At 42.3% G+C, this 55,856-nt stretch carries 64 protein-coding genes, 1 pseudogene and 1 riboswitch (2 of these 66 running past the window's edge); of the genes and pseudogenes, 47 read left to right on the forward strand and 18 right to left on the reverse strand.

The genetic code is table 11. From position 1 onward, the window contains the following. Positions 1–27, forward strand: partial view of a YdeI/OmpD-associated family protein gene (locus AA0X95_RS05790; RefSeq protein ID WP_413306457.1) — the end only. The gene continues 639 nt to the left of window position 1, outside the view; only the last 27 of its 666 coding nucleotides appear in the window; its start codon lies off the left edge, out of view; its stop codon occupies positions 25–27. Between the two features lie 68 nt (positions 28–95). Here AA0X95_RS05790 and AA0X95_RS05795 read toward each other — a convergent pair whose 3' ends face one another. After that, positions 96–1,418, reverse strand: a complete 1,323-nt coding sequence (locus tag AA0X95_RS05795; RefSeq protein WP_413306460.1) for a (Fe-S)-binding protein — start codon at positions 1,416–1,418, stop codon at positions 96–98. Then, on the reverse strand, positions 1,415–2,827 hold the full coding sequence (gene glcD, locus AA0X95_RS05800; RefSeq protein ID WP_413306462.1) for a glycolate oxidase subunit GlcD: 1,413 nt from the start codon (positions 2,825–2,827) through the stop codon (positions 1,415–1,417). Before glcD ends, AA0X95_RS05795 begins: the two co-directional genes overlap by 4 nt. A 235-nt stretch (positions 2,828–3,062) precedes the next feature. Here glcD and murQ point away from each other — a divergent pair, with 235 nt between their 5' ends. The 21 genes from murQ to AA0X95_RS05905 all read left to right on the forward strand — a co-directional run bounded on the left by murQ (position 3,063) and on the right by AA0X95_RS05905 (position 20,819). Further along, positions 3,063–3,956, forward strand: a complete 894-nt coding sequence (gene murQ, locus AA0X95_RS05805; RefSeq protein ID WP_413306465.1) for an N-acetylmuramic acid 6-phosphate etherase — start codon at positions 3,063–3,065, stop codon at positions 3,954–3,956. Between the two features lie 27 nt (positions 3,957–3,983). After that, the gene (locus tag AA0X95_RS05810) at positions 3,984–4,289 is read left to right on the forward strand and encodes a PTS sugar transporter subunit IIB (RefSeq protein WP_413306468.1); all 306 of its coding nucleotides are present in this window, start codon (positions 3,984–3,986) and stop codon (positions 4,287–4,289) included. A 40-nt stretch (positions 4,290–4,329) separates the two neighbouring features. Beyond that, complete coding sequence (locus tag AA0X95_RS05815) at positions 4,330–5,601, forward strand: PTS sugar transporter subunit IIC (protein ID WP_413306470.1); 1,272 nt, start codon at positions 4,330–4,332, stop codon at positions 5,599–5,601. A gap of 87 nt (positions 5,602–5,688) precedes the next feature. Then, positions 5,689–5,988 carry a hypothetical protein gene (locus AA0X95_RS05820; RefSeq protein ID WP_413306473.1) on the forward strand — a complete coding sequence of 100 codons (300 nt, stop codon included), beginning with the start codon at positions 5,689–5,691 and terminating at the stop codon, positions 5,986–5,988. A 16-nt stretch (positions 5,989–6,004) separates the two neighbouring features. Further along, positions 6,005–7,153: an anhydro-N-acetylmuramic acid kinase AnmK gene (gene anmK, locus AA0X95_RS05825; RefSeq protein WP_413306475.1), complete on the forward strand. Its 1,149-nt coding sequence runs from the start codon at positions 6,005–6,007 to the stop codon at positions 7,151–7,153. Between the two features lie 19 nt (positions 7,154–7,172). Further along, a complete protein-coding gene (locus tag AA0X95_RS05830) occupies positions 7,173–7,505 on the forward strand; it encodes a PTS lactose/cellobiose transporter subunit IIA (protein ID WP_413306478.1) in 333 nt (110 codons plus the stop codon). Between the two features lie 15 nt (positions 7,506–7,520). After that, the gene (locus AA0X95_RS05835; RefSeq protein ID WP_413306481.1) at positions 7,521–8,606 is read left to right on the forward strand and encodes a DUF871 domain-containing protein; all 1,086 of its coding nucleotides are present in this window, start codon (positions 7,521–7,523) and stop codon (positions 8,604–8,606) included. A 372-nt stretch (positions 8,607–8,978) separates the two neighbouring features. Next, positions 8,979–9,872: a BadF/BadG/BcrA/BcrD ATPase family protein gene (locus tag AA0X95_RS05840; RefSeq protein ID WP_413306483.1), complete on the forward strand. Its 894-nt coding sequence runs from the start codon at positions 8,979–8,981 to the stop codon at positions 9,870–9,872. Between the two features lie 21 nt (positions 9,873–9,893). Further along, positions 9,894–10,757 (forward strand): MurR/RpiR family transcriptional regulator, encoded by an 864-nt coding sequence (locus AA0X95_RS05845; protein ID WP_413306485.1) that lies wholly within the window; start codon positions 9,894–9,896, stop codon positions 10,755–10,757. Positions 10,758–10,851: 94 nt separating this feature from the next. Beyond that, positions 10,852–12,042 (forward strand): N-acetylglucosamine-6-phosphate deacetylase, encoded by a 1,191-nt coding sequence (nagA, locus tag AA0X95_RS05850; RefSeq protein WP_413306488.1) that lies wholly within the window; start codon positions 10,852–10,854, stop codon positions 12,040–12,042. Between the two features lie 2 nt (positions 12,043–12,044). Continuing rightward, the gene (nagB, locus tag AA0X95_RS05855) at positions 12,045–12,782 is read left to right on the forward strand and encodes a glucosamine-6-phosphate deaminase (protein ID WP_413306491.1); all 738 of its coding nucleotides are present in this window, start codon (positions 12,045–12,047) and stop codon (positions 12,780–12,782) included. Between the two features lie 16 nt (positions 12,783–12,798). Next, positions 12,799–13,515, forward strand: a complete 717-nt coding sequence (locus tag AA0X95_RS05860; RefSeq protein WP_413306493.1) for a GntR family transcriptional regulator — start codon at positions 12,799–12,801, stop codon at positions 13,513–13,515. A gap of 184 nt (positions 13,516–13,699) precedes the next feature. Beyond that, on the forward strand, positions 13,700–14,701 hold the full coding sequence (locus AA0X95_RS05865; RefSeq protein WP_413306496.1) for a LacI family DNA-binding transcriptional regulator: 1,002 nt from the start codon (positions 13,700–13,702) through the stop codon (positions 14,699–14,701). A gap of 16 nt (positions 14,702–14,717) precedes the next feature. After that, positions 14,718–15,671, forward strand: coding sequence for a sugar kinase (locus tag AA0X95_RS05870; RefSeq protein ID WP_413306499.1), 954 nt, complete (start codon positions 14,718–14,720; stop codon positions 15,669–15,671). 9 nt (positions 15,672–15,680) lie between these two features. Further along, positions 15,681–16,304, forward strand: coding sequence for a 3-hexulose-6-phosphate synthase (hxlA, locus tag AA0X95_RS05875; RefSeq protein WP_413306502.1), 624 nt, complete (start codon positions 15,681–15,683; stop codon positions 16,302–16,304). After that, positions 16,301–16,858: a 6-phospho-3-hexuloisomerase gene (gene hxlB, locus AA0X95_RS05880; protein ID WP_413306504.1), complete on the forward strand. Its 558-nt coding sequence runs from the start codon at positions 16,301–16,303 to the stop codon at positions 16,856–16,858. The genes hxlA and hxlB overlap by 4 nt, the downstream gene beginning before the upstream one ends. A 31-nt stretch (positions 16,859–16,889) precedes the next feature. Continuing rightward, positions 16,890–17,540 (forward strand): bifunctional 4-hydroxy-2-oxoglutarate aldolase/2-dehydro-3-deoxy-phosphogluconate aldolase, encoded by a 651-nt coding sequence (locus AA0X95_RS05885; RefSeq protein ID WP_413306507.1) that lies wholly within the window; start codon positions 16,890–16,892, stop codon positions 17,538–17,540. 14 nt (positions 17,541–17,554) lie between these two features. Beyond that, positions 17,555–18,598: a TRAP transporter substrate-binding protein gene (locus tag AA0X95_RS05890; RefSeq protein WP_413306510.1), complete on the forward strand. Its 1,044-nt coding sequence runs from the start codon at positions 17,555–17,557 to the stop codon at positions 18,596–18,598. 131 nt (positions 18,599–18,729) lie between these two features. Next, the gene (locus tag AA0X95_RS05895; protein WP_413306513.1) at positions 18,730–19,206 is read left to right on the forward strand and encodes a TRAP transporter small permease; all 477 of its coding nucleotides are present in this window, start codon (positions 18,730–18,732) and stop codon (positions 19,204–19,206) included. Next, positions 19,203–20,495 carry a TRAP transporter large permease gene (locus AA0X95_RS05900; protein WP_413306516.1) on the forward strand — a complete coding sequence of 431 codons (1,293 nt, stop codon included), beginning with the start codon at positions 19,203–19,205 and terminating at the stop codon, positions 20,493–20,495. Before AA0X95_RS05895 ends, AA0X95_RS05900 begins: the two co-directional genes overlap by 4 nt. 39 nt (positions 20,496–20,534) lie before the next feature. Next, positions 20,535–20,819: a cupin domain-containing protein gene (locus AA0X95_RS05905; protein ID WP_413306519.1), complete on the forward strand. Its 285-nt coding sequence runs from the start codon at positions 20,535–20,537 to the stop codon at positions 20,817–20,819. Between the two features lie 27 nt (positions 20,820–20,846). On the opposite strand, the gene rpiA is transcribed toward AA0X95_RS05905, so the two are convergent. Beyond that, positions 20,847–21,539 carry a ribose-5-phosphate isomerase RpiA gene (gene rpiA / locus AA0X95_RS05910; RefSeq protein WP_413306522.1) on the reverse strand — a complete coding sequence of 231 codons (693 nt, stop codon included), beginning with the start codon at positions 21,537–21,539 and terminating at the stop codon, positions 20,847–20,849. A gap of 144 nt (positions 21,540–21,683) precedes the next feature. Here rpiA and AA0X95_RS05915 point away from each other — a divergent pair, with 144 nt between their 5' ends. Then, positions 21,684–22,109, forward strand: coding sequence for an OsmC family protein (locus AA0X95_RS05915; protein WP_413306525.1), 426 nt, complete (start codon positions 21,684–21,686; stop codon positions 22,107–22,109). Between the two features lie 99 nt (positions 22,110–22,208). On the opposite strand, the gene AA0X95_RS05920 is transcribed toward AA0X95_RS05915, so the two are convergent. After that, positions 22,209–22,499 carry a c-type cytochrome gene (locus AA0X95_RS05920; RefSeq protein WP_413306528.1) on the reverse strand — a complete coding sequence of 97 codons (291 nt, stop codon included), beginning with the start codon at positions 22,497–22,499 and terminating at the stop codon, positions 22,209–22,211. A 171-nt stretch (positions 22,500–22,670) separates the two neighbouring features. On the opposite strand from AA0X95_RS05920, the gene AA0X95_RS05925 reads away from it, so the two are divergent. The 6 genes from AA0X95_RS05925 to AA0X95_RS05950 all read left to right on the forward strand — a co-directional run bounded on the left by AA0X95_RS05925 (position 22,671) and on the right by AA0X95_RS05950 (position 28,575). Further along, on the forward strand, positions 22,671–23,348 hold the full coding sequence (locus AA0X95_RS05925; protein ID WP_413306530.1) for a response regulator transcription factor: 678 nt from the start codon (positions 22,671–22,673) through the stop codon (positions 23,346–23,348). Continuing rightward, positions 23,345–24,718, forward strand: coding sequence for a sensor histidine kinase (locus AA0X95_RS05930; RefSeq protein ID WP_413306533.1), 1,374 nt, complete (start codon positions 23,345–23,347; stop codon positions 24,716–24,718). Before AA0X95_RS05925 ends, AA0X95_RS05930 begins: the two co-directional genes overlap by 4 nt. Before the next feature lie 76 nt (positions 24,719–24,794). After that, positions 24,795–25,202, forward strand: coding sequence for a hypothetical protein (locus AA0X95_RS05935; protein WP_413306535.1), 408 nt, complete (start codon positions 24,795–24,797; stop codon positions 25,200–25,202). Beyond that, positions 25,199–27,334 (forward strand): MMPL family transporter, encoded by a 2,136-nt coding sequence (locus tag AA0X95_RS05940; protein WP_413306537.1) that lies wholly within the window; start codon positions 25,199–25,201, stop codon positions 27,332–27,334. Before AA0X95_RS05935 ends, AA0X95_RS05940 begins: the two co-directional genes overlap by 4 nt. Positions 27,335–27,426: 92 nt before the next feature. Next, positions 27,427–28,011: a YdcF family protein gene (locus AA0X95_RS05945; protein WP_413306540.1), complete on the forward strand. Its 585-nt coding sequence runs from the start codon at positions 27,427–27,429 to the stop codon at positions 28,009–28,011. A gap of 36 nt (positions 28,012–28,047) precedes the next feature. Beyond that, positions 28,048–28,575, forward strand: a complete 528-nt coding sequence (locus tag AA0X95_RS05950) for an NUDIX hydrolase (RefSeq protein WP_413306543.1) — start codon at positions 28,048–28,050, stop codon at positions 28,573–28,575. Between the two features lie 65 nt (positions 28,576–28,640). Here the strand turns inward: AA0X95_RS05950 and AA0X95_RS05955 are convergent, their stop codons facing one another. Then, positions 28,641–28,823 (reverse strand): hypothetical protein, encoded by a 183-nt coding sequence (locus tag AA0X95_RS05955; RefSeq protein WP_413306545.1) that lies wholly within the window; start codon positions 28,821–28,823, stop codon positions 28,641–28,643. A gap of 214 nt (positions 28,824–29,037) precedes the next feature. Between AA0X95_RS05955 and AA0X95_RS05960 the strand changes: the two genes are divergently transcribed. Then, entirely contained in the window at positions 29,038–30,093 is a 1,056-nt protein-coding gene (locus AA0X95_RS05960) for an aromatic acid exporter family protein (protein WP_413306548.1), read from the forward strand. 604 nt (positions 30,094–30,697) lie between these two features. Then, positions 30,698–31,207 (forward strand): cytochrome c-type biogenesis protein CcmH, encoded by a 510-nt coding sequence (locus tag AA0X95_RS05965; RefSeq protein ID WP_413306551.1) that lies wholly within the window; start codon positions 30,698–30,700, stop codon positions 31,205–31,207. 422 nt (positions 31,208–31,629) lie between these two features. Here AA0X95_RS05965 and AA0X95_RS05970 read toward each other — a convergent pair whose 3' ends face one another. The 5 genes and pseudogenes from AA0X95_RS05970 to AA0X95_RS05990 all read right to left on the reverse strand — a co-directional run bounded on the left by AA0X95_RS05970 (position 31,630) and on the right by AA0X95_RS05990 (position 32,742). Then, entirely contained in the window at positions 31,630–31,767 is a 138-nt protein-coding gene (locus AA0X95_RS05970; RefSeq protein ID WP_308082283.1) for a YvrJ family protein, read from the reverse strand. Positions 31,768–31,839: 72 nt separating this feature from the next. After that, positions 31,840–32,058, reverse strand: coding sequence for a DUF2922 domain-containing protein (locus tag AA0X95_RS05975; RefSeq protein WP_413306555.1), 219 nt, complete (start codon positions 32,056–32,058; stop codon positions 31,840–31,842). Positions 32,059–32,095: 37 nt separating this feature from the next. After that, positions 32,096–32,314 carry a DUF1659 domain-containing protein gene (locus AA0X95_RS05980; RefSeq protein ID WP_413306558.1) on the reverse strand — a complete coding sequence of 73 codons (219 nt, stop codon included), beginning with the start codon at positions 32,312–32,314 and terminating at the stop codon, positions 32,096–32,098. Positions 32,315–32,319: 5 nt separating this feature from the next. Further along, a pseudogene (locus AA0X95_RS05985) lies at positions 32,320–32,583 on the reverse strand (hypothetical protein); the annotation flags it as partial. A 3-nt stretch (positions 32,584–32,586) separates the two neighbouring features. After that, positions 32,587–32,742, reverse strand: coding sequence for a hypothetical protein (locus tag AA0X95_RS05990; RefSeq protein WP_413306560.1), 156 nt, complete (start codon positions 32,740–32,742; stop codon positions 32,587–32,589). A gap of 498 nt (positions 32,743–33,240) precedes the next feature. Between AA0X95_RS05990 and AA0X95_RS05995 the strand changes: the two genes are divergently transcribed. Next, a complete protein-coding gene (locus AA0X95_RS05995) occupies positions 33,241–33,414 on the forward strand; it encodes a hypothetical protein (RefSeq protein WP_413306563.1) in 174 nt (57 codons plus the stop codon). 41 nt (positions 33,415–33,455) lie between these two features. Here AA0X95_RS05995 and AA0X95_RS06000 read toward each other — a convergent pair whose 3' ends face one another. From AA0X95_RS06000 to AA0X95_RS06020, 5 genes are all read right to left on the reverse strand, one after another. Further along, a complete protein-coding gene (locus AA0X95_RS06000) occupies positions 33,456–35,192 on the reverse strand; it encodes a phospho-sugar mutase (protein WP_413306566.1) in 1,737 nt (578 codons plus the stop codon). A gap of 203 nt (positions 35,193–35,395) precedes the next feature. Then, complete coding sequence (locus tag AA0X95_RS06005) at positions 35,396–36,106, reverse strand: c-type cytochrome (RefSeq protein WP_413306569.1); 711 nt, start codon at positions 36,104–36,106, stop codon at positions 35,396–35,398. Positions 36,107–36,345: 239 nt separating this feature from the next. Further along, positions 36,346–36,828, reverse strand: coding sequence for a hypothetical protein (locus AA0X95_RS06010; RefSeq protein WP_413306572.1), 483 nt, complete (start codon positions 36,826–36,828; stop codon positions 36,346–36,348). A 50-nt stretch (positions 36,829–36,878) separates the two neighbouring features. Beyond that, positions 36,879–37,646, reverse strand: a complete 768-nt coding sequence (locus AA0X95_RS06015) for a CPBP family intramembrane glutamic endopeptidase (RefSeq protein ID WP_413306575.1) — start codon at positions 37,644–37,646, stop codon at positions 36,879–36,881. A gap of 608 nt (positions 37,647–38,254) precedes the next feature. Further along, positions 38,255–39,181 (reverse strand): LytR family transcriptional regulator, encoded by a 927-nt coding sequence (locus tag AA0X95_RS06020; RefSeq protein ID WP_413306578.1) that lies wholly within the window; start codon positions 39,179–39,181, stop codon positions 38,255–38,257. A gap of 203 nt (positions 39,182–39,384) precedes the next feature. On the opposite strand from AA0X95_RS06020, the gene AA0X95_RS06025 reads away from it, so the two are divergent. From AA0X95_RS06025 to AA0X95_RS06060, 8 genes are all read left to right on the forward strand, one after another. Beyond that, the gene (locus AA0X95_RS06025; protein ID WP_413306581.1) at positions 39,385–40,026 is read left to right on the forward strand and encodes a response regulator; all 642 of its coding nucleotides are present in this window, start codon (positions 39,385–39,387) and stop codon (positions 40,024–40,026) included. Further along, positions 40,027–41,136: a sensor histidine kinase gene (locus tag AA0X95_RS06030; RefSeq protein WP_413306584.1), complete on the forward strand. Its 1,110-nt coding sequence runs from the start codon at positions 40,027–40,029 to the stop codon at positions 41,134–41,136. Positions 41,137–41,335: 199 nt separating this feature from the next. Beyond that, the gene (locus tag AA0X95_RS06035) at positions 41,336–42,274 is read left to right on the forward strand and encodes an ABC transporter ATP-binding protein (protein ID WP_413306587.1); all 939 of its coding nucleotides are present in this window, start codon (positions 41,336–41,338) and stop codon (positions 42,272–42,274) included. Between the two features lie 18 nt (positions 42,275–42,292). Further along, complete coding sequence (locus AA0X95_RS06040) at positions 42,293–43,405, forward strand: ABC transporter permease (protein WP_413306590.1); 1,113 nt, start codon at positions 42,293–42,295, stop codon at positions 43,403–43,405. Continuing rightward, positions 43,406–44,551, forward strand: a complete 1,146-nt coding sequence (locus tag AA0X95_RS06045; RefSeq protein ID WP_413306593.1) for an ABC transporter permease — start codon at positions 43,406–43,408, stop codon at positions 44,549–44,551. A gap of 185 nt (positions 44,552–44,736) precedes the next feature. Continuing rightward, positions 44,737–44,842: riboswitch (SAM riboswitch) on the forward strand. 138 nt (positions 44,843–44,980) lie between these two features. Then, positions 44,981–45,994, forward strand: coding sequence for a methionine ABC transporter ATP-binding protein (locus AA0X95_RS06050; protein ID WP_413306596.1), 1,014 nt, complete (start codon positions 44,981–44,983; stop codon positions 45,992–45,994). Beyond that, complete coding sequence (locus AA0X95_RS06055; protein WP_413306600.1) at positions 45,984–46,658, forward strand: methionine ABC transporter permease; 675 nt, start codon at positions 45,984–45,986, stop codon at positions 46,656–46,658. Before AA0X95_RS06050 ends, AA0X95_RS06055 begins: the two co-directional genes overlap by 11 nt. Before the next feature lie 18 nt (positions 46,659–46,676). Further along, complete coding sequence (locus AA0X95_RS06060; protein WP_413306603.1) at positions 46,677–47,507, forward strand: MetQ/NlpA family ABC transporter substrate-binding protein; 831 nt, start codon at positions 46,677–46,679, stop codon at positions 47,505–47,507. 87 nt (positions 47,508–47,594) lie between these two features. Here AA0X95_RS06060 and AA0X95_RS06065 read toward each other — a convergent pair whose 3' ends face one another. Further along, positions 47,595–48,137 carry a D-lyxose/D-mannose family sugar isomerase gene (locus AA0X95_RS06065; protein WP_413306605.1) on the reverse strand — a complete coding sequence of 181 codons (543 nt, stop codon included), beginning with the start codon at positions 48,135–48,137 and terminating at the stop codon, positions 47,595–47,597. A gap of 268 nt (positions 48,138–48,405) precedes the next feature. Here AA0X95_RS06065 and AA0X95_RS06070 point away from each other — a divergent pair, with 268 nt between their 5' ends. The 5 genes from AA0X95_RS06070 to AA0X95_RS06090 are packed head-to-tail and all read left to right on the forward strand — an operon-like array spanning position 48,406 to position 52,758. Further along, positions 48,406–49,455 (forward strand): zinc-dependent alcohol dehydrogenase, encoded by a 1,050-nt coding sequence (locus tag AA0X95_RS06070; protein WP_413306607.1) that lies wholly within the window; start codon positions 48,406–48,408, stop codon positions 49,453–49,455. After that, complete coding sequence (locus tag AA0X95_RS06075; RefSeq protein ID WP_413306610.1) at positions 49,448–49,888, forward strand: HIT family protein; 441 nt, start codon at positions 49,448–49,450, stop codon at positions 49,886–49,888. Before AA0X95_RS06070 ends, AA0X95_RS06075 begins: the two co-directional genes overlap by 8 nt. After that, positions 49,889–50,932, forward strand: coding sequence for a TRAP transporter substrate-binding protein (locus AA0X95_RS06080; protein ID WP_413306612.1), 1,044 nt, complete (start codon positions 49,889–49,891; stop codon positions 50,930–50,932). Positions 50,933–50,988: 56 nt separating this feature from the next. Continuing rightward, on the forward strand, positions 50,989–51,474 hold the full coding sequence (locus AA0X95_RS06085) for a TRAP transporter small permease (protein WP_413306615.1): 486 nt from the start codon (positions 50,989–50,991) through the stop codon (positions 51,472–51,474). Between the two features lie 3 nt (positions 51,475–51,477). Next, entirely contained in the window at positions 51,478–52,758 is a 1,281-nt protein-coding gene (locus tag AA0X95_RS06090) for a TRAP transporter large permease (protein ID WP_413306618.1), read from the forward strand. Here the strand turns inward: AA0X95_RS06090 and AA0X95_RS06095 are convergent. Beyond that, positions 52,755–53,642, reverse strand: a complete 888-nt coding sequence (locus AA0X95_RS06095; RefSeq protein ID WP_413306621.1) for an AraC family transcriptional regulator — start codon at positions 53,640–53,642, stop codon at positions 52,755–52,757. The genes AA0X95_RS06090 and AA0X95_RS06095 overlap by 4 nt on opposite strands. Positions 53,643–53,730: 88 nt before the next feature. On the opposite strand from AA0X95_RS06095, the gene xylB reads away from it, so the two are divergent. Next, a complete protein-coding gene (gene xylB, locus AA0X95_RS06100; RefSeq protein WP_413306623.1) occupies positions 53,731–55,263 on the forward strand; it encodes a xylulokinase in 1,533 nt (510 codons plus the stop codon). A 103-nt stretch (positions 55,264–55,366) separates the two neighbouring features. On the opposite strand, the gene AA0X95_RS06105 is transcribed toward xylB, so the two are convergent. Further along, positions 55,367–55,594, reverse strand: coding sequence for an Ig-like domain-containing protein (locus tag AA0X95_RS06105; RefSeq protein ID WP_413306626.1), 228 nt, complete (start codon positions 55,592–55,594; stop codon positions 55,367–55,369). 86 nt (positions 55,595–55,680) lie between these two features. On the opposite strand from AA0X95_RS06105, the gene AA0X95_RS06110 reads away from it, so the two are divergent. After that, a protein-coding gene (locus AA0X95_RS06110) for a prohibitin family protein (RefSeq protein ID WP_413306629.1) crosses the window boundary here: on the forward strand, positions 55,681–55,856 show its 5' end (the start). It continues 631 nt past the right edge of the window; 176 of the gene's 807 nt are visible here — the first part of the coding sequence; its start codon is at positions 55,681–55,683; its stop codon lies off the right edge, out of view.

Genomic DNA, 55,856 nt, shown 5'->3' on the forward strand with positions numbered 1-55,856 from the left:
ACACGAGAACTCTATCGTAACAGATAAATATGGGGACAGTCCCCCAGCGCTTTAACGTGGCGGGGGACTGTCCCCAAATTTTGTCCAAGTTTATCTCATTTGACCGCTTCAGCAAGCAAATCTACAATATGGACGCCCCTTATGGTTGACGAGAGTCCTTCCCGCTCGATGCCAAGCTGCATTTGTAAGAGGCAGCCGGGGTTGGCGGTGACAATGGTGGTGGCGTGAGTCGCTTTGGCTTGAACCATTTTATAGTCAAGCATCACCATAGAAGACTCTGATTCTACAATATTATAAATGCCGGCAGACCCACAGCAGCGGTCCGCGTCCTTCATTTCCTTATAATGTACCCCTTGTATCGCTCGAAGCAGCGTTCTCGGAGCAGAAGCCGTCTTCATCACATTTCTAAGATGGCAAGAATCCTGATAGGTGATCACCTGTGGTGGAAGTTCTAGCTCCACCTTCTTATGAAAATCAACAGCCACTAGAATTTCAGAAACATCCTTAATTTTCTCCTTAAAAGCCTTCGCCCGATCTATCCAATCAGGGTCATCCTTTAAAAGGTGATCATAATCAACGAGGAACGCGCCGCAGCCTCCAGCATTTGTAATGATATAATCTACCTCTAACTCCTCAAACGCCGCGATATTCCGCTTAGCTAACTCCTTGGCCCCGCCCTTCTCGCCGCTATGTCCATGCAAGGCCCCGCAACAGGCCTGGTCGCGAGGAATGACGATTTCACATCCAGCTAACTGCAACAACTTCATGGTCGCATCATTCGTTTTAAGGAACATCGTATCCATTAAACAGCCACTGAAAAAAGCAACTCGATGAACCTTCTCCGCAATTGCCGGCAGATGCTCGGGTCTATTCTTCATTTCTTTCCTCGTCGGTACCTTCGGCAGGACTTTTTCCATTGTGGCCAATTGCTCAGGTAAGAGACCTAAATAGCCTATTTTTTGCGCAAAGGCTTGTAGCCCAGATCGCTGATAAAATCCTAGTAGGCCAACCACTCCCCGCATACGGTTTGGGTGGGGGAAGAGCCCCTGAAACACGGTTTTTCTAAGTGCCCGTACCGGCAAGGAATGCTTCTTGTTTTGATTGATAATATCCCGGGCATCCTCCAATAAGTGACCGTAATTCACCCCTGAAGGGCAAACCGGTTCACAGGCACGGCAGCCAAGGCAGAGATCCAGGGAGCGCTCGAAATCTTCATCCGGTTCAATCAATCCGTCGACGACTGCCTTCATTAAGGCAATTCTTCCCCGAGGAGAATGCGATTCCTTGTAGCCTGATTCGATATAGGTCGGGCAGGTTGGCAGACAAAAGCCGCAGCGCATACAGTTTAACAATTCATCCTCATTCATTTGGGCTTTAAATTGTTGTTGAATTTTTTCCTGTTCCATCAACGTTGTCATCTTGTAATCACCACACGTTTCTTGCTGTCTTTGGCAAACACCTTGCCAGGATTCATGATGTTATTCGGATCAAACGCCACTTTGATGGCTTTCATCGCGGCAATTCCTTCTTTTTTCAGCTTCCATTCTAGATATGGAGCCTTCATGGCACCGACCCCATGTTCCCCAGTGATTGTCCCTCCTAATTCAATCGCCTTTTCAAAAATTTCAGCGAAAGCTAGTTCTACTCGTTCCATTTCTTCATGATCTCTTGCATCCGTCGCGCAGGTAGGGTGGAGATTTCCGTCTCCTGCGTGACCAAAGGTGCAGATGGTCAACTGATATTTTTCCGTAATTTCATTAATCGCCTTCACCATATCGGCGATCTCTGACCTTGGAACGGTAGCATCCTCGAGAATCGTCGTCGGTTTTAAACGGGCAACAGCTGAAAGGGCGGAGCGCCGTGCCGTTCTTAGTGCATCCGCTTCCTCTTCCGTTGCCGCAATCTGAATAGACACAGCCTGTTCCTGTTTACATACTTCCGCTATTTTTTTCATATCTCGTTCCACTACTTCAACCGGGCCATCCTGTTCGATTAAGAGAACGGCCTCCACATTGGTAGGTAGACCGATTTGGGCAAAATCTTCAACCACCTTTAATGTAGGCTGATCCAGGAATTCCAGTGTGGTTGGAATGATTTTATTCGCAATAATCTTAGAAACAGACTTGGCGGCAGCCGAAAGATCCTGATAGTGGACAAGCATTGTCTTTCTTGTTTCCGGCATCGGAATCAGCTTCAACGTAGCTTCTGTAATTACCCCCAGTGTGCCTTCTGAGCCAACCAGAAGACGAGTCATGTCATATCCGGCAACATCTTTTGCCAGCTTTCCACCCGTACGAATGATATCGCCGTTTGGCAGGACGGCCTCAAGGCCCATCACATAATCTCTCGTTACGCCATATTTCAAACCCCTTAGGCCACCTGAATTTTCATTAATGTTGCCTCCAATGGTAGAAATCTTCATGGAGCTAGGATCAGGCGGATAGAACAGGCCCTTTTCTTCGATGGCGTGAATCATATCCAAAGTGATGACACCTGGTTGCACGGTGATGGTTAAGTTTTCTTCATCTATTTCAAGGATGTTGTTCATGTGTTTAAAAAGAAGAACAATCCCTCCTTCTGTCGGGCAAGTTCCGGCACATAGATTTGTCCCAGAGCCGCGCGGAACGATCGGAATGTTATATTCGTTACAGAGCTTTACGATTTTTGACACTTCCTCTGTATTGCGCGGGCTGACCACGGCATCCGGCATTGACTGGAAATTAGGTGTGGCGTCATATGAGTAAACTAAGCACTCTGTTTTCGAATCAGCGAAATTTTCCTTGGTTACAATAGAAATAAGTTTTTCTGATACTTCCCTCGAAAGCATTGTTTTTCCCCATCCTTATCTATCAAAAATTTCATTATGTTATATGCAAGCCTTTTCAAAAATACTTCCTCAAACTGTGAACAACCTCTATATTCCTTAGTTACAAGTCTATTATAATTCATTTTTGAAACTTTGTATTAAAAAAATAATAAAATATTGAAACATTATTTCAATGGTGCTATACTGTGTTTAGAAAGCGGTATCATAAATTTTTAGACAACCGAAACACAAAAGGATGATAGGTATGTTAGAACATTTAACGACGGAAGGTCGTAATGAGAAAACAATGCACCTGGACCAAATGAAAGCGATTGATTTTTTGGAGGTGATGAACGAAGAGGATATGAAGGTGGCTTATGCGGTCAGGCAGGAGCTACCACACATTGCAAAGGCAGTGGAAATGATTGTCGCCGCCTTTAAAAATGGGGGAAGATTAATTTATATGGGTGCCGGGACAAGCGGTCGAATTGGTTTGCTTGATGCGGTAGAATGTCCGCCGACCTTTAATACTTCTCCGGAGGAAGTGATTGGTCTCATCGCCGGTGGGGAAAACGCCTTTATTAAAGCAGTCGAGGGTGCTGAGGACAGTCTGGAATTAGGGGTTCAAGATTTAAAAGGCATTCAGTTAACAAACAAGGATGTTCTAGTAGGGATCGCAGCCAGCGGTCGGACACCCTATGTACTAGCAGGATTAGAATATGCAAAGAATATAGGAGCGAAGACAGTGGCGATCAGCTGTAACAAGGAGTCAGAAACAGGCAAGATTGCCGAGGTCGCGATTGAAGTAGTTAGTGGCCCTGAAGTCCTGACAGGCTCCACCCGTTTGAAGGCGGGTACTTCACAGAAGCTTGTCTGCAATATGCTATCAACAGCCTCCATGGTCGGGATTGGGAAAGTATATGGAAACTTGATGGTCGATCTTCAGCTAACCAATGAGAAGCTGGTAGAACGGGCCAAACGCATTATTATGGAAGCAACAAACTGCCCTTATGAAATTGCCGAAGAATTTTTAGTAAAAGCAGATAATAAACCGAAAGTCGCCATTATTATGATTTTAACGAATGTTTCCTATGAAGAGGCAGTCAATCGCTTAGAGGCAGCAGAAGGCTTTGTAAGAAATGCAATCTAAAACTATCCCTTGTAAAGGAGAATGAAAATGAAAGTATTATTCGTATGTTCAGGTGGAATGTCAAGTGCAATCGTGGTTAACGCGCTAAAGAAAGAAGCGGAAAAAGCGGGTATGGAGATTGAAGTGTTAGCAGTTGGCACACAAGAATTTGATTCGGAAGTACGAAATGGTTGGGATGTAGCGATGGTTGCACCACAAGTCAGACACCGTTTTGATGGCTTCAAGGAATCTGCGGATGCAGCAGGCGTTCCGTGCCAAATTATTCCGCCACAAGCCTACAGCCCACTTGGCGGCCCGACATTATTAAAACTTGCTAATGAGCTGAAAAAATAATTCTTCTAGATACAGAAAACATTTAAAGGGAGAAATGAAAATGGACAAATTTGTAGCCTTTTTAGAGAAAAATCTTTCGACTCCAATGGCTAAATTATCTGAGCAAAAACACTTACGAGCCATCCGTGATGGTGTCGTTTCAGCCTTGCCATTTATTATTTTCGGAAGTATTTTTCTTATCATTGCCTTTCCACCGGTAAGTGCGGATTCGGCCATTGCGGCTTGGTCAACGAAACACATTGCGGAGATTTTAATCCCTTACCGTTTAACGATGTATATTATGACCTTGTATATCACCTTTGGGATCGGGTACAGTTTATCGCAAAGCTATAAGCTCGACCCATTATCAGGGGGACTGCTTTCTACGGCAGCGTTCTTATTCACGATCGGCGTTCAAATGGTGAAGGATGTTGGGTTTGTTTTACCAATGGCTAACCTTGGTGGACACGGTTTGTTTGTTGCGATGATTGTGGCAATCTTCTCAGTAGAATCCATGCGTTTCTTTAAACAAAAGAAAATCATGATCAAAATGCCTAGCTCTGTTCCAACTTCTGTTGCTCGTTCATTTGAAGCGTTACTTCCAGTGACCTTTGTTTTAACCGTGATGACACTCATCACTGTAGTGTTTGGTGTTGATACACATACGATTGTTGATAAGTTAGTTGCGCCACTTGTTAAAGCAGGTGACACATATATTGGAGTCATTATTCCTGTATTCTTAATAACATTCTTCTGGTCTTTTGGTATTCATGGTGTGTCTGTCGTTGGTGCGGTCGCACGTCCTGTTTGGGAAGTATATTTAGCTAATAACTCAGCAGCGGTGGCGGCTGGAAAAACGATTCCACATATCGCTCCTGAAACGTTCTTCCAATGGTTCATTTGGATCGGTGGAGCGGGTGCTACATTAGGTTTGGTTATCGCAATGTTACTGACAGCTAAATCACAATATAGCAAGGCGATGGCGAGAACAACGATTGTTCCAAGTCTTTTCAATATTAATGAACCGGTTATTTTCGGTATGCCAATTGTGTTAAATCCGGTATTAATTATTCCTTTTATCATCACACCGTTAGTAGGAGGAACGATTGCGTATATCGCTACTTCTATCGGCATGGTTAACCCGACGTATGTTATGGTTCCATGGACATTGCCAGCACCAATCGGCGCTTACCTAGCAACAGGTGGTGACTGGAGAGCGATTGTCCTTGTTCTTGTGAATATTGCTTTATCTGTCATCATTTATCTACCATTCTTTAAGATGTATGATAAGAAATTAGTAGCACAAGAGATTCAAGATCAAAAAGCAGCTTAAGTTTGATAAGGGAGTTTGGATCAAATTTGCTCCGAGCTCCCTTCTTTATTCAATAAGCCCTTTAAAAAGAAGGAAAGGGGGATGACCATGCGTAGTACATCACCAGTACCATCACCAAAGCTTCACTTTTTCAGCTATAAGAGTGGCTTTTTATTTTTCGGCTTTATTCTTGTTTTTAATCTTATCTTTAATCCTCTATTACGGATGATCGGTGTCGATCAGCAATTGGCCTTATATATCATTAATACGATTGGCATTAGTGCGGGACTAACGGGTGTGATGGTGTTCATTGAAGGTAAATTTAAAACCAAGAAGCAAATGACGGCTTTGTTTCTTTCCTTATTCATAGGAAGTCTGCTGGCCTGTTATTTGATTGTATATCGATAGAGGTGAGGTGATTTCAATGCCATATGTTGTAGGATTAATGTCTGGCACTTCATTAGATGGCGTGGACGCAGCTTTGGTGAAAATAGATGGTTGCGGCCTGCAATCGAAGGTGGAGCTCATCGAATTTGTTTCCATTCCTTTTTCAACAGATGTAAAAAAGGACATTCATGATGCCCTCTCGATTGATACCTCTAACAGCCAACAGATTTGTTCCTTAAATTTTCAATTAGGTGAGATTTTCGCTGCTACGGTGATCGCTGTCTGTCAGAAGGCTGATTTTCCCTTGGAACAGCTTGATCTGATTGGGTCACATGGACAAACGATTTACCACCAACCAAGTCACGAAGGGAAATTTATCCCATCCACTCTTCAAATTGGCGAACCTGCCGTGATTGCGTATCAGACCAAAACGACGGTGGTATCTAACTTTCGAACGATGGATATGGCGGCAGGTGGACAGGGCGCTCCGCTCGTCCCATATACGGAGATCATTCTATATGGAAGCTACGAGAAGTCACGCCTCTTACAAAATATCGGAGGAATCGGCAATGTAACAGTACTGCCTAAACAGGCTGCCATCGATGACGTGCACGCCTTTGATACAGGTCCGGGGAATATGATGATCGATTATCTTTGTCAAAAGTTTTTTGACCGGCCATATGACGATGGTGGAGCCATTGGGAAACGAGGTCGATTGAATCAAGCGTTACTAGAAGAATGTATGAGCATCCCATTTGTGCTTGCCTCACCACCCAAATCAACAGGAAGAGAAGTGTTTGGGGAATCGTTGGTAGAGAAGTTGGTGAGCAACTATTCACATGTATCGCCGGAGGACTTTGTCACAACGATGACGAGGTTTACAGCCCGGTCGATTGCTGAAAACTATAAAACATTTATTTTTCCAAAGACAGTCATTGATGAAGTGATTGTTGGCGGTGGTGGCAGCTATAATGATACGCTTATGTCGATGCTGCAGGAGGAATTAATTGACCATTGCCGTGTATATCAACAAGAGGATTTCGGCTATTCTTCTGAGGCGAAGGAAGCAATCGCGTTTGCCATATTAGCGAATGAAACGATGAACCATATACCAAGCAACGTGCCTAGTGCAACGGGTGCGAAACGACCGGTTATTCTAGGAAATATTACACCAGTACCTTATTAATCTATAGGAGTGTTTATACATGACAACAGAAGCAATGAATAACGAAATGGAGATTTTTGAAATTATCTCTCATGGCGGCAATGCCAGAGGACTTGCCTATGAAGCACTTGAAGCAGCAGAGGAATTTGATTTTAAAAAAGCAGAAGCACTGATCAAGGAAGCACAAGACGAATTAAATCTTGCTCATAAGACGCAAACCAAGCTCATTCAAAATGAACTGAATGGCCACCCAAGTGAAAAAACCCTTTTGATGATTCATGCACAAGACCACTTGATGACAGCGATTAGTGAACAAAAGTTGATTGAACATATGATCCGGATTATTAAAAAACTAGCACCAGTTCAGAAGTAAACGGAGGTTTTTTCGATGAGAAAGTTAGGTATATCCATTTACCCGGAACACTCTACAGTGGAGAAAGATCAGGCGTATATTGCCTTAGCACATAAATATGGCTTTAAAAGAGTCTTTACCTGTCTGCTCTCAGTCAATGGCGACCAAGCAGAGATTATGAAAAATTTTAAAGAAACCATCTCTTTTGCTAATGATTTAGACATGGAAGTAATGGTGGATATTGCCCCACGCGTCTTCGGTGCTTTAGGCATATCGTATAATGATTTATCCTTTTTTGCGGAATTAGGGGCGTATGGAATCCGCTTGGACATGGGTTTTACCGGGAATGAAGAAAGCATTATGACCCATAATCCTTATGGACTGAAAATCGAGATTAATATGAGTAACGCAACCAACTATTTAGATAATATCATGGCCTATCAGCCGAACACAGAGAATCTAGTAGGTTCACATAATTTCTATCCCCATCGGTATGCGGGATTAAGTTACAACCATTTTGTCACATGCTGTGAGCTGTTTAAACGTCATAATATCCGGACATCGGCATTTGTGAATGCACCATCCGCTACCTTCGGACCATGGGCGGTGACAGAAGGGTTATGCACATTGGAAATGCACCGGACTCTTCCGATTGCCACTCAAGCGAAGCATCTCTTTGCTACGGGTCTAATCGATGATGTGGTCATTGCGAACGCCTATGCCTCCGAAGAAGAAATGCAGGCATTGAGCGAACTGAATCCGCAAATGCTTACGTTTAAAGCAGAGCTGTTTGACACGATTACTGACCTGGAGGAAAAAATTGTCCTGGAAGAATTTCATTTTTATCGTGGAGATGTGTCCGATTATTTAATCCGCTCCACTCAATCGCGGGTGAAATATAAGCAGGAAGAATTTAAGCCAACGTACACTCCGGATATCCGCCGTGGGGATCTTCTGATTGAGAACGAGTTGTACGGTCAATATAAAGGCGAATTGCAAATTGCATTACAGGATATGGAGAACTCTGGAAAAACAAATGTAGTGGGGCGAATTGCACCGGAAGAAGTATTTTTACTGGATTTTCTACAGCCATGGGGCAAGTTCCAATTTACCTTAAAATAATGGCTCTACCCTGAATAACTGTGGATAACTTTTAGCAGTTAATTTCATTCATTGATGTGTAAATACTTTTGCATGGATGTTTGTTATAACTGAATGTTAATTCCACTGTGTTTGAAAAAATAACCGGAAAAATTCCGCTTAAATTGGGAAATTCCCTTATTTCCTAAAAAATAAGGGGAGTTTTTCCGGTTATATGATCAAAATCGTTGGATTTTGTCTTATTTAGAGCAGTTAACCGGAATATCTCCGCTTATTTCTGCTTCTTAAGCTTCCTCTTTATAAAATAGCCGGAAATTCTCCGCCTATGAATTCTCATCCTACACGAAAATCAACAATGAATAATAAATAGCCAAGGGCTAAGGAGTGTTTACAGTGAAGTATCTCATTGGCGTGGACGGCGGCGGGACTAAAACGGAAGCGGCAGCCTATGACTTAGAAGGAAATCTACTTAATAAGGGCGTGTCTGGCTACGGGAATCTCTTGATGGATGAAGGACAGGCTACAGCCAATATCCATATGGCAATAGAGCAATGTTTGGAACCCTTAGACCGGAAGGAGTGCCTCTATCTATATTTGGGTCTTGCCGGATATGGAGGAGTGGCCGACACACGTGCGATTGAAGAGTCGTTACGCCATGCCTATGGTGTGCCTTTTACGATTGTTAATGATGCGTGGATTGCACATGCTGCCCTTTTAAAGGGCGAGGATGGGATTTTAACCATATCAGGTACCGGCTCCGTTAGTATTGCGAAGCAAGATGAGAAGGTAACCATGACGGGTGGCTGGGGCCATCTGCTTGGTGATCAGGGCAGCGGCTACTGGATTGCGCTAGAAGCCTTTAAACGAATGACGGTGGAAGCGGATCTTCAACAAGCTATGAGTCTGCTAACGACGAATATCCTTTCGAGGCTTGAACTGAAAGAAATAGCGGATATCAAGAAGTTTATCTACACCTCTTCAAAAGGGGAGATTGCCTCCGTCGTACCGGTGATTGTTGAGCAAGCAGATGAAGGGGATGAAAGGGCCCGGACGATTCTTAGAGAAGCGGGTTGGCATTTAGCCGAGATGACCTTAGCTGCCTATCGTCAGCTGCCTTTTTCGACCTCACTGCCAATTGCTGTAAAAGGGAGTATTTTAACAAAAATACCTTTTGTACAAACCGCCTTTACTGATAAAATAAAGGAAACGTTACCAAACGCTAAATTAATTCTTGATGATGTTTCATCTACGATCGGCTGCTACTATTTAGCAAAGAAAAAAATCTAGAAAATGGTGTGGAAGGGGGAGATGACTACGACTACTGTTAATAGTTTAGTTAGGATTGAAAGTGTCTTAGACGAGTTACCTAAATCGGAAAAAAAAGTGGCACAATATATTTTAGATCATGCCGATGAAATTGTCCGAATGACCGTACATGAATTAGCAGCCAATGCCAAAGCCAGTAGTTCAGCCGTTATTCGCCTTTGCCGCTCCATTGGTGTAGCTGGTTATTCCGAGTTAAAGCTTTCTCTCTCATCGCAAATTTCTCATTCGTTTATAAGCGGATATTATGATATTGAGCCAAATGAAACGGTTCAATCTATTAAGGAAAAAATTGTTTCTAATTCTGTCGAGGTGATCAAAGAAACCGCTACGGAACTGGATGAAACCATTATTCACCAAACCATCGAGTGTATCAAGAATGCCGATGTGATTTACGTGTATGGATTAGGTGCGTCCTCCCTTGTGGCGGATGATATCATGCAAAAATGGTCCCGTTTAGGAAAAACGGTCATTTCCTATCAAGATGCACATATTTATGCCGCAATCCTATCTGGTTCTTCTAAGAACTGTATTTTCTTTTGTATTTCAAATAGTGGTGAAACACCAGAAGTTCTTCGTCTGGTTGATATCGCGAAGGAATCGGGCTGCCAAACCATTGGACTTTCCCGCTTCGGACATAATGCCTTATCACAAAAAGTGGACTTATCGTTACAGCATGTTCGCGCACCGGAAGCACAATTCCGAAGCGCCGCTACAAGCTCGATTTTTGCTCAATTTTTAACAGTAGACATCATATTCTACGCGTATGTATCGAAATACTATGATGACAGCATTGAAAAAATTATCAATTCAAGGAATGCCGTTCTGAATTATACGCAAAGAAAATAACTAAAGGAATCTATGCTTACTAAGCTGGATTCCTTATAAAAAGTGTTAGGTGGTCTAGACAACTATATAACTTTCAGAGAAGAGGTTTTTCATAATGAGTGGTTTCCGTACTATTTTGCTAAAAAATGCAGTGGTTTGCGCAGAAGATCAGGAGATTGACAAAGGGTCGCTTCTCATTAAAGACGGAAAAATAGAAGCAATAGGGTCTACAGTAGAAGGAAATTTGGATGAGAATGTTCAAGAACTTATTCTTCCTGAATCCTATAAAATTATACCTGGCTTTGTTGACGTGCATATCCATGGAGCAAATGGAGCTGACACGATGGATTGTACCGATGAAGCGCTAGAAAACATGGCTTCGTCGCTTCCACAAGAAGGGACAACCAGCTGTTTGGCTACTACCATTACTCAAAGTAAAGACTTATTAGAGAAGGCGTTACTTCAAACAGGCGAGTATATTTCCGATAAACAAAAGAGTGGACAGGCCGAAATCCTTGGAATTCATTTTGAAGGTCCGTTTATTAATCCGACAAAAGCGGGGGCTCAACCGCTTCAGCACATTATCCCTGCTGACCTAGAGTTATTCGATAAGTGGCTGAAACTATCAAAAGAAACCATTAAGCTCATCACGTTAGCACCTGAGATGCCACATGGAGGAGAGCTTGTTCAATTTTTAAAAGAAAAAGGAATCATTGCATCCATTGGTCATACTGATGCGACGTTCGAAGAAGTGGGCCAGGCGATTCAATCCGGTGCGTCCCATATTACCCATTTGTTTAATCAAATGCGCGGGCTGCATCACCGAGAACCAGGTGTGGTCGGAGCCGCTTATTTACGAAAGGAATTAATGGTGGAAATCATCGCGGATGGGATTCATGTGTCCCCAGAGATGGTAAAGGTATCATATGAGCTCATCACTTCGGAGCGAATGATTCTGATTACAGATGCGATGAGAGCTCAGTTCCTTTCTGACGGGGAATATGACTTAGGCGGTCAGAGGGTGTTTGTGAAAAAGGGAAAAGCACTCTTAGAGGACGGGACACTGGCAGGAAGTGTGTTAACCATGGCGCAAGCATTTAAAAATATTCTTTCCTTTACGGGTTGTTCCGTGAGAGACGCGGTTCAAATGAGCTCGTATAATCCTGCCAAACAAATGGGTGTGTTGGACCAGAAAGGCAGCTTGAAGGTTGGCAAGGATGCCGATGTGGTTGTTTTAGATGAAAACAACGAGGTCGTTATGACTTTTTGTAAAGGACAGCTGGCATACAAGAGAGGGGACGAGTAAGTATGAAGATTATTGAAGTAGAAAATTATGACCAAATGAGCCGGACGGCGGCAAACTATATCATCGAAAAGGTGAAGCAGAATCCTGCGGTTACCCTTGGATTGGCAACGGGAGGGACCCCGAAAGGAACCTATGAACAGCTGATCAAGGACCATGGCGAAAACGGGACCTCCTATGAGAAGGTGACTACGTTTAATTTGGATGAATACATTGGTTTCTCCGGGGAGCATCCAAGCAGCTACCGTTACTATATGGATGAACAATTATTTCATCACATCAATGTTCCGAAAACCCAGACTCACATTCCAAAAGGCGATGCTGATGATATGGAACAGGAATGTGCGCGTTATGAAAAATTAATCGATGACCATGGCGGAATTGACCTCCAAATTCTCGGGATTGGCAGCAATGGCCACATTGGCTTTAATGAGCCTGGGACAAAGTTTGGTGCTAAGACACATATTGTGACGCTCGATGAATCAACGAGGGAGGCGAATTCACGATACTTTAAGTCATTGGATGAGGTGCCCAGGTTTGCGATTTCGATGGGAATTGCTTCGATTATGAAAAGTCGGGAGATTCTTCTGTTGGTTTCGGGTGAATCGAAAAAAGAAGCGATGAAGCAGCTTCTTTGTGGGGAAGTCACAGAAAACTTTCCAGCTTCCATTTTACAATTACATCCAAACGTCACGATTATTGCTGATCAACAAGCGTTGACTGAGGCGAAGGATTTCTGCTGAAGGGAGGATGAATGGGATGATTGATAAAACCTCTCCGATCCCGATTTATTATCAATTAGAGCAACAGATCAAGACCATGATTGAAAACAAGGAATGGATGCCGGGCGATTTGCTGCCATCTGAAAGGGAGTTCTCTGAGAAGTATCAAATTAGTCGAATGACGGTCCGTCAGGCGATTAATAATCTGGTGCAAATGGGGTTACTGGACCGAAAGCAGGGAAGAGGGACCTTTGTATCGGGTCTGAAGATTGAGAAGCGTGGGTTAACGAGCTTTTCGGAGGATATGCTGGAAAGAGGGATGACGCCAAGCAGTGAGCTGTTGGATTTCAAGGTTATTCCGGCCACAGCGGCGATAGCTCAGGATTTGCAAATCAAGGAAGCGGATCCTGTGTATGAAATCAAGCGGGTTCGTTTGGCGGATGATGTCCCGATGGCCCTCGAGACCAACTATATTTCTGCTGATTTAGTTCCTGGGATAACAGAGGAGCTGTTGAGTCAATCAATCTATCAATTGATTCAAGAGAAATTGAACTTATCGATCACGCATGCCAGCCAATCGATTGAGGCTACGGTTGTGGATAGCATCGAGGCGGAGTATCTTCAAATCCCAAAAGGGGGACCTACTCTGTTCATCCAGCGAATCGCCATGCTGGAAAACAACGTCCCGCTAGAATCCGTCAAATCCCTCTACCGCGCGGACCGCTATAAATTTATGATTGACCTGAAGAGATAGCGGGAAAAACCCAAGGTGGGGACAGTCCCCCAGCGCTTTAACGCGCCGGGGGACTGTCCCTTAAAGTTTTTTGAAAATTCCTATTGTAAAACGCTTTCATTTACTCTATACTAACACTAAACCGATTTAGTAAACCGATTTAGTAAATCGGTTTAGCAATGTTAGAAGTTCTGGAGAAGATTCTATGAAAAAAACGACAATTGCTGATGTAGCTCAGCATGCAAAGGTTTCTAAGAGTACAGTTTCCCAATATTTAAATAAAAGATACGACTATATGGCAGAAAATACAAAACAGCGAATAGAAGATGCCATCAAGGAATTGGATTATCGACCAAATATCGTGGCAAGAAGCTTAAAGCAAAAGTCCACTATGACAATTGGGGTGATCGTTGCCAACATCCTGCATAATTTTTCAACTCAGGTGATACGGTCCATCGAAGATATGTGCCACCTTTATGATTTCCACCTAATTGTCTGTAATGCGGACGATGATCCAGAAAAAGAAAAGAGATACATTGACATGCTTAGGGCTAAACAGGTAGATGGTATTATTCTTTTTCCTACAGGTGATAACGTAGAGCTCTATGAAGAAATGGTAGATGAAAAATATCCAGTGATCTTTGTCGACCGTATTGTACCGGACGTATCGATTCCATCTGTCATGCTAGATAACGAAAATGCCGCTGGTCTTGCAGTTCAGCACTTTATTGAAAAAGGCTATGAGCGAATCGGGATTATTACGAATGTCATTCGCAATGTGTCACCGAGGATGGAGCGGATTACCGGCTATAAAAAGGCTTTACAAAGTAATGGAATTCCGATTAATGAACAGTACATTAAGAAACTAGAAATCAATAAAATCCAAGCGGGATTGGAAGAAATGCTTTCTCTCGAAGAGCCCATTCAAGCCGTTTTGGCAGGGAATGACCTTACTCTTATGGAGATCTTAAAGTACGTAAAAAAACAAGGCCTCCGCATTCCTGCTGACCTTGCCATCATCGGCATTGATGATGTTTCGTTTGCTAGCTTTTATGAACCAGCCTTAACGATCGTTGAGCAGCCATCCTTTGAGATAGGGAAGAAGGCCGCAGAGCTCTTGCTTAGTAAAATTCAGAAAAAAGACGTAGAGGATGAACAAGCCAATTATCGTTTAAAACCGAGACTTATTGTAAGAAATTCTTGTTAAAAAGGATGTTAGTCATATGAATGATATCATTACCATTGGAGATGCAATGATTACGTTTAATCCCGTCTCAACGGGACCTATGAGATATGTTCCTTCTTTTGAAAGGAAAGTCGGGGGAGCTGAACTGAATGTTGCCATCGGCTGTGCCCGTCTAGGTTTAAAAACTGGGTGGATCAGCCGGTTAGGCAATGATGAGTTTGGCAGGTATATCTATAATTTTGTCCGCGGAGAAGGTATCGATGTCTCTCAAGTTGAGCTAGTTGATGGGTATCCCACTTCATTGAATTTCAAAGAGATTATGGAGGATGGCAGTGGTCGTACCTTCTATTATCGGACCAACTCTCCGACAACTGCTTTAACCGTGGATACACTGGATGAAGCTTATTTTAAGAACGCGAAGGTCTTTCATATCACCGGTATATTCCCTGCAGTTGATCAAGCGAAGAATATTGAACTAGTAAAATATGCAATTTCACTGGCGAAAAAGCACGGGGTGTTAATCTCATTCGATCCGAATATCCGATTAAAGCTTTGGAGTAGGGAAGAGGCGAAAGCCGCCTTACGAGAATTCCTCCCACATGTGGATATTTTATTAACCGGCGTGGAAGAAGCGGAACTGCTATTCGGGGTAAGTGATCCCTTAGAAATCATCGAAAAAAGCAAGCATTACGGTATTTCCTATGTAGCCATTAAACAAGGAGAGAAAGGTTCCATCGGCTATCACAATGGCCAGTATATAGAGGCTCCACCGGTAAAAGCAAAGAAGGTTGTGGACACGGTTGGTGCGGGTGATGGATTTGATTGCGGCTTTATTTATGGGGTCTTAAATCAATGGTCATTGGTGAAAACGCTTCATTTTGCCAATACCATTGGCTCAATGGTTGTCAGTGTTTCTGGCGATAACGAGGGACTTCCTTACTTAGATGAAGTGTTAATCCATTTAGGAGAAAAGGAATTCATAGAAAGATAGGGTGAGAGAATGAATCTTCAACTGGCCCTTGACCGCTTAACGCGGGATGAGTGCTTTCAGCTTTTACAAGAAACAGAAGCTTTTGTGGATTGGATAGAGATAGGGACCGGAGTAATCAAGGAATACGGTATGGCCATTATTCGGGAGGTTAAAAAGGCTTATCCGGATAAAGTGGTTGTAGCTGATATGAAAACCTGTGACGCTGGGATGCATGAAGCGATTCAAGCCTTTGAGGCAGGTGCAGATATTACGACCGTAATGGCCTTTTCAGCTGATAAAACGATCTTGGATACGCTTGAAGTGGCGAAAACCTATAATAAGCGGATTATGATTGATTTATTGGGAGTAACCGATCGTAATCGACTGGTTGAATTGCAGCAGCTAGGAGTGGACCTGGTGAGTCTCCACTTTGGCAAGGATATGCAGAAAGAAGGGGAACTGGGTGCTGAGCAATTAGCCTTAACACATGGCTTTGACCAGTTTAATGTGGCAGTTGCAGGTGGAATTAACATAGATTCCCTCCCTTCAGTATTACAAATTAATCCTGATACCATTATCGTTGGTAGTGCAATAACGAAGGATGATATTCCAGCAGAAGCTGCTGCTGTCATGAAAGGACTGTTACCACGATGAAATCAATCATTAATACGGTTGCGAATGAAATTTCCACGGTCCTTGCCTATGTGAGCGAGGAGGAAGCGCTTCATTTATCCGAGCTCCTTCGAAGTGCAAAGCGAATCTTTGTTTATGGAGAAGGCCGCTCGGGTCTAATGGGAAAAGCGTTTGCGATGCGGCTAATGCACGGCGGATTTCCTGTTTATGTGATTGGTGAAACGGTCACACCAAGTATCGAAGCAGATGATTTATTAGTAGCCATCTCTGGGTCAGGGTCAACAGGAGCTATCCTACAATATGCATCAAAATCAAAAGAGCTTGGTACGAAAGTGTTCCTTGTTACGACAAATAGAGATTCTAAGATTGCTTCAATCTGTGACGGGATTCTTGTGATTCCCGCTGCAACCAAATACCGGAGACCAAGTGAACCACAGACGATCCAGCCCCTTGGAAATCAATTTGATCAATCAGTTCATCTCGTTCTAGACGCGATTATCATTGGAACTTTACAAACAGAGGATCAAGATTCTACCTATGGTGAAATGACTAAGCGGCATACGAACCTTGAATAGGAGACTTTTTACAAAAGGGGATGGGTTAGAAATGAGTGTAATCGATTTTATTAAAGAACATCCGATTGTCGCGGTCATCCGCGAAGCTACGATTGAAAATATTGTTCCAATTGTAAACGCTTTATCTAATGGGGGAGTAAAAGTAGTCGAAATTACTGCAGAAACGCCAAAAGTCATGACCATGATAGAAAAGGTGGTTGATGAGTTTGGGGATGAGGTTTTAGTTGGGGCAGGAACGGTGTTAGATCCCGAAACGGCTAGAGCGGCCATCCTTGCAGGAAGCAGGTTTATTGTTTCGCCATCTCTCAATACAGAGACCATCAAAATGACAAAGCGTTATGGAGTAACCAGCATACCAGGTGCCTTAACACCAACAGAGATTTTAACAGCTTATGAGCACGGTGCCGATATGATTAAAGTTTTTCCAGCCAATGCCTTTGGTCCAGGCTATGTAAAAAATATTCATGGGCCCTTCCCGCATATTCCATTAATGGTTACGGGAGGAATAAATCAAGGGAATGTCCTTGAGTACATGGGCAGCGGTGCTTTAGCAGTGGGAGTGGGAAGCAACTTAGTTAATCCTAAGCTTTTAAAAAGTGATGAGGATTATCACGCCTTAACTAGCAAAGCACGTGCATACACAGAGGTTGTTAGCAAAAATAATATACTTATAAAAAAGTAGGGGGAGCTAGTAAAATGAAAAAATTATTCTCAATATCCTTTGCATTACTTTTAGCTTTATCTGTTGTTTTAGCAGGCTGTAGCAGCAAGGAAACTGGATCAAAGAGTACTGGTGATGCAGAGGGCGGAGCGAAAAAGATAAAAATCGTGGCTGCTCATAACCAAACATCACCGGATAACCCATACCAGGTTGGTCTTTTGAAGTTTAAGGAAGTTGCTGAAAGCAAATCAAAAGGGAACATTGAAGTAGAAGTGCATGCAGGAACGATTGGAACGGAAGAAGCTGAATTAGTACAGAAGCTTAAATTAGGAGCAGCTGATGTAGTATTAGTATCTCCTGGATTCATGACACAAACTGGTATTAAAGAAATCGATTTGTTAGCGTTACCATACCTATTCGATAGCTATGAGCACTGGGAAAAGGTTGTCGATGGTGATGTGGGCGAAGAGATGGCTAAATTAGTCAATGAAAAATCTAATAATGATTTCAAAATCGTGGGCTACTGGTCTGCTGGTGTAAGACATTATTATGGTAAAAAGCCAATTAACAAGATGAGCGACTTAAAAGGTTTAACATTTAGAACACAAACTTCTGGTGTGGTAGCGGATTATTGGAAACAAACAGGTGCTATTCCAACTTCTATTGCATGGGGTGAGTTATACCAAGCATTACAGCAAAACGTTGTTGATTCATCTGAAAATTCCTATCCATATTTTGTTCAACAAAATCACCACAAGACGAAAAACGGTAAGTACATCACTGAAACTGGACATGATTACACAACTAGATTCTTATTAGTAAACGGCAAGAAGTTTGACTCTTATACGAAAGAACAGAAAGAAATTATTTTAGAAGCAGCAAAAGCTTCTGTTGAAGCAGAAAGAGCTTCTGTTATTGCTCAAGAAAGCGAATATAAAGAAAAAGCAATTTCTGAAGGAGCAGTTGTAAACGAGATCGATCGTGCACCATTTATTAAATTAGCAGAGCCATTACAAGACAAGGCTGCAAAGGAAATGGGCGTAGAAAAATTATTAAAAGAAATCAGAGACTTGAAGTAAATAGTTTGAATGGATATAGAGGCTGACTCAAAAGCTAGGCGATCAGACCCATTAAACAGAAATTGTGTCTAGTGGGGTCAGACCCCCTTATGAGCCAGCTTTTATCCTAAACAAGGGGGGAAACGATAAGCATGATCAAAATTCTTGAGAAAATTCAGCTTACCATAGGTGTTATAAGCTTATCGATCTTTTTTATCACCATTATCTTTCAAATTGCCACTAGGCATTTGGGGATTCCGGTTATTTGGACGGAGGAAGTGGCGAATTATTCATTCATTTGGTCTGTCTTTATGGGAGCAGCGGTGATGCTGAATCGAAGAGAACATTTTAGCTTTGACTTTTTATTGCAAAAACTTAAAGGAGTATCAAGATCAACGTTGTTAATCGTGATTGATACAATTGTATTCTTGTTTGCTGTCGCTCTTTTCTATTATGGAATTGAGGCTGTACAGAATTTTTGGACGTATAATTGGACCTCATTACCAGCGATGAAAATGGGATATGTTTGGATTTCTGTCCCGATTACAGGGGCAACCATGGCTATTTATTCACTTAATCATTTGATTGGTAGCTTCAAAGAAATAAAGAGAGGAGGGGCTAAGGCATGACGGCTATTATTTTAGTTGCACTGTTTTTAATCCTTATGTTCATCGGAGTTCCTATTGCTTTTGTAATCGGGATTGTTGCTTTGTTGGGAATCTTTACAGTCCCATATATTCCTGAAGTGACTGTACCGATGAAAATGCTCAATGGTATCAATTCCTTCGTCCTGCTTGCCGTGCCACTCTTTATTCTTGCGGCGAACCTAATGAACAGCGGGAAAATTTCACAAAAGCTGATTGACCTTTCGATGGCTATTGTGGGCCATATTAGAGGCGGTTTAGCCCATGCAAATATCCTTGTATCCATGATTTTTGCAGGGGTTTCTGGTGCGGCACAAGCGGATACTGCAGGTGTTGGTAAAATCTTAATCCCTAATATGAAGAAACAAGGGTATGACACGGAAACAGCGGTTGGAGTAACGGCAGCGTCTTCAACTATAGGTGTTATTATTCCACCGAGTATTCCAATGATCATTTTTGCTGGCTTAACCAATGCATCCATTGGCGCATTGTTCTTAGGCGGGATCATCCCAGGTATTTTAATCGGGTTGGGAATGATGGCTTTCGTTTATTTCCGAGCACTCAAAAAAGGCTATCCGAAATCAGAACGAGCGAAAATGAAGGAATTCTTAAAGTTGGTGTATGAAACGATTCCAGCTTTAATTACGCCAATTATTATCATTGGCGGTATTATTACAGGATTTTTTACTGCGACAGAAGCAGCAGCAGTCGCTTCTCTTTATACATTACTCATCAGTATGTTTTTCTATAAAACAATTAAACTTTCTGATTTGCCTAAGATTTTAACTGATACGCTTGCACTAAGCTCACTTTCCTTATTTGCTCTAGCAGCAGCTAGTGCGCTGGGGGAGTTATTGAGTTACTATCAATTATCCACAATGGCTCAAGACTTCTTTGTCAATCATGTTGGGGCTAAGTGGGTATTTATTTTAATTCTTATCGCTTTCTTCTTGTTTATTGGAACGTTTATGGATGCTATCCCGGCTATGATTCTCTTCGTTCCAGTTATTTTGCCTACGGCTACACATTTTGGAATGACACCTGTTCATTTAGGTCTTATTGTCGTCATTACTTTAGCCATTGGGCTCGTTACGCCGCCTTACGGATTATGTTTATTGTTGGCCGGAAAGATTGGGGAGTTGAGTATTGAAAAGTCGCTCTCAGCAGTTATTCCATATATAGCCATTATTCTTGTCGTACTTATTTTTGTGGCCTTTTTCCCAAGCATTGCATTCTTTGTGCCAAAGCTCATCAATCCAGGATTATTTTTGTAAGGCGTAGTTGTTTAAATGGCGGAAAATTAGGAGGACATCATGGTAAAACGAGAAATTTTAAGCAGCGACGGTTCGTTAATGTTAGTAAAAGTTCATTTAGCTGAAGGGTTTGTCGGGGATGTGGACCAGCATCCTGAGGAACAAATCAGCTATATTGAAAAAGGAAAAGTAGAATTTGAAGTAAATGGGGAAAAGAGAATCTTGGCTGAAGGTGATAAACAATATATCCCATCGAATGTTGTGCACCAGGTCAAGGTATTAGAGGAATGTGTGATTTTAGACATTTTTACCCCTATTCGGAAGGACCTTGTGGATCAGACATAAAACTGGAGAGGCATAGACTGCCTCTCCTTACTTGTTTTTATGGATGACTTTAATCTCTTCAGCGGTTTCGGCTCCGATGATAACGGTGTCTGTCATATCGATAAATAGGCCGGTTTCCACAACACCCACTAATAGTTTGAGTTGATTATGTAGTTCAGCAGGGTTCGCAATGGTTTGAAAGTGACAATCCAAAATATAGTTGCCATTATCAGAGACGAAAATGTCTCCGTCTTTTTTTCGTATTTCCGGCGTGGCACCAAGCTCCGCGATTCTTTGAGCGGTCGCTTCCCAGCCAAAGGGCACCACTTCTATGGGAAGAGGGAACTTTCCTAATGTTTGGACCATTTTTGATTCGTCGGCGATGATGATGAGCTGTTTTGCACGGGCATCTACGATTTTTTCCCGTACAAGAGATCCGCCCCCGCCCTTGGTTAAATGAAAATCGGGATCGATTTCATCTGCCCCATCAATCGCTATATCGAGGCTTTGCACTTGGGAGAAATCGGTTAATGGTACCTTGAAATCACGGGCCCAGCCTTCGGTCCGTCTTGAGGAAGGAATCCCTTTAATTTGAAGCCCTTGCTCCACTAATTCACCCAGTCTTTTTAATAGCCAGTACACGGTTGAACCGGAACCTAAGCCAATCGTCATCCCATCCTGAATAAACTCAGCTGCCTTCTCAGCAGCGGCTTTCTTTCTTAAGTCATTTGAACTTAACATAGGGCTCACCTCTTTTTATTTAATCATACCATATTTTGGGGACAGTCCCCCAGCGCTTTAACGCGCCGGGGGACTGTCCCCTTTTATTAACATAAACCCGCTTGATTTTGGTAAAATTAACATAATGAAAGGGGTAATGTATAGATGGAATTATCGGTTAAGTGGAATGAGAAGATGGCTTTTTCGGGGACGACTCCCTCTGGACATGAGATTAAGATGGATGCCGCTCCAGAAGTGGGTGGAGAGAATACAGGCGCAAGGCCGACGGAATTGCTTTTGAATGCAGTCGCAGGTTGTACAGGAATTGATATTATCTCGATTTTGCATAAAATGCGTCTTGAGCCTTCGTCTTTTCATATGGATGTAAAGGGTGAACGGGCGGATGACCATCCTAAAAAGTTTACCACGATTACCATTCATTATGCTTTAGAAGGAGATTTGCCGGAGGAAAAGGTAGTACGGGCCATCCAGCTGTCAAAGGACAAATATTGCTCGGTCTCCCATTCCTTAAGTGCAGAAATAAGCGCCAGCTATTCGATTAATGGGGTGAAGGGTCAACAATCGATTTAATAGTGTGAAGCGGGTTCTACGAGCCGCATAAGGAAAATACTCAAAAGAAAAAGGTCGCGTACGACGATGCACGAACGCGACCCAGCCTTACCCACCTATCTATTTCTCCATCAACCATTTGGTCACAATCTTTGATTCCTCATCCCCAAGTAAATTCCCAGGCATCTTAGGGGTACCCTCACTGATGATCTTCAGGACTTCCTCTTCTGAATGCTTCCCCTTCATATTGACTACAGGCGGACCAACAGCGCCCTGTAATTGGTCACCGTGGCAGGCTGAACAATTTTCCTTGTAAATCGTTTCGCCATCCTTGGCAGAACTCGAACTACCAGAAGAACAGCCGGATAATAATAAAAGCGTGAGTGCTACAACAGCCCAAAGTCGATTCACGATGTCTCCTCCAAACAAATACTGATTTCCTATCTCCATCTTAATGGAGGTTGGACCGGGATAACCTTCCCATTTATGAACAAAGACAAAACTTTTTGGAGGGACAGTCCCCCAGCGCTTTAGCGCAACGGGGGACTGTCCCTCCAAAATGAAGAAACGGAGCGCACTCATATGAGGAAAATTTTAGTCGTGGATGACGATAAACATATACTTGATTTAGTTAGCATTCATGTAACCCAGTCGGGATATCAGGTGCTTAAGGCGGAGAATGGCATCCAAGCCCTTAGAATTTTAGAAAACGAACTTCCAGACTTGGCCATCGTGGATGTGATGATGCCGGGGTTGAACGGCTATGAACTGACGAAAAAAATAAGAGATGAACACGACATCCCTGTACTATTACTGACAGCCAAAGGGGAACTAGAAGATAAGGAAAAGGGGTTCCTGGCTGGGTCAGACGATTATATCGTCAAACCCTTCGAACCCAAGGAACTGCTGTACCGCATCGCCGCCATCCTCCGGCGATATGATAAACCGACAGATACCATGCTACAAGTGGGATCCATCATGATCAATCGGAAGCGATTCGAAGTCACCGCAGGCGCAAGCACCTTACTCCTCCCACTGAAGGAATTCGAATTGCTCTCCTTACTTGCCTCAAAGCCCAACCAAGTCTTTGAACGGGCCACCATAATGGAGAAAATTTGGGGCTATGACTATAAGGGAGACGAACAAACACTTACCACCCATATCAAGCGAATCCGCGAGCGCCTCGCGAAAATCTCAAAAGACGTTGAAATCAGCACCGTCCGTGGAGTGGGCTATAAACTAGAGGTACATCACTCATGAAATCGTTATATGGAAAATTTGCACTTACAACCATTCTGATCATGCTGTTCAGCACCATCTGCGGGTTTTTACTCACAAACACCTATTACCAAAGCGTGATGAAAGAGCGGAATGATAAGAAAAATGTGGAAATCGCCGAAGCCATTGCCGCTCATATTGAGGCAGCCCCGAAGCTCCCTTTATCCGATTACCTTTCGACGGTGGGGAAAATCGGCTACCAGCTTTATGTCGTCGATGAATCCGGCAAGGGCCACTTTTACGGCGGAAAGTATCGCGTACAAGATTTACAAGCATCCTCTGTGAAAAAGGTACTAGACGGGTACATCTATCATGGGATGCGCGAATTTCCTCGTCAGACATTTGTGACTGGTTTTTTTGCCAACGAATTGTCGAACACAATCGGCGTTCCGTTTACCTTTGAAAACAAGCGCTATGCACTATTTGTCAGACCGGATATCAAGCTGTTATTTAGTGAGGTTCATACCCTTTTAGGCGGCCTCATCCTAGGAACCGCATTTTTAAGCCTATTGCTAATGTTGGTAGTGGCCAAGCTATTGATTGTTCCTATCACACAGTTAACGGAGGCAACCAAACGGATTGCCCATGAAAACTATGATACCCAGCTGAACATTGACCGTCGTGATGAAATCGGTCAGCTGGCAGCGAGTTTTAATACGATGGTCGGACAGCTTCAGGAGAATGATCAGATTCGTAAGGAGTTTATCAGCAATGTGTCCCATGATTTTCAATCGCCACTGCTGAATATTCAAGGCTATGCCGGCTTATTAAAATCAACCGATTTATCGGAAGAGGACCGTGAAAATTATGCTGAAATCATCCAGTCAGAAACCAAACGGTTATCGAAGCTCACCCGTCAGCTGTTACTATTAACCACACTTGATCAATCGACAAGAATGGTGAAGTACCAAGAATTTGAGTTAGATGAGCAGTTAAAAGGCTGTGTGACCAAATATCGCTGGTGGTTGGAGGAAAAGCAAATTAACTTACTGATGGATATGGAACCGACGACGTATAAGGGCGATGCCGCGTTATTAGAAAATGTTTGGGATAATCTTTTGACTAATGCCATTAAATATAACCTTCCGGAAGGCGAAATCCACATTCGGCTGGAAGCAAAAGAAATGGGACTAGAAGTGACTGTGAGCGACACAGGTATAGGTCTAACGGATGCTGAGAAAGCACAGCTTTTCGAACGTTTTTACCGGGCTGACAAATCGCGATCAGAGGAGGGAACCGGTCTCGGATTATCGATTGTGAAACAAATTATCGAGCTCCATAAAGGAGAAATCCACGTCACCAGTGCACCGAACGAAGGCACCATTTTTACCATCAAGCTTCCCTATTTGTAACGTAAAGTTCATATAGAGTTCATGTTAACCAATTACTATAGTCACCGTAGAAATAAAAACTATGGGGGTTAACATAATGGAAAGTAAATGGAGTATTCGACTCATCCGCCTCGCGGCTATCTTTGGTTTGTTAGGAGCCATCATCGGTTCAGACATGGCCGGGTCAGGAAATTACCAAATACGCCCGGTTCACGCCCACATTTTAGTGGTCGGTTGGCTATCGATTTTTGTATGGGGATTGTTTTACCGGATGTTTAAAATCAAGTCATCTAAACTAGTAGCCGCGCATGGCTGGACGGCGGGAATCGGTGCCGTTGGATTGCCCGCAGGGATGTGGCTCCATCTGGTCAGGCCATTTGAAATCAATGAAACATTTGCCTTAATTTTTTACATTGTAGGCGGCACTATTTTACTAATTAGTTTCGTCTTATTCATCATCGTCACGTTCATGATCGAGCCGATCAAAAGTGAGCAAGCATCATGAAAATTTTAAAAGAGAAAAAACGATGGTTGCTAATTTTGCTGGCCTGGCTTGTTGGAGCTGCCGCACTTTCCCTGTTTGCAACAAGTGCTAAGGAGCAAACCTCGCCTAATATAAACGCTGGACTACCGGAAACGGCGGCAAGCATTCAAGCAGAAAAAGCGTTGAAACAGTATTTCCCTTCTTCTGAAGGGGTTCCGTTGTTTGTAGTGGTCTATGACCAAACGGGTTTGAAGGAGCCTGATGTGGAAAAAGCCATCACTGTTATTGAAAAAGCGGTGGGTGAGGCGGAGCAGGATGTAACCATAATCCCGTTATCAAAGATGCCTACGCAAGCACGCGCGTCCTTCTTTTCAGAGGATCAAACCACGTTCTTTTTACCAGTCTTATTTCCAAGTGGGCTGGAAAACAAAGTGGTGAAAACCACGATGGATGGGCTGAAAAAAGAAGTGGCAAACGGGTTGTCGCCGAATCTAGACACCTATTTCACGGGTCCTGCCGGCATCGTGGCAGATACGTATGAAATGTTTTCAAAAGCAGATGTGGTATTAATCATCGCAACCGTGGGGTTAATTTTTCTATTGTTAATCGTCATTTACCGCTCGCCCTTATTAGCCTTGATTCCGTTGATTGGTGCGGGTATCTCTTATTCAGTCGTCGATCGATTACTAGGTTTGATGGGAAAGTATGAGTGGTTTGCCATCGACAGCCAGGCCTTATCGATTATGATGATTTTATTATTTGCGGTGATTACCGACTATTCGCTCTTATTATTTGCCCGTTTCCGAGAGGAATTGGAAAAAGGCTTGCCGGTAAATGATGCCATGAAAACAGCCTTAGGGTTCGTAAAAGAACCCATCCTCTTAAGTGGTGGAACGGTGTTTTTAAGTATGCTGACTTTGTTTTTTGCCGTGTACGAACCGTATCGTGGGTTTGCACCGGTATTCGCTGTCGCAGTCGCCCTGATGATTCTTTCGGGTTTAACGTTACTACCTGCGCTTTTCGCGATTGCAGGGGAAAAAGCCTTTTGGCCTGCTAATCCACGAAAACGGGCGGTGGTGGTAAAGGGCGCGGGAAAAGAAGGATTTTGGCATAAAATTGGCCGCTTTGTTACAGCCAAACCATGGGTTTCTTTGGTTCCGATTGTGTTGGTGCTGGTGTTATGTTCCTCGATGATCAGACAGGTTCAGTACTCGTTCAACCTGCTGGATTCATTTCCGCAGGAGATGTCCTCTATTCAAGGCTTTGCTCGATTAAATGATGCCTTTTCTGCCGGTGAGATTGCCCCAAGTACGGTGATTGTGAATGCCAAAGAAGAGGTGTCCCAGGAGCAGATTCACCGTTTGGTAGAGGAATTAAATCGCCAGGATTCTGTTTCCAAAGCGGAAGTTCAAGGAAATCCCTATGCAGAGCATCAGCGGAATGTGGTAAAAATCAATCTCGTGTTGAAACATAACCCGTATTCGGAGAAGGCTTTTGACGATATCGAGAGACTTCGAGAGGACTCTGCTACTCTATTAAAAGCAAGTCACATTCAGGAAGCAAAGTTATTGATTGCAGGTGAAACGGCTCAAAACGCCGATATCCGTCAAGCCAGCCATGGGGATGAAATTCGGATCCTATTGATTATGACGGTATTGATCATGGTGATGCTTGGTATTCAAACCAGGTCCTTCTTGGCACCACTCTATATGATGGCTACGATTCTTTTATCCTTCGGAGCAGCGTTAGGGTTGAGTATCTTTGTTTTCCAAGACCTACTAGGGTATCCGGGGATTAGCTACCGTACGCCTTTATATACATTTGTGTTCTTAGTGGCATTGGGTGTGGACTACTCCATCATGCTCATCTCACGCATTCGTGAAGAGAAAAAGCAGTTGCCGATTAAGGACGCGGTTCGGGAGGGTGTGGGTAAAACAGGAGGAGTCATTTCCTCAGCGGGTCTCATCCTGGCTGCCACTTTCGCCGTCTTAATCACGCAACCCGTCATGGAGCTTCGAGTATTCGGCTTTGCAGTAGCAATCGGCGTCCTCCTCGACACCTTCATTGTAAGGCCTATTGCGATACCGGCATTAATGGTATTAACCACCAAACATAGGACAGCTCAAAAAGGGGACAGTCCCCCAGCGCTTTAACGCGCCGGGGGACTGTCCCCACCTTTTTAATTGAAGTTGGCCGCTGGAAAGGATATAGTGGAAAATAGTAAATTATAAGGGATGGATAGTTCATGATCAAGCGAAGATGGAGGATTTTTGTAGTATTATTTTTTGCCATTCTTCTAGTTATTTTCGTCGTTAATGCGGGGAAGTTTCTTGTTGTTGATGAAAAGATCCAAAAGTCTGATGCCATTATTGTGTTAAGCGGCGACAAAGGGGAACGGGTGGAAAAGGCGGCAAAGCTATATCATCAGGGCTATGGTAAATACTTTGTTATTTCTGGTGGGATTACTTATAACGATGTAACTGCTGCCCAGTTAATGAAGAATCACGCCCGTCAGCTTGGTGTACCAGAAGAGGCGATTATCCTCGAGGACCGAGCCGACAGTACTTATGAAAATGCGGAATTTACTAAGCAAATCATTAAGTCTTATCCTATTCACTCTGCTATTGTGGTATCCTCCAATTTTCATATGAAACGCGTCAAGATGATTTTCGACCGCGACTTTCAGGGTAGCCAGATCAAGCTATATTATACAGGTGCAAAGGATCCTCATTTTAATGAAGCGCGTTGGTGGAGCAACAATAAGAGCATCATGATCACGATTACCGAGTATTTGAAGATGACCGGATATGCGTTTGGGAAGAATTATTAGGAAATTACACTCGATGAATAGAAGGAGGAAAAGAATATGACTTGGAAAGTAAAAAACTCCACTTCAGCAAAGGTGGACAGGTTTGGGATTGCGATTGATCAGGTGGTCTTGCCAAACGGCGAAGAGAAGACTTTTTCCTATTTGGATTTTGCAAAAGGAGTCTGCGTGCTTCCCATCACAGAAAACAAAGAAGTCATCTGTCTAAAACAATACCGCCACGCCCTAAAAAGCTGGGAGTGGGAGCTTCCGGCTGGGATGATTGACCCTACCGACCCCACTCCAATCGACAGTGCCAAAAAAGAACTAGAGGAAGAAACTGGTTTTGTAGCGGAGCATTGGCTGGATTTAGGTAGCTTTTATCCTTCTCCTGGCTCAACAACAGAGGAAATCTTCTTGTTTGCCGCAGCCGGCTTGACTCCTTCTGTCCAAAATTTAGAAAGCAGTGAACAAATTGAGCTGCATTATCTATCAATGGAAGAATTAAAGGAATTGATTAGCCAAGGCGAATTCAAGCATGGTGCGGGATTGGCGGCTGTCTTACGATATAAGTTTCTGACTGACTGATTAATTTATATTCGTTACAAACAAAAAAAGGAGAGCTTCAAAGCCCTCCTTATTTGCTATCGAAATTATTTAACATCCAGGTAACGATCATACAGCTCAAGACATTCAAGTAACTCTGATTTATACACCATCAACGCTTTTCTGACAATCGCGCTATGGCTGCCGTTTGTAAGCTCCTCGTTACATTCGTCCAGATCCTTTTTTTTCAATACCGAAAGTTCACTAAACATAAAATGAAGATTCTCCACTTTTCCACTCTCCCCAACATATCAAGCTTCTAATCTAATGTTCTCCTAGAAAGAGTATGGCCGAAAATACCAAAAAACATACGTAGGGACAGTCCCCCACCGCTTTAGCGCAGTGGGGGACTGTCCCCACAACATTAAGAAATGATGTGAATGGCCCATATTTCTTTAGAGTACGATATAATATAAAGAACTAGATTCGAAGAGGGTAGGTATTATGGGGCTTCTAAAGAGGAATAAATTTGTTGGTGGTCGGATCGTTAAGACAGGCATTGCTGTCCTGTTAACTTCAGTTATTTGTTACTTGTTAAAATGGCCGGAGATGTTCGCGGTCATCACAGCGATCGTCACGATAGAACCGACTGTTCATGACTCCATAAAAAAAGCATTTATTCGTTTTCCGGCTTCCGCCATTGGTGCGGCGTATTCGGTGTTATTTACGTTTGCCCTAGGGGATACTCCGTTTACCTATACATTGGTTGCTTTAGGAACTATCATCACTTGTAATGCTCTTCGGCTACATGATGGGATTGTTGTAGCTACTTTAACAGGGGTCGCAATGATCTCTACAGTCCATGATCAATATGTAGTCTCCTTTTTGGTAAGGCTGGGAACAACCACCACAGGTTTAGTGGTTTCTTCGTTAGTCAATCTTCTAGTGATTCGTCCAGATTATTCGGAGAACATAATTAAGAAAATTCAGCAGCTTTTTAACGAAGCCGGTTCTTTCCTTGAAAAAAGAGGGCAGGAAATTATGAGTCATCAGCCACTCCATAAGGAAACAACCTTACAATTTAGGAAGCTAGAAAAAGATATAGAAACTATTGAAACACTGTGTAAATACCAGAAAGAAGAATGGAGGTATCACCCGTTTACTCGTGACCAAGTGAGGACCTACCACTACGAATATAAAAAGTTAATGCTTTTGCATCAATTGATCTATCATTTAGGGAATTTAAAGGCTCTTCCTGCAAATAAACTGTCACTAGTGGAGGAAAACCGACGAGTTATTCTCTCGACGATTGACTCCTTGAAATCAATTCTTTGTCATCACCCCTTTGAAATTCCTGATTCTCATCGCGAGTTAGTCCAAGAACTGGTAAGACAGTTCCGTCATGCTCAGATGGAACAGAAGGAACAAGATGGGGAACAGGGCCACCATATTTTCCAACCACAAATCGTGCTGCTATATGAGTTATTAGCCATTAATGGTATACTAGACGAAATCAAAATGGGGACAGTCCCCCACTGCGTTAACGCAGCGGGGGACTGACCCCATTTTTAATTGATTTCCAATAAAATGGCTCAACTCAAGGGAGAAGGGACTTTCATGTGTTATTCTTTTAGAGCGCCATGAGAAGTGAGGTAGGCAAGCGGGTCCATGTGGTTTGTACCGCCGAGATTTTTAGATAACCATGCATGGGAAACCACGGTTTGCCCATCAATCACCTTTAAATTCCGTTCTCTCAAAAGATGGGAGATGAGCCAGCAATAGCGACAATAGGAATCTATAAACTTAGCATGATCGCATGTCTCACATAATTCCACATGAACATAACGAGCATTGCCTTTACCTGTGCCCCAGGCTTTATGGAAAGTCGTTTCGTTCCTCCTGTTTTTTGTAGGCCCGCATTTCAGATAACAATTTACCCTTAATCATGGTATAGGCAAAATGAAATGGGAAAGAGACAGTAGTCCATCTTTTTAAAACCCTGAAAACGCATTATATATAGCTTCAAATCAACCGAACATGACCCTTTGGGGCTATTTTTAACTTATTCTAGGAATCTTTTATGAAAGCTGTAAATCATATTGCCCGCCACAGATCAGTAAGCTAATGTAGCCTTAACAGGTATCGATTTTTTGGAGGTTTAATTATGAAGCGACTGGTAGTTGTGATGGTGTGTTTCCTGCTTACCATGGTGACGACAGTAAACGTTGCGGTTATAGAAGCGAAGGCGAAGACGAAGACTGGCATTAGTTACAGTGACCCAGAGTTTAGGGCGACAGTCGACATGCTGGCGATGGATGGGCATAGCAATGACGATCTGTCGTCATGTGCGGTCAAACAGGAATACTATAAAGACGTAGTGGAGATGTTCGATAAAGGGATGTCCAAACAGGAAATCCTAGACTATTATGAAAATGAACTAGGCGTACAGGCGTTACTGTATCCTCCGGCCAAAGGGTTTAATCTTACGCTTTGGATGACTCCATATCTTTTATTGGCAGTGGTCTCTATTCTATTATTTTTTATTTTTAAAAAATGGAAAAGCAATCGCCCTGAACTTGTCATGGCGGAGGACACGGAGTCGGAAAAAGAGCTTGAGACAGAACTTTACATAGCCATGATCGAAGAAGAGAGGAAGAAAATGAATTTCTATTAAATGTAAAGGCTCTTTTCTAAGACATTGTTGCTTTTGTCTACCTTTTTTTAATGGTCATTAAAATAAATAGGCGGAGGAATTCCGCTTATTTGGGAAACTGGTTGTAAATTAGCTCAAATAGACGGAGATATTCCGCTTATTTGATTTTAAAACGCAAAAATGGGGTACTTTTCTTTGAATAAGCGGAAAAACTCCTCTTATTTACTCCGAAATGAGCTCGATTTTGCAAATAAGCGGAAAAACTCCGCTTATTGGTTACTCTTCTAAGGCTGGCAATCCGATTTGCAAGCTTTTTCGCAGTGTAGCTCTGATTCTAAATGAATAAAACTCCGCTTATTTTCCATAACAACAATGTTTACATAAACAGCCAATGTAAAAAAACCACCTACCTCGGTTGAGTTAAGTGGTTCTGATTCAGATGATCATGCCTTCATGCGATCGGGGAGATTCTGTATCGATTGGACCACCATATCTAGCTTCGACTCAATCCGATAAAGCAGATACAGGGTGACAACGATGGGGAATCCCACCTCACTGATGAGCGGAATGATTTGTTCCACGAGAGCTCACTCCTTTCTAGGGACAGTCCCCCACTGCTTTACCGCAGTGGGGGACTGTCCCTTTTTCTAGCATTAAACTAGCTCATAATCGGTTACATTACGTTCGACGATTCTTGCTCCTTTGACGTCAGCAAGCTTTCCACTATTTGTGGAGAATACGTCTGATGCGATGATCTGTGCCATCGATAACTTCAAGACCTCTTCATCGACCGGTTCTTTTGGATTCTCAACGGAAATACGTGCGGTCTTACCAAGCTCCGTACCGAATTCCAATTCCAATGTTTTTGCCATTCTATTCACCTCCATATATTAGTTTTCATAAGGATTATTACGCAATAATGGTAGTGCTGTCATTGCGCTCTACTTTGTTCAGCTTGTCATTACATAACACACTAATTGCTTGTGCAGCCTGAAACAACTGGTCAGTGGTTGCTCCGCTTTTCACGTTGTTAAACGTTTTTGCACGAAGGATGGGGTTTCCTTCCTCATCCAACCCGGTTTCAAACAGCATTCGAAGCTTTGACGCTTCTAAAAACGCTTGTGCCATTTCGCTCACCTCCTTTCACCCTTTATATAGTGAATTAAAGGGAAAAAAGACAGGCTTGGGAAAAATTTTTTTCGGGGAGCATTTTTGGGGGACAGTCCCCCATTCTTGTGCTGCTTTACTGCGCCGGGGGACTGTCCCCACAAAAAAATGTCACCATAAAAAAGACCCTTTTTAACAAAGGGCCTTAACCAAAATGTATTCTCCTTCAGATATCCAAGAGATCCCGATGCATCAAAGAAGTACCACTTACTATTTTGAAGGAGCCAACCTTTTTACAATGCACCGTTCGCATTGTAGTAAGTCCAGTAGGCCACCTTTTTTTGGTATTTAGCAATAGTTGTACCACTGGTTGCTGCAAAGGATGAAACTGGTGAAGAAAGTAGCGCAAAATAAGTAACAAAGGCTATAACCTGTAGTGCCTTTTTCATAAATTTGCCCCCCATATTTCTAGTACATCCTGCTTCATTCTACTATCCTAGTATATTATGTAGTAAATGGTACATATTGAGGAAAAGAAGGGAGGAGTTGGGATGAAAATGAGCCTGGTTTCATTTGAAACTGACCTCTTTGTACTGAATTACCTAGCATTATAAATAATGTTCTGATCCCTATGAAATCTTGATATAACCATCAGTCCCATAATCGTAAATTCAAACTTAACAAAAATAGAAGTAGAGGGAGTCTACGTCTACTTTCAGCAACAAAAATTAGAGAAAGTAGACGTCTTCTTTTTTTAGACTAAGTAAATAGCAAGCAGCCCGCTGTAGGAGCCTGTACTAATAGAATTCTAGCCTCCCTGGCCACCTTCGACCAAATTAAATTATGCCTGAACTTATCCCGCAAACCAAAACTTTCCACACCATCTGTAACTATCCCCCCGGCAGCATCGTCATAATAATAAAGACATATATAGGTGGTGTAGAGATATGAGGCAATTAGACCAAATCGCTTTCAAGCAACAAAGAGCCCAGCAAATTTACCGGGAGCAGCTTAATAAGAAGAAAATGGAGCAAAAAGAAAAACGGGACGTCAGCGTATTTGTTATTTGTATTGGATTAGGATGCGTGGCATTAGCTGTGTATGAGGTATTATTCCATTAAAAAACCCCTGCCTATAAAAATAGACAAGGGTACAAAACCAGTTATCCGACAATTTCTTGAACTCTATTCATTACTGCCGTTTGGATGGAAGACAATTTCATCTGGCTATCCTCTAATGACGCGCCTTTCACCGCAAAGTAGAACTTTGCCTTTGGCTCTGTGCCTGAAGGACGTAAGCAGAACCAAGACCCGTCAGCCAAGAAGTACTTCAATACATTCGAACGAGGCAGGTCAATCTGGCTTTCTTCGCCATTCGACGCCACACGGATCGAAGTTGCATAATCCTCAACAGCCGCAACCTCAATTCCAGCCACTTCACTCATTCTTTCCGCTCTAAATGTCTCCATCAAGCTAGCAATCTGTTCCGCACCATTTTTCCCTTTTAACGTAATGGACTGAAGTGATTCCTGATAGAAACCGTATTTTTCAAAAATCGCCAGCAAACCTTCGAACATGGTCATGTCTTTAGATTTATAATAAGCCGCTACCTCTGCTGCAAAAATGGCTGATTGAACAGCATCCTTATCACGCACGAAATCACCGATTAAATAGCCATAGCTTTCTTCATAACCAAATAGGAAAGTATGCTCACCGGTTTGCTCGAACTCATTGATTTTTTCACCGATGAATTTAAAGCCAGTCAGAGTATCCAGCGCTTTAACACCGTAATGCTCGGCAATCGCACGACCGATTTCAGACGTAACGATTGTCTTAATCACGATGCCATTTGCAGGCAATGTTCCTTGCGCTTGCTTTTGCGATAACAAATACTCAAGCATAAGGGCACCCAATTGGTTCCCAGTAAGAACCGTATATTCGCCGGCGCTATTTCTAACAGCTACACCCAAACGGTCTGCATCCGGATCCGTTGCCATCAATACGTCCGCACCGATTTCGTCGCCTACCTTAATCGCTAATTCAAAGGCCGCATGCTCCTCAGGATTTGGCGATTTCACTGTTGAGAAGTTGGCATCAGGAAGTTCTTGTTCCGCCACAACCGTCACATTTTCAAAACCGAATACCTTTAGACCTGCACGAACGGGCTTGTTCCCCGTACCGTGCAATGGAGAATAAACCACCTTCAATTCCTTTGCCACGCTAGCCACGATTTCCGAGTTCAACTGAAGCGTTTTTAACTGCTCGACATAGGCGTTGTCAATTTCTTCACCCACATAAGTCAGTAATCCACTTGCAAGCAATTCCTGCTCTTCAGCCACTTCAACCGCTAATTCGTTTTCAACCAGGTTCACATAACGGATAATCGTATCGGCTGCTTCAGGAGGAAGCTGCCCGCCGTCTTCGCCGTACACTTTGAAGCCGTTATATTCCGGTGGGTTATGGCTCGCTGTAATGACAGCGCCTGAAAACGCATGTAAGTAACGAACCGCATAGGAAAGGACTGGTGTTGGACGAAGCGCATCAAATACATACGCCTTCACGCCGTGCTTTCCAACCGTCTTGGCTACTTCTAACGCAAATTCAGGAGACTTATGACGAGAATCATAAGCAATCACGATCCCGCGTTTCATGGCTTCTTCGCCCTGTTCCACGATATATTGAGCAAGACCTTCTGCTGCTCGGCGGATCGTGTAGGTATTTAAACGATTAGTCCCAGGTCCAAGCTCACCGCGCATCCCGCCTGTACCGAATTCAAGGTGTTTATAGAAGCTATCCTCTAACAGACCTGTGTTATCCTTAATCTCTACTAACTTGTCACTTAGATCTTTTTCTAATTCTGAAAAAGAGAACCATTTATCTGCATGTTGTGTCCAATTCAAAAGCCATCTCTCCTTTTTTTTCTCTTTTAAGAATAAACCCTGTCCGTAATTTGGACAAGGTGTAATTGTGGATTTATCCATTTTTATGGAATTATGCTGCCTGCGCTTTTGTAAAAATGAACTTATGCTTCGGTTCCAACCAGGATGTTCTAAGCGCGAATATATACCCATCTAATCGAAAAAGGAGGGACAGTCCCTCCTTTTTATTGTGGTTGTTTTTTTCCAGCAAGTGTTTCATACGCAGCATCGTCTGGTGCGTCACCTTTTGGCCAGTCATAGGCCTTTTTCGCAAAGTCTGGACGTTGTTTGAGCTTATTGATGTAAGCAGCAATATTCAATGCCTCTTCATCGGTAAATGAGCCGGCTTCATAGCCACCCATCGGTGACTTCGGCATATAGGCCTGGATAAACCCGGCAGCTGTTCGAACCCTTGCCATACCAGCGCCGATATTATAGGAATTGTCTCCCCATAACGGGATGCCTAGTGCACCGCCATCCCCACCTTCACCGTGACAGGTAATACATGCTTTATTGTAAAGCTCTCTGCCAGCTTCAGCATTAACCGTCGTTAAATCACCTTGAACCTTTTTAAGTGTGGCCCATGGTCGTTCCTTTGTTCCGTCAGGCACATTCTGTGATATATAGGTATAATAAGCCACCATTGCTTTCATTTCTGGACCATCTTTTGGCAGCGGCTTACCATTCATGCTTCGAACAAAACAGCCGTTAATCCGATCCTCTAAAGTGACATCTGTACCGGCACGAGAATTATATTGTGGATAGGTTTTAGCTACGCCAACTAAATCGAGAGAGCTGTTGACACCGCCGTTTGCATGGCAGCTCGTACAGTTTAATTTATTGCCTACATAGCCATCCAGAGCGCTGCTTGTGTCATTATGGTATTTTTCTCCCAATTTGATTAATTAAAATTATAGAGTAATAGTTGGATGTATTTACCCTCGTAGGTACAAGGTTCAAAAAGTTCTCACATTTATCGTCACACAATAGACACTTTTAGGGGTAGGGGTATTTTAGGGGGGTGTTCGAATGTTGTAGTAGTTTTTTATAGGTGGTGTTTACCACGGGGGATCGATTTTGAAACCCGCACAAGCACAATAAAAGCGCTCATATCTTGATGAGCGCTTTTTCCTTGTTAAAATTCATAAACTGCTTTGCTATTGAGACAGTGTGTGAGAAAGGTGCCTTTCCACGGCTTCTTTAACTTCTCGATTTTTTGGCAATAGTCGCTAACTACTTCCTTTTGACCATCAAAATCTCTTGCTTCCTGGCTGTAATAGATAATCTCGCCATTGAATTGGAATTCTGTTATTTCTCCTGGCTTATCATCCGTGTTAAAGCGGATAAAACGAAGGAGGTCAGGTTTTCCATCTTCGACGTTCTTCTTAAACTCATTAATCCTTGTTCGTTGTTTCGCTTTAATTTGTCCTTGTAGGATATCTCCATTTTCAAGCGCTTCTTTTATTGTATAATCCTCCGGAACCTGATTGGTCTTTTTTTCACCAAAATTCTTTACCTGCGTTTTAATACTCACACTTTTGTCGGCCGTGACCATTTTGAACCCAAACAAGCCGGCCACAATCAGAATCGCAACAAAGATTAATCCAAATTTTTTCATTTCATACCCTCGTTCCCTGTAGTTTTTCTGCACTTACCCTTTAGACGAGGCTATCGTAGGATGGTTTCATTGTGGGGACAGTCCCCCGGCGCTTTAGCGCGGTGGGGGACTGTCCCCAACACGAATAACAGGAATAGGAACATAGTTACTATATAGGTCCAGTCTGTTGTATGGTCAACGACCTTGAAGTCACTAAAATTGCCAATCTGGCTTTTAAACAGGGACACGGTATTCCAGCCCCAGTGACAGCCAATGGTGAACCATAGGGACCGTGTTACAGCAAAGGGAACCGCATAGGTTAGTCCCATGAGAAACAGCATGATCCACTGGGTGTAGCTGTCGCCAATCCGCCAAATGTGATTGAGGACGTAAATGACTGACGAGATAATGACTAGTGTAGAGAGTGACCAATTTTTCGGGAGGTACCTGAACACGTACCCGCGGGTTAAGATGTCTTCGCTCGCAGAGGAGAGGAAGGTTAGCAGGATGATTCCCACCAAGGGCAGGATGATTTGTTGCAGTGAAAAGATACCTACAAATTCAATTTTCCCTGTCCAGACCGAGACAACAAAGCTTCCGCTGTAAAATAGGACGCCTAGCAAATAACCAATCCATAGATTCGTGGATGCCTTTTTGTGTCTTCGCAGCCCGAAGGCGGATAACCCCTTTTCGCCACGGAGTTTTGCTACGATGTGGGCGGCAATAAAGAAAAGGATAAAGGAGGCAAAGAGTAAAATTGGGTTACTGCCTACTAGTTCTGATGTATGGTAGACAGCAAACAGGACAAAGAAACCTAGTATATTTTTAAGGATCATCATTCATACCCACTTTTTCTTATGTAGTTCTCCTTGAAGAGGAGTCCCTTAGAGTTTAACATAATTTTCCTCTTTAGTATGTGAGATTATGAAAGATTGTGTTGGTGCTTCTCGTCTAGTTTCTTTGGAAAATGAGGTGGATAGTTGAGATAGAGGGGATCTACGTTTACTTTTCCTAGAATGATAGAGTGGAAGTCAAAGTAGAAGGCGGCTACGTCTACGTTTCCCAAAAAAGAAGGCGAGAAAGTCGAAGTAGAAGGCGGCTACGTCTACTTTTCACTAAAAAGAAGGTGAGAAAATCGAAGTAGAAGGCGGCTACGTCTACTTTTCCCAAAAAAGAAGGAGAGAAAGTCGAAGTAGAAGGCGGCTACGTCTACTTTTCACTAAAAAGAAGGCGAGAAAATCGAAGTAGAAGGCGGCTACGTCTACTTTTCACTAAAAGAAGGCGAGAAAATCGAAGTAGAAAGCAGCTACGTCTACTTTTTACTAAAAAGAAGGAGAGAAAGTCGAAGTAGAAGTATCGTCCACCAACATTGTTGCAACCATCATCACAAAGTTGGGGACAGTCCCCCACCGCTTTAACGCAGCGGGGGACTGTCCCCAACTCATTATTATAAGTCCAGTTGTGCTCTTAAGATGTTTTGCACGCGTTGCTTTTCTTCTGGTGATACTAACCCGTAATAAATGTCATTAATCCGTGTTCCTTCTTCTTTTAGCTCCATCTGCTCAATGGTTGTATCCTTCACATCATAGCCTTTTTGGATGGCTACGATCTGGTCGAAGGTCAGGTTGGTTTTCACATTTTTCCCTAGTACGTCAAAAATCCCAGCAAAGTTCTTCAAGCTAGAGAAGCTCGCGCCTTCATCGATCACGCCCTGAATAATCTCACGCTGTCTCATTTGACGGCCGAAATCGCCTCGAGGGTCTTCATGTCTCATTCGAGTATAACTCAACGCTTCTGCACCGCTCAGCTTCAATTTCCCTTCCGCAAAATGGAAACCATCCTGCGTGAACTCTAAATCGTTATTCACCGTCACACCGCCAACCGCGTCCACCATACCCTTAAAGCCTTCCATGTTCACCTGGATATAGTAATCAATCGGAATATCAAGGAAATCCTCAACCGTATTCATCGCCATCGGCACGCCGCCGAACGCGTAAGCATGGTTGATCTTATCAACTTTTCCTTTACCAACAATCTCCGTGCGCGTATCACGTGGGATGCTCAACATTTTCACCGTATGATTCTTCGGATTCACCGTCAACACAATCATCGTGTCCGAGCGCCCCTTGTCCCCTTCGCGCTCATCCACACCCAGCATTAAAACGGAAAATGGATCCTTTTCCTCCACTGCCACAGGTTCCTCGCGCTTATCAGACTTTCGGTCAATCGCCTGATGCATCGAATCAACCGCATTATTTAAAGATTTATATACAGAGTAACCGTACACGCCTCCACCAATTCCTATAGCAAGAAGGATGGTGCCTGTCACTTTTACCCATTTTCTTAGTTTTCTTTTCTTTTTTCGAGCTCTCATAAAAACAGAACCTCCTAAAAACTTACAAATAAGATACAATCGTTTTCTATGTTAACAAAAAAATAGATTAAGAGGTATGTAAAAAATATGGAAATAATAGTGTGGAGGCATCAAGGACTATGACTTGATATTCAAACTTCTGCCATTTTCTTGCTATAATGACAGATAGATATAGTGAAAATTGGAGAGGGGCTCCCCATCTTATGAAAATCAAAGTCATAATTGCAGATGATAACTCATTTATTCGCGAAGGGTTAAAAATCATTCTATCTACCTATGCGGAATTTGACGTGCTGGACACCGTGAGTGATGGAAAAGAAGCGGTGGAATACTGCCAAACGCATGAGGTTGATATTGCTTTGCTAGACGTCCGAATGCCGAATATGAACGGAGTGGAAGCCACTAAGCTTTTGACCGAAAAGACGAAGACAAAGCCTATCATCTTGACGACCTTTGATGATGATGAATACATAATGGATGCTATTAAAAACGGTGCGAAAGGCTATTTATTGAAAAATAACGACCCGGAACAAATTCGCGATGCCATCAAAAGTGTGTACAAAGGCAATAGCATTATTCAGGACGTCATTTTAGAGAAGCTGAAATCGAACTTGGGCAGCGGCACGAATCCGTCTGAAACCAAGCTGGACCTCACTCTTTTTACGGAAAGAGAGCGGGCCATTATGTCTTTGATTGCCAAAGGGTATTCCAACAAAGCCATCTCTAAAGAACTGTTTATCTCTGAAGGAACGGTCGCCAATTACATTACTTCAATCCTAAATAAAACTGGACTCGAGCACCGTACCCAAATCGCTATTTACTATCTGACAGGGAAAGTAGATTAAATGGAGCTTTGGATGATTTTTACAAAGCTAATCCTCTTGGTATATATCGCGTTTACCTGTATTCGCGAAGAGGTCAGTCACATTTCGTGGGTGGTCCTTGCCTCTTTGCTTTATTTTTGTCTCAATATCACGATGTATATCTTTAAAAATCACACCGTTAAACGGGTGCTGCTGATGCTCACGATTGCTCTCTCGGTTACGGCCTGCATTCTTGTTCAGCCGTTGTTTTGTTTGGTATTGCCGCTAGCAATCATCGAATTGGCGGGAGAATTTGTGCATAGTCGTCTTACTCTATTGATTCTATCCGCGGTTCCTATCCTTTACATAAAGGTCGAGCTTCAGCCTATTTACGGGTTGGCGGCCACTCTTTGTTTTTTGATTTTCACCATGGCCCAACTGTATCAGGATAAGCTCGAAAAAAATGAAGCCCAGATTGATACGATGCGAAAAACGCTCCACAGGTTAACGAAGAATATCAATGAAAACACGGAATACATCCGTCAGTCAGAATACACGTTTAAGTTAGAAGAGCGGAATCGAATTTCACAGGAGATTCACGATAAAATCGGCCACTCGATGACCGGGGCTCTTTTTCAAATGGAAGCGGCGAAACGCTTGATGGAGACCGACCAGTCAAAAGCCACCGAACTATTGCAAAACGCCATCAATATCTCCAAGGAGGGGATTGAAAATATTCGAATGACGTTAAAAAATATGAAGCCCCCAACCGAGCAGGTGGGAATTAACCGGACGAAGCTCTTAATCGACGATTTTAACGCCAAGCAATCCATCAAAACTGTCCTTACCTATGAAGGCAATTTGGATCTCATCACGCCGATTCAGTGGAAAATTATCCATGAGAATGTCACGGAGGCATTAACGAATGCCATGAAGTATTCTGGGTCCACGCTTGCTTCGGTGGATGTCAAAGTGTTAAACAAAATCATTCGCGTCGAAGTAAAGGACAATGGAGTTGGAACGGAGATAATCAAGAAGGGTCTTGGGATTATTGGGATGGAAGAGAGGACGGCTACTGTGAATGGAAAAATTATCGTTGACAGCACGCATGGTTTTTCGGTCACCACCTTGTTGCCGATCGCACCAGCATAGGGTTTTTCGCACAAAACCTGGTTGCCAATCACACCCCCATGATGTTCTTCACACAAGACAACGTTGCCCAATCCGTCACCATGACCATCTCACACGAAAAACATGAAGATTCTCATGTAAAAAGAATGAACGATTGCACTTATGCAGGTTCATTCTTTTTTTTATACTTGAACTATACAAGGGAACAGGGGTGAACACGATGAACGTGTTGGAAATTAGAAACTTAACGAAGAAATTCAGTGATTTTATTGCTGTCGACCATATGAGCTTATCTGTAAAAGAAGGAGAAATCTTTGGGTTCCTCGGATCCAATGGAGCGGGGAAAAGTACGACGATTAACATGATTGCCGGTCTCTTGCGCAGCAACGAGGGTACGATTACGATCCTTGGCAAGGATACGGTGAAGCACAGCCGTTACGCCAAAATGAATATCGGAATGGTGCCGCAGGACCTCGCTATTTACGAGGACATGACGGCCTATGAGAATGTGAAATTCTTTGCCGGACTGTACGGTTTGCGCGGGGCCGAGTTAAAAGAGCGAGTGGAGGAAGCCTTAGAATTTGTCGGACTACAAGACCGCCATAAAAGTTATCCGAAAAGTTTTTCCGGCGGGATGAAACGCCGCTTAAATATTGCCTGCGCCATTGCTCATCGGCCAAAGCTGATTATCATGGATGAGCCAACCGTGGGTATCGATCCACAATCGCGCAATTACATCCTCAATTCGGTCCGCAAGCTAAATGAGATGGGCTGTACGATTATTTACACCAGCCACTATATGGAGGAAGTAGAAGAAATCTGCACGCAAATTGCCATCATCGACCATGGGAAAATCATTGCAGAAGGCACGAAGGAACAGCTGAAATCCATTATCACCAATACAAAGGATTTATGGATAGAGGTCAAATCAACGGAACACGTGAACGTTCAGGCCATTAAGGAAATTAAAGGTGTCGAAGCCGTTACGGTGGACGAAAACTTTATCAAAATTAACTCGGATACAGGCGTGAACAACTTAAATCAAATTATGGAACACTTTATGAGTCAGCACATCGAAATCCGTTCATTGCAGGAAAAAGCGCCGAACTTAGAAACCGTCTTTTTAACGTTAACAGGCAGGAATTTAAGGGACCAATAAGGAAAGGAGGGGACGGCCATGAACATTATCAGTATGGCTTGGAAAGGAATTAAATCAGATTTTCGTGATAGAAGAACCTTGTTTTTTATGCTCCTCTTTCCGATTGTCTTGATGCTTGTGCTGGGTACGGCACTGTCGAACACGTTTACGACCAGTATTCCTGTGGATGATCTCCACGTGTTATACACGGATACAACAAAGGGAGAGAACTTTCAGCCGTTCGTTACGGAGGTCAAAAAGTCGGGTGTTCATTTTAAAAAAGTCACCGATGAATCCAAGGCGAAAAAAGACGTGCAGCAAAGTAAAGTGGATGGCTATGTCAAGGTAACTGATGAGGGTGTACAGTTGTATCTCAATAATGGCAGCAGCATCGAAGGAAACATCCTTCAAGGTATGCTTTCTGCTTATGTGGATCAATACAATATTGCTACTGAAATCATGAAGACGGCACCGGATAAAATGGAAGCAGCGTTTTCTCGCGACAGCCAAGCGAATTTTATCAAAGAAACTTCGCTTCAACCGGATAAGCAGCCGAGTTCGATGGACTATTACGCGATTGTGATTACGACAATGATTATCCTGTACGGAGCGATGTCGGCCAGTTCGTTAATTGTGGAAGAACGAGTGAGAGGGACAGCCAATCGTCTAATTGCCTCTCCGATTAGAAAGAGTGAAATTTTTATCGGAAAAGTACTTGGAAGTCTTGTCAGCAGTAGTTTATCTGCCTTGCTGGTGGTTCAGCTGAGCAAGCTGTTATTCCATGCGAATTGGGGCGATCATGAAGGACTGGTTTACCTGGTTCTTTTGACAGAAATTATTTTTGCGGTGAGCTTAGGGATTGGAATCAGCTTTTTGGCAAAAACACATGCCGCTCCAAAAGTGATCATTACACTCGTTGCCCAGTTATCCTCCTTCTTTGGCGGGTCCTATTTAAGGATTGTGAATCCTGAGGGTTTCTTCAAATTTATTACGGAGCTTTCTCCCCTTACTTGGATGAACAACGGGCTAATGAAATTAATTTATGCGAATGACCTATCTGCGGCCATCCCTGCAATCACGATCAACATGGCTGGGTCACTCCTCTTTTTAGTAATAGCGGTTATCTCTTTAAAACGACGGGAGGGGCTATAAATGAAAGATATCCTCTGGTTAATTCAAAACACATTAAGTATGACGTTTCGCAAACGAAAAAATGTAATCATGTTCTTGTTAATGCCTTTGGTGGGAATTTTCATTGCCCTTCTTGCCTATGGCGGAAATCAAACACCGACCCTAACGGTGGGCGTCGTGAATCAAGACAAGGGTGAGATCACGGACGATACGATTCAATTTCTCAAGGGGTTAGAGAATGTGAAGGTATCCGAGGTGGAGGCAGCAGAGGGTAAGTCGCAGATTACATCCGGCAAGCTAGACTCTGTGATTACCTTTGAAAAAGGATTCTCAGAAAGCGTGCTGAAGGGTTCGCCTGACCATATTGAGATTAGCTCCATAAAAGGGGCTGCGGTGACAGGATTCGTGAAGTCCTATTTATATCAATATATCAATAATGTAGCAACGATCAGTCGTGCGGCGGACGGAAATCAGCCGAAGTTCGAACAGATGGTGAAGGACTATCAGCAAAGCGGATATAAGCTTGCGACCCATTCGGTGGAAGATGCTTCAAAAAATAAGCTTATGACCAACCAAGCGATTGGGTTCCTGATTATGATCATGATGATGTCGGCAGTTAATCTATCTGAGATTATTTTGTTGGAAAAAGAACAGCGGACGTATTACCGCTTATTATCGACACCGATCAATGCGAGGAAGTATTTATTCGCGAATGTGGTCGTGAATATGATTGTGATGACGATCCAGGTGTTAATCACGTTAACCATTATGAGAACGGTCTTTGATATGGGCGTGAATGTGTCCATTTGGGAAGCCGCGTTTGTTATGATTCTCTTTTCCTTGATTTCTGTCGGCTTGTCATTAGTGATTATTTCTTTCGCCAACAACCGAAGTGCGGCGGGCGCATTGCAAAACTTAGTGATCACTCCAACTGTCATGCTGTCCGGCTGCTTCTGGCCAGTTGAAGTCATGCCGAAATCCTTGCAAAAAATCGCTGAATTCCTGCCGCAGCGCTGGACACTAGACACACTCACTAAATTGCAGGAAGGAAGCACCTTCAGCGGCCTGTACCTACACTACATCATCCTATTCGCCTTTGCAGCTGCCTTCTTCCTGATCGCCGTGTATCGGTTCAGCAGAAACAACACCACACAGAACTTTATCTAAAAGAGCGGGGACAGTCCCCCGGCGCTTTAGCGCAACGGGGGACTGTCCCCCAAATTTTTTTTTGACGCCCTAAATAGTTGATATAATAATAATGGAAACACTTACAATGGTAGAATATTATTTTTTGACGATTGACAATATAGGAATAGATTAGTAATATCAAAAATATTAAAAAAAACTAATAATTCTTATCGAGAGTGACCGAGGGACTTGGCCCTATGACGTCCGGCAACCCCCTAACCGGGAAGGTGCCAATTCCAGCAGAATGAACTTCATTCTGAAAGATAAGCTTGAAATAATCGTTTGTATTTCGATGCTCCTTTCAGATGAAAGGGGCATTTTTTGTATGGAAAAAGACCAACTGGGTCATAGCAAGCTTACTAGACAAACATTATCTTAAAATATCATTTATAAAAAGAGGACATCATTATGATTGAAATTCGTCAGTTAACAAAAGAATATAAAACAAAAAATGGCACGGTCAAGGGAGTGGATGACGTTTCTTTAACGGTTCAACGAGGCGAAATCTATGGCATCGTCGGCTACTCAGGTGCGGGTAAAAGCTCGTTACTCCGTTGCATCAACCTATTGGAGCGGCCCACTTCAGGCAGCATTACTGTCGACGGAACAGACCTTACTTCCTTAAAAGGGGAAAAGCTCCGCTTAGCCCGCCTAAAGATTGGCATGATTTTTCAACACTTTTATCTTATCAGCCAGAAGACAGTGTATGAGAACATTGCTTTTTCACTGAAAGCAGCCAACTATCCGAAGAATGAAATCAGCACCCGTGTCATGGAATTACTAGAAACGGTGGGACTTGCGGATAAGCGCGATGTGTATCCAGCCCAGCTGAGTGGAGGGCAAAAGCAACGGGTAGGAATTGCTCGGGCACTCGCCAATAATCCATCGGTTTTACTTTGTGATGAAGCAACCTCCGCCCTTGATCCGACCACAACCAAGTCGATCTTGAATCTATTAAAAAGGATCAACAGGGAGCTTAACATTACAATTATTTTGATCACACATGAGATGGATGTAGTCAAAGAAATTTGCCACCGGATGGCGATCATGCAAGACGGCAAGGTCATTGAAGAGGGTGCGGTGTATGACATTTTCGCCAACCCTCGAGCAGAATTAACCAAGGAGTTTATTGATAGTGTAGTATCTTTTGATATTCCAGAAGCAATTCTATCTAGCTGTGAAGGACCCATTATCAAGGTGTTGTTTAAAGGAAAAGTTGCCGGAGAGGGGGTCATTTCCGATATGCTGCAGAAATTCAGCGTAAAAGGAAATTTCCTGCATGGTTCGATTGAATACATTCAGGAACTGCCCTTGGGTATTTTCATTATGGAACTGAAGGGTAAGAAGGAAGAAGTTTTATCCGCACTTCAATACATCGAAGACCGGGCAGCGCAAGTGGAGGTGTTACGTAATGGGCTTTGATTTTCAGCATCTGGTGGAGTTAATTCCAGATATCAATACTGCTTTTATGCAAACGATTTATATGATTGTGATTTCCTTAGCGATTAGCATCGTCATTGGCCTTCCAGTGGGAATCCTATTATTTGTCACAGACAAAGGCTTGTTTTTACAAAATCGCTTGATTCAAGTGATCATGGGATTCTTGGTGAACTTGATCCGTTCGATTCCATTTATTATATTGCTGGTGGCGCTAATTCCATTAACCAACTTCATCGTTGGTTCGACGATTGGTCCAACAGCAGCAAGTGTTTCGCTATCGGTGGCGGCGATTCCGTTCTTTGCCCGAATTGTTGAAACGGCATTAAGGGAAATTGACAAGGGGGTCATCGAAGCAGCGATTGCTGCGGGAGCAACGCCAACCATGATTATTAAGGATGTCCTGCTCCTTGAAGCGAGATCAGGAATCATCTCTGGTATTACGTTGACCCTTATTAGTTTAATTGGATTCTCGGCGATGGCCGGTACAGTCGGCGGAGGCGGAATTGGAGATTTAGCGATTCGCTTTGGGTATTACCGCTATGACAATACCATCATGATTGCCACTGTCGTTATATTAATTATTTTAGTTCAGGTTATTCAACTGCTTGGTGATTACATTGCCAAAGTTGTCGATAAAAGAAGATAAAGAAAGAAGGAAAAAGTCATGAAAAAATGGTTTTTAGCAATGGTGTTAGTTTTACTCGTAGGTGCGTTAGCAGCATGCGGCAGCAGTTCAGAAAGCAAAGACAAAGCAGAGGCAAAATCAAAGGACATCAAATTAGGGGCAACTGCTGGTCCGTATAGCGATATGTTGAAGGAAGCAATTGTTCCTGGGTTAGAAAAGAAGGGCTACAAAGTGGAGATTGTGGAATTCAGCGATTATATCCAACCAAACAAAGCGTTAGATAATGGGGATATCCAAGCAAACCTATTCCAGCATTCTATCTATCTAAAGAATTTTGCGAAGGAAAACAATATGAAGTTGTCTACATTGATTTCTGTACCAACTGCACCAATGGGGCTTTACTCAAAGAAATACAAATCACTGGATGAAGTAAAAGACGGAGCAACCGTTACGCTTCCAAATGATCCAACAAATGCGGCTCGTGCCTTAAATACGCTTCGTGATGAAGGCTTAATTAAAATCAACGAAAGTGCCGACCCGTTAAAAGTTTCTGAGAAGGACATTGTTGAAAATAAGAAAAACCTGAAGTTCCAGGCGATTGAAGCAGGACAGCTACCTCGATCTGTGGACAGTGTCGATTTAGCCGCAGTTCCTGGTAACTTCGCATTAGCGGCAAAAATGAACTTACTTGATGCATTAGCACTTGAAAACATGCTTGATTCGTATCGTAATATTGTAGCGGTGAAAACAGAAAACAAAGATTCTCAACTTGCAAAAGATATTAAAGAAGTTGTGGAATCTGCAGACTTTGAAAAAGTTATCGATGAGAAGTTCAAGGGCTTTGGGAAGCCGGAGTGGATGAAGAAATAGGGGAACGAAAAAAGACGCTGAAAAAAGCGTCTTTTTTTAATAAAAGAGTGGCTAACCCCAATTAAAAACTCTGGGGTTAGCTACATTCTAGTTTTCAACAACAGGTATTCTCTTAATCTCTGGATCTATAAAGATATCGTATTCATCTAAGCTTTTTGTAGAGAACTCTGAAACTACTGCTCCTTCTGGACCGGCTTGGAACCAGTGTGGTGTATTAGGTAATAGGGTGTATTGTTGTCCTGGCTTTAGTTCAATTTCATTCCAAACGGTAAAGTATTCTTCTTTATCTTCAGGAATTGTTGCCTGGGGATTGTCAGCTTTCACACCTGGCACATATAAGTAGACCGTACCATAGCGACATCTAAAGGTTTCTTCCTTCCCTATGTATTCGCCAACAGGTGGATGGATGTGTTCAGGACATGTTTGTTTAGGTAACAGTACAAGATCTTTTGCACAGCATCGGTCCGTATTTACGTAAACAACAAGCTGTAACCCGAATTCACGAATTCTACCAAGACCAAAATCTGCCACTTCAAAGTTTTCAACTTCATCGTCTGTTAATAAAATTCCAGCTTTTTCAAGATATTTTAAACTTTCACTGCGAATTAAATCGTACTCCGCTTTTTTCATTCTACTTCCTCCTCTTTAGTAATATTGATAAGCCTCTTAATGTCAGTATTAATCCAATCACTTGTAACATCCATGCCTAATATACAGGTCTGTTTAACCAAAATTCATATTATCAAAAATGGTTTAACCAGAATTCTGCTGAAGCTGAATTTTGGTTAAATTCATGTGTATTGTCGACATGGATGAAGGGCCATCATTCACTTAAACTAACAATAGAAAATGAAAGTGTTTACAAAACTGACAATTATGAAAATAGGAGATGGGTAAATTGGTAAGAAAAATGACAGTGCCTCCAATGGAACTAGTTGACTATGAAGGGCCAGACACACAACTTTGTGCTGTTATGACAGATGTAGGGAATATTGAAGTGAAAAGGGCAAAAATACCTGAACCTGCTGACAATGAAGTCAGAATTAAAGTAAAATGGGTTGGAATTTGCGGAAGTGATGTAGAGGTATATCGCGGAGCAAGAGAACCTGAGTTTATCACTTATCCGACTAGACTTGGGCATGAGGTTGCAGGTGTTGTGGATAAGGTGGGGAAAAATATTATTGGGATTAAAGAAGGAGATCATGTTGCCCTACGATATGTGTGGGGAGCATTTGCAGAGTATGTTTGCTGCAGTCCTTTCGCTGTAAAAGTACTACCAAAGGATTTTCCTTTAATAGAAGGTTCACTTATTGAGGTGTTGCCAGCTTTGTTATCTGCTGCAGAAAATGCCGACATTTCACCGAATAAGAATGTGTTAATTATGGGACAGGGTGTAAGCGGTCTTGCCTTAACACAGGTGGTTAATTTATACAGCCCTCGAAATTTAGTTGTTACTGATTTATTTGATGAAAAACTTGAACTTGCAAAAAAGTATGGGGCAACACATACGTATAAGATGCCATCACCGGATGCTAGAACAATGGATATTGTGGGAGAGGACTTCCCTGAGGGATTTGATATCGTCATTCCTTGCTTACTAGAGGGTTCTGGAATGGTTGATGCGATTGACGCTGCTGCCCAAAATGGCCGAATTGTAATGTATGGCTGTATTGGGACATGTCATAAACCAGTTGATTTCTTTAAAGTTCACAAGAAGCGTCTGGATATCTTCTCTACAGAACCAAAACGAGATATCGATAATAGAAGATATTTTGATGAGGGCTTAAAGTTAGTTCTTGATGGATTAGTCAATACAAAGGAAACGATTACTCATATCTTCCCTCTATCAAGAGTGGATGAAGCGTTTAAAATTCGTAATGAACATAAAGGAGATACGATTCATGTAATGATAGATTGTGAGGTGAATCGAGAGGGAAGCGATGAGTAAAACAGGTTGCTTTTACTGCGACAAGGATGAGCAATTAACCAATCTAATGATAGAAATAAGCAAGCTTCCGTCCTCTATACTTTACTTGAATAGAGATCAAACTCATAAAGGGAGATGCATAATTGCCTTTCACTCCCATAAGAGGGAGCTGTTTGAACTGTCAGAAGTAGAACTAACAGCTTTTATGAAGGACGTTTCCATTGCGGCGGAAGCGATTCAAAGGGCATTTAAGGCTGATAAAATTAATTATGCTATCTATGGCGACCTTGTCTCTCATCTCCATTTTCATTTAGTTCCTAAATACGAAGGGGGACCTGAATGGGGAGAGGCATTTGTAAACAGCCCTATATCCAGATTATTAATGAAGGATAGTGACAATAGAGAGAGAATTGAAGGCATTTTAGAACAGCTAAAAATCGTGAGGGGGATTTAGATGAAGAAATCTTTATTGAAAAAGTTGGCAGTGCCTATTACCGTCATGTCATTAGCCATTTCCATCATAGGCTGTAGTGCAGAGGAGAGCAGTACAAGTAGTAAAGGAGATGGAAAAAGCAAGGCAACAGGTGAAAAAATCACTCTTCGCCTTTCCGAGGCACAAGTGGACGATTATCCAGATTCTCTAGCTGAAAAGGAATTTGCTAAAATCGTTGAACAAAAATCAGATGGACGTATTAAAATTGACGTCTACACTGCAGGACAGCTGGGAGATGAAAAAACAACTATTGAGCAGACCCAGGTAGGAGTTATTGACATGGGAAGGGCGAATGCAGGTCCTCTAACACAGTTTGCTGATAAATTTGGTGTATTTAGTTTCCCATTCCTATTTAATAGCCGTGATCACATGTGGAAGGCAATTGATAATGGTCTTGGGGAGGAACTATTTAAAAATTTAGAGGAAAAGGGGGACCTTGTTGGCTTAGCATTTTATGATGCCGGAGCAAGAAACTTTTATAGTAAGGACCCTATTAGTAAGTTAAAGGATGTAAAAGGGAAAAAAATTCGTGTCATGCAAAATGATATCTTAATAGATGCATTTAAAGAGCTAGGTGTTTCTCCAACTCCTTTATCGGCATCAGAGGTTTATAGTGCGCTCCAGATGGGTGTCATTGATGGAGGAGAAAATAATGTTAGTACGTACGTTGCTGATGGACACTATGAAATTGCTAAAAACTTTACCGAATCAGAACACTTACGAATCCCAGGTGTCCTATTTATGAGTAAAAAGGCTTGGGATAAGCTTTCATCTGAAGACCAAAAGATTATTAAAGAAGCTGCCAAAGAATCTGAAAAGTTCCAACAGGATGCCTATGACAAGTATTCTGACGAAGCGATGAAGAAAGTTGAGGAAAAAGGTAATAAAGTGATTCCATTATCAAAAGAAGACAGAGAAGCCTTCCATGATAAGGTTCAACCAGTCTATGATAAATACAAAGCCCAATTCGGAGACTTATTCAAAATTATCGATGATGCAAGATAAAAAATTGGTAAGGACAGTCTTTTGACTGTCCTTCTCTTTCAAAAGGGGGGACCTGAATGGAGAATTTGCTAGCGAAATTAAGGAAGATTACTGAATACCTTGTCTATATTATGCTTTCTGTGATGACAATTATTATTTGTTATCAGGTTTTTTCGCGTTTTGTCCTCAATGTTACACCGCCATGGATACAAGAGTTATCACTTCTATTAATGGTGTGGATTGGCTTTCTTGGTATTGCAGTAGGATTACAAGATAACAGTCATATTCAAATTAATCTTTTTATTAATGCACTTCCAGAAAAGGCTAAGGTGTGGATAGGTAAATTGCATCGAGTGTCAGCGATCCTCTTTGGTTTATTTATGGTAATTCAAGGCGGCCAGTTTGCCTATGATATGAGAACCTCTACTATATCTGGTCTTAACATGCCATCAGCTGTTCTTTATTATTCTGTACCAGTTTCTGGAGGATTGATTATTTTGTATTTGGTTTTTGAGTTATTTGGAAAATGGCATCCTGTTATTGATGAAAGTGAGGGGGGATGAATAATGGCCATTCTAACTTTATTTGGTTTATTTATTGTTCTACTAATTTTCGGTTTTCCCGTAGCGTTAGCGATGGGACTGACATGTATTGTAGTTGCCCTTCAATTGGATATTCCTTTATCCATGTTAGCCCAGCGGATGGTAACCGGGATTAATAGCTTCCCTCTATTGGCCATTCCTTTCTTTATTTTAGCAGGAGAAATTATGAATATCGGTGGGATCTCCAAACGGCTTGTCCGATTTTCGGATGTATTAGTTGGTCGTTTTCGTGGAGGTTTAGCAAATGTAAATATCACAACCAGTATGTTATTCGGCGGAATATCTGGTTCAGCCTTAGCCGATGCCTCTTCCATTGGTTCTATCCTCATCCCTATGATGAAAAGGAAAGGCTACGATACAGATTTTTCTGTTGCTGTAACAGTTTCAGGTGCAACACAGGGCATTATTATTCCTCCCAGCCATAATATGATTATTTACGCCTTGGTTGCAGGTGCTGGTGTTTCTATCAGTTCTCTATTTTTAGCGGGAATTATTCCAGGGGTATTATTAGGAATTGCTTTAATGGTTACCTCTTTTATCATTGCGGTAAAAAGAAAATACCCTGCCGAAAAGCCATCCTCCTTTAAAGAAGTCCTCGTTGCTGCTAAAGAGGCAGTTCCAGGTCTGTTTACTGGTGTCATTATTATTGGAGGAATTATTTCAGGTATTTTCACTGTTACAGAGTCTGCTGCTATTGGTGTTGCCTATGCTTTCATTATTAGTTTCTTTGTCAATCGGGACGTTCCGTTTTCGAGAATTGTAAATGTATTATCAGGAACATTTAAGACAATGGCTATCGTCGTTTTTCTAATCGCCGTTTCTAGCGGATATGCTTGGTTATTGGCTTTCTTAAAGGTTCCAGCAATGATTTCAAGTGGTATGCTGGGGCTTTCAGATAATCCTATTGTTATTAAGCTAATCATTGTAGCTATCCTATTATTCTTAGGAATGATCTTAGATGTTGCACCCATTATTCTGATTACAACACCCATTCTTTTGCCAATTGCGCAAAGTGTTGGAATGAATCCAATTCATTACGGAATCGTTATGATGATTTGTATGGCGATTGGTCTTGTTACACCGCCAGTTGGAGGAGCACTATTTGTAGGTAGTGCGATTGCTAAGGTCCCGGTTGAAAAGGTAATCAAGGCACTCTTACCATTTTACGTTTGTATGATTGTGGTCCTACTTCTAGTAACCTTTGTCCCTCAAATTGTAATGTTTGTGCCTAATTTACTGGACTAACTTAATAGATTTTGTAAAATAGCAGGTTGCTCCCCTAACGAAAAATCCTGCTCGAGGACAATATCCTTACCAATAACGGTCCGAGTTTTCTCTCTATATTCTGATGGTGAGATTCCTATTCTATCCCTAAATAAACGGGAGAAATAGGGGGGCGTTAACCCTACTAAATCAGAGATTTCTGTAATGGAAAGGTTGGTGAATTCTAAATATTCCTTTGACTTTTCTAATCGCAATCGCTGAAGGAAATTCATTGGAGTAGTCCCTAACTCTTTCCTAAAGATTTCGATGAGATAATGAGGATGGAAATTGAAATATTTAGCAATATCCTCAAGGGATATTTTGGATTGTATATGCTGAGTCATGTACTCAACAAAAGGGAAATCTGGATGAAATTCATTTTCTACTGAATAGGAATTTAATTCATTTTCCCGCTTTGAATACTCTCTTTCTACTAAAATCGATAGAAGGAACGCTTTAAATCCAGCATCGATTCTGAAAGGTAATAATTCATTAGGTTTATGCAAGTTTTGGGTAGACAGTTTAAAAAGGTTTTTTACTTCATTAACGTTGCTAATATAAAGGGGTTTTCGGCAATGATTTGACTGAAGGAGATTCTCTAATTCTTTGCACATTATATAGAATTTGAGATCAATCGTCATTGAATCTTGGGTGAAACGGAAGCTATGGACACAACCTTTTGGAATAAAATAGGCATGTTGCGGTTGAAGGATAAATGAGTTTTCATCCATTTTAATAGTCCCTTCACCATCTATAACGAATAATAGTTGATAAAAGCTATCATGAACATGGCTTTCAACTGCACTATTTTTTTCGTAGTCTATACGTGAAATCCAAATGATGCGTAATTGGTTATCTCTTAGCATTCTAATGTCCTCCCCTTGGTAGTTACTCATAATTTTAACATAACTTGATTCAAGTGTTTTGAAAAATCTGAAGAGGAGGATGTATATAATGGGATATTTACTTGGAATCGATATCGGTACTTCAGGGACAAAAACCTGTTTATTTCGCTATGATGGTGAACTTGTCACTTCAGCATATGCAGAATATCCTATGCTTCAACCACAGGTTGGATGGGCAGAACAGCATCCGGAAGATTGGTGGAATGCAACAAAACAAACCATTCAAATGATTTTTAAACAGGCGAAAATAAAAGCTTCTTCCATCAGAGGTATTGGTTTATCGGGTCAAATGCATGGTCTTGTCCTGGTTGATCGAAACGGAACTGTGTTAAGACCAGCAATTATTTGGTGTGATCAAAGAACCGGTCAGCAAGTAGAATGGATGCGTGACTCCATCGGTACGGAAAAGATTATTGAACTGACATCTAATACTCCGTTACCAAATTATACAGCAACGAAGCTATTATGGGTAAGAGATAATGAACCTACTATATATGAAAAAATTCATAAAGTTTTATTGCCGAAAGATTATATTCGCTATAAGCTAACTCAGGAATTTGCTACTGAAGTTTCTGACGCATCGGGTACTTTGTTATTAGATGTGGCATCCAGGAAGTGGTCTTCCAAGATGGTAACATTACTAGGTATTGAGAATGATTGGTTACCAGAGGTTAGAGAATCTAATCAGATATCAGGAACAGTGTCTAAACTTGCAGAAATAGAAACAGGACTAGCTGAAGGTACAGCTGTAGTTGGAGGTGCAGGAGACCAAGCTGCAGGTGCAGTCGGTAATGGTATTGTTCACGCCGGGGTTATTTCGGCAACAATAGGGACATCAGGTGTTGTCTTTGCATCAACAGATGAAATCAAAAAGGATTCACTTGGTCGGCTTCATAGCTTTTGTCATGCTGTACCTGGTAAGTGGCATGTTATGGGTGTTACTCAAGCTGCTGGAGGGTCGTTACAATGGTTCCGAAATCACTTTGGATTGAGTGAAATGGAGCATGCAAAATCTCTACAGAAAGATGTTTATGATATTTTCTCAGAAAAAGCTATGGATGTTAAGCCAGGGTCTGAAGGACTTGTGTTTCTTCCTTATCTAATGGGTGAGCGGACTCCTCATTTGGACTCTTATGCCAAAGGGACATTTATTGGAATCACAACAAGGCATGGGAAAGAGCATTTCATTCGCTCTATTATGGAAGGCGTAGCCTTTAGTCTTAAGGATTGTTTAAGTTTGATAGATGATTTAAAAATTCCCAATACCGAGATTCGATTATCAGGCGGGGGAGCAAAAAGTCTTGTGTGGCGCCAAATATTTGCTGATGTTTTTAATCAAAAAATACATAGGATTCACGCAAATGAGGGACCTGCATTTGGTGCGGCTCTATTAGCCGGTGTTGGAACCAACATCTATTCATCTGTGGAAGAAGCGTGTTCCCAAACCGTTAAGTATTATGATGCAGTTGAACCTACCCAAGAATTTGTCGAAAGATATGAAGACTATTACACTATTTATAAAGAGCTTTATTTTAATTTATATGAGACCTTTTCTTCACTTCATAAATTAGCAGTTAAATAAAAAGATGGGATACAAATCCCATCTTTTTTTAATGTTTAGTTTCTACTATTTACTTCATTTTTTCCCCGGCGCTTTAACGCAACGGGGGACTGTCCCCACTTTTCTACTTTTTCTTTTGCCCAGGAGGCATTTGTTTCACATGAATGCTAAGCTCTGTTTTTACTCCATGGTAAGAAACCGTAATCGTTGTTTTGCCTTTTTTACCAGCTTGAAGCACGCCGTTTTGGTCAACTGTTGCAATGCTTTTCACTCTTTTCGTGGGGACAGTCCCCCAATGGGGTAATACGTCACAGTGATAAAGGTAAGCAAGGGTCATTGGTTCTAATTTCATAATGTTGATAAATTTTTCATACAGTTAGGTAAACAGTTATTTTTCTGTGTAAAAGCTTTGTTTGAGTAATAAAAGGGGGGAGCAACATGCAATATAGGAAATCGATAATTGGTGGGGCCATTGCCATTGTGATTTTAGTAGTTGGCTTTTTTTCGACTACCACAGTTGCATCCGGCTATCGTGGAGTGCTATTACAATTAGGGGCCGTTAAGCCAACGATTTTAACGGAGGGGTTTCATTTTAAGCTTCCGTTTATCCAAAC

Origin of the sequence: Neobacillus phoenicis (assembly GCF_047302305.1) — a bacterium.
Lineage (GTDB): Bacteria > Bacillota > Bacilli > Bacillales > Cytobacillaceae > Neobacillus.

Excerpts from the sequence above, each read along its gene's own strand:
- glcD (WP_413306462.1), bottom strand. The coding sequence starts at position 2,827 with ATGCTTTCGAGGGAAGTATCAGAAAAACTTATTTCTATTGTAACCAAG.
- AA0X95_RS05945 (WP_413306540.1), top strand. The coding sequence starts at position 27,427 with ATGATCAAGCGAAGATGGAGGATTTTTGTAGTATTATTTTTTGCCATT.
- rpiA (WP_413306522.1), bottom strand. The coding sequence starts at position 21,539 with ATGTTAAGTTCAAATGACTTAAGAAAGAAAGCCGCTGCTGAGAAGGCA.
- anmK (WP_413306475.1), top strand. The coding sequence starts at position 6,005 with ATGCCATATGTTGTAGGATTAATGTCTGGCACTTCATTAGATGGCGTG.
- AA0X95_RS05940 (WP_413306537.1), top strand. The coding sequence starts at position 25,199 with ATGAAAATTTTAAAAGAGAAAAAACGATGGTTGCTAATTTTGCTGGCC.
- AA0X95_RS05835 (WP_413306481.1), top strand. The coding sequence starts at position 7,521 with ATGAGAAAGTTAGGTATATCCATTTACCCGGAACACTCTACAGTGGAG.
- AA0X95_RS05895 (WP_413306513.1), top strand. The coding sequence starts at position 18,730 with ATGATCAAAATTCTTGAGAAAATTCAGCTTACCATAGGTGTTATAAGC.
- AA0X95_RS06085 (WP_413306615.1), top strand. The coding sequence starts at position 50,989 with ATGGAGAATTTGCTAGCGAAATTAAGGAAGATTACTGAATACCTTGTC.
- AA0X95_RS05965 (WP_413306551.1), top strand. The coding sequence starts at position 30,698 with ATGAAGCGACTGGTAGTTGTGATGGTGTGTTTCCTGCTTACCATGGTG.
- AA0X95_RS06010 (WP_413306572.1), bottom strand. The coding sequence starts at position 36,828 with ATGAAAAAATTTGGATTAATCTTTGTTGCGATTCTGATTGTGGCCGGC.
- AA0X95_RS05935 (WP_413306535.1), top strand. The coding sequence starts at position 24,795 with ATGGAAAGTAAATGGAGTATTCGACTCATCCGCCTCGCGGCTATCTTT.
- AA0X95_RS06035 (WP_413306587.1), top strand. The coding sequence starts at position 41,336 with ATGAACGTGTTGGAAATTAGAAACTTAACGAAGAAATTCAGTGATTTT.
- AA0X95_RS05890 (WP_413306510.1), top strand. The coding sequence starts at position 17,555 with ATGAAAAAATTATTCTCAATATCCTTTGCATTACTTTTAGCTTTATCT.
- AA0X95_RS06015 (WP_413306575.1), bottom strand. The coding sequence starts at position 37,646 with ATGATGATCCTTAAAAATATACTAGGTTTCTTTGTCCTGTTTGCTGTC.
- AA0X95_RS05860 (WP_413306493.1), top strand. The coding sequence starts at position 12,799 with ATGATTGATAAAACCTCTCCGATCCCGATTTATTATCAATTAGAGCAA.
- AA0X95_RS06080 (WP_413306612.1), top strand. The coding sequence starts at position 49,889 with ATGAAGAAATCTTTATTGAAAAAGTTGGCAGTGCCTATTACCGTCATG.
- AA0X95_RS05930 (WP_413306533.1), top strand. The coding sequence starts at position 23,345 with ATGAAATCGTTATATGGAAAATTTGCACTTACAACCATTCTGATCATG.
- AA0X95_RS06090 (WP_413306618.1), top strand. The coding sequence starts at position 51,478 with ATGGCCATTCTAACTTTATTTGGTTTATTTATTGTTCTACTAATTTTC.
- AA0X95_RS05870 (WP_413306499.1), top strand. The coding sequence starts at position 14,718 with ATGAATGATATCATTACCATTGGAGATGCAATGATTACGTTTAATCCC.
- AA0X95_RS06025 (WP_413306581.1), top strand. The coding sequence starts at position 39,385 with ATGAAAATCAAAGTCATAATTGCAGATGATAACTCATTTATTCGCGAA.
- AA0X95_RS05995 (WP_413306563.1), top strand. The coding sequence starts at position 33,241 with ATGAGGCAATTAGACCAAATCGCTTTCAAGCAACAAAGAGCCCAGCAA.
- AA0X95_RS06040 (WP_413306590.1), top strand. The coding sequence starts at position 42,293 with ATGAACATTATCAGTATGGCTTGGAAAGGAATTAAATCAGATTTTCGT.
- murQ (WP_413306465.1), top strand. The coding sequence starts at position 3,063 with ATGATAGGTATGTTAGAACATTTAACGACGGAAGGTCGTAATGAGAAA.
- AA0X95_RS05925 (WP_413306530.1), top strand. The coding sequence starts at position 22,671 with ATGAGGAAAATTTTAGTCGTGGATGACGATAAACATATACTTGATTTA.
- AA0X95_RS05975 (WP_413306555.1), bottom strand. The coding sequence starts at position 32,058 with ATGGCAAAAACATTGGAATTGGAATTCGGTACGGAGCTTGGTAAGACC.
- AA0X95_RS06050 (WP_413306596.1), top strand. The coding sequence starts at position 44,981 with ATGATTGAAATTCGTCAGTTAACAAAAGAATATAAAACAAAAAATGGC.
- xylB (WP_413306623.1), top strand. The coding sequence starts at position 53,731 with ATGGGATATTTACTTGGAATCGATATCGGTACTTCAGGGACAAAAACC.
- AA0X95_RS06055 (WP_413306600.1), top strand. The coding sequence starts at position 45,984 with ATGGGCTTTGATTTTCAGCATCTGGTGGAGTTAATTCCAGATATCAAT.
- AA0X95_RS06105 (WP_413306626.1), bottom strand. The coding sequence starts at position 55,594 with ATGAAATTAGAACCAATGACCCTTGCTTACCTTTATCACTGTGACGTA.
- AA0X95_RS05820 (WP_413306473.1), top strand. The coding sequence starts at position 5,689 with ATGCGTAGTACATCACCAGTACCATCACCAAAGCTTCACTTTTTCAGC.
- AA0X95_RS06075 (WP_413306610.1), top strand. The coding sequence starts at position 49,448 with ATGAGTAAAACAGGTTGCTTTTACTGCGACAAGGATGAGCAATTAACC.
- AA0X95_RS05950 (WP_413306543.1), top strand. The coding sequence starts at position 28,048 with ATGACTTGGAAAGTAAAAAACTCCACTTCAGCAAAGGTGGACAGGTTT.
- hxlA (WP_413306502.1), top strand. The coding sequence starts at position 15,681 with ATGAATCTTCAACTGGCCCTTGACCGCTTAACGCGGGATGAGTGCTTT.
- AA0X95_RS05815 (WP_413306470.1), top strand. The coding sequence starts at position 4,330 with ATGGACAAATTTGTAGCCTTTTTAGAGAAAAATCTTTCGACTCCAATG.
- hxlB (WP_413306504.1), top strand. The coding sequence starts at position 16,301 with ATGAAATCAATCATTAATACGGTTGCGAATGAAATTTCCACGGTCCTT.
- AA0X95_RS05990 (WP_413306560.1), bottom strand. The coding sequence starts at position 32,742 with ATGAAAAAGGCACTACAGGTTATAGCCTTTGTTACTTATTTTGCGCTA.
- AA0X95_RS05885 (WP_413306507.1), top strand. The coding sequence starts at position 16,890 with ATGAGTGTAATCGATTTTATTAAAGAACATCCGATTGTCGCGGTCATC.
- AA0X95_RS05980 (WP_413306558.1), bottom strand. The coding sequence starts at position 32,314 with ATGGCACAAGCGTTTTTAGAAGCGTCAAAGCTTCGAATGCTGTTTGAA.
- AA0X95_RS06030 (WP_413306584.1), top strand. The coding sequence starts at position 40,027 with ATGGAGCTTTGGATGATTTTTACAAAGCTAATCCTCTTGGTATATATC.
- nagA (WP_413306488.1), top strand. The coding sequence starts at position 10,852 with ATGAGTGGTTTCCGTACTATTTTGCTAAAAAATGCAGTGGTTTGCGCA.
- AA0X95_RS05900 (WP_413306516.1), top strand. The coding sequence starts at position 19,203 with ATGACGGCTATTATTTTAGTTGCACTGTTTTTAATCCTTATGTTCATC.
- AA0X95_RS05960 (WP_413306548.1), top strand. The coding sequence starts at position 29,038 with ATGGGGCTTCTAAAGAGGAATAAATTTGTTGGTGGTCGGATCGTTAAG.
- AA0X95_RS05810 (WP_413306468.1), top strand. The coding sequence starts at position 3,984 with ATGAAAGTATTATTCGTATGTTCAGGTGGAATGTCAAGTGCAATCGTG.
- nagB (WP_413306491.1), top strand. The coding sequence starts at position 12,045 with ATGAAGATTATTGAAGTAGAAAATTATGACCAAATGAGCCGGACGGCG.
- AA0X95_RS05905 (WP_413306519.1), top strand. The coding sequence starts at position 20,535 with ATGGTAAAACGAGAAATTTTAAGCAGCGACGGTTCGTTAATGTTAGTA.
- AA0X95_RS05845 (WP_413306485.1), top strand. The coding sequence starts at position 9,894 with ATGACTACGACTACTGTTAATAGTTTAGTTAGGATTGAAAGTGTCTTA.
- AA0X95_RS05865 (WP_413306496.1), top strand. The coding sequence starts at position 13,700 with ATGAAAAAAACGACAATTGCTGATGTAGCTCAGCATGCAAAGGTTTCT.
- AA0X95_RS06060 (WP_413306603.1), top strand. The coding sequence starts at position 46,677 with ATGAAAAAATGGTTTTTAGCAATGGTGTTAGTTTTACTCGTAGGTGCG.
- AA0X95_RS06065 (WP_413306605.1), bottom strand. The coding sequence starts at position 48,137 with ATGAAAAAAGCGGAGTACGATTTAATTCGCAGTGAAAGTTTAAAATAT.
- AA0X95_RS05830 (WP_413306478.1), top strand. The coding sequence starts at position 7,173 with ATGACAACAGAAGCAATGAATAACGAAATGGAGATTTTTGAAATTATC.
- AA0X95_RS05915 (WP_413306525.1), top strand. The coding sequence starts at position 21,684 with ATGGAATTATCGGTTAAGTGGAATGAGAAGATGGCTTTTTCGGGGACG.
- AA0X95_RS06045 (WP_413306593.1), top strand. The coding sequence starts at position 43,406 with ATGAAAGATATCCTCTGGTTAATTCAAAACACATTAAGTATGACGTTT.
- AA0X95_RS05795 (WP_413306460.1), bottom strand. The coding sequence starts at position 1,418 with ATGACAACGTTGATGGAACAGGAAAAAATTCAACAACAATTTAAAGCC.
- AA0X95_RS06020 (WP_413306578.1), bottom strand. The coding sequence starts at position 39,181 with ATGAGAGCTCGAAAAAAGAAAAGAAAACTAAGAAAATGGGTAAAAGTG.
- AA0X95_RS06095 (WP_413306621.1), bottom strand. The coding sequence starts at position 53,642 with ATGCTAAGAGATAACCAATTACGCATCATTTGGATTTCACGTATAGAC.